A 57,671-nucleotide genomic window follows, 5' to 3' on the forward strand; every position below is an offset into this window, starting at 1 on the left:
TGGCGGGATACTTCGCCAGCAAGGATTGGCCCGTGCAAGCCGTCAAAAGCGGCGACACCATCAGCCTGGGCAAGCGCAGCATCGTTTTTCAAGAAACGCGCATGCTGCACTGGCCCGACAGCATGGTCTCGTACATTCCCGAAGAAAAACTGCTCGTCAGCAATGATATTTTCGGCCAGAACATAGCGAGCTCCGCACGCTTTGTGGACGACTTCGGCGACGATGGCGAATACCTGCGCCGCGTCAAGGAGTACTACTACAATATCGTGCTGCCCTACTCGCCCATGGTGCTCAAGGCTCTGCCCATTGTGGAGCAGCTTGACATTGACATGATCGCGCCCGACCACGGTCTCATCCATCGTGGAGAAAAGGCCGTGCGCAACATCATCGACATGTACCGCGCCCTGGCCGAGCAAAAGCCGCAGCAGCGCGCGCTCATCTTTTACGACACCATGTGGCAGTCCACGGAAACCATGGCCTACGCCATTTGCAGCGGCCTGGAAGAAAATGGCGTGCCCACGCGCATCATGTCTGTCAAAAGCAACCACCACAGCGCCGTCATGACGGAACTGGCGGACTGTGGCGCGGTGCTGGCGGGTTCACCCACGCACAACAACACCATTCTGCCCCTGGTGGCCGCCCAGCTGACCTACATGAAGGGACTGCGCCCCCAGAACCGTATAGGCGGCGCGTTCGGCTCCTTCGGCTGGTCGGGTGAAGCGCCCAAGCAGTTGCAGGAACATTTGACCGACATGCACATGGATATGCCCGTGGAGCCTGTGAAGTGCAGCTGGCGGCCCGACCGCGACGTTCTCAAGGCCTGCCACGACATGGGCAAGACCCTTGCCGAGGCCCTTAAAAAGAAGTGCCAGGAAGGCTAAACCCCAACCCGATCATTATTGCGATACCCCGGCAAAAGCTCTGCTTTTGCCGGGGTTTTTTGTAATCAGCCCTCATGAGAGCCACACACTTTGGGATGATGCGCAGTCGCAAGACGATGCTCTGGCTCCCCCACTTCTGCTAGAGCGTTCTGCTTTTTGAAATACTCCTTGTTTCAACGTATCATTCTGGCGAAAAACGTGGTTTTCGCCAGAATCCACGCCACGTTGCGGCGCGCTGCACGTTCGTGCAGCGTTAGAGCATTTACCTTTTTCAAAGTTAACATGCTCTAAAACAAGAGTTTTAGGGGGTGGGGGCGTGGGGGAGGAGACCCTTTTGCAAAAGGGTCCCTCCCCCACAAAGCATTCCCCTCCCCCTCCACAAAACATTCCCTCTCCCACGACGAACAAAAGGCGGCGCAAGCAGAGCTTGCGCCGCCTTTATCTGAGGCCCGGCCAAAAGAGATACAAAGCGTATAAAAGACTCTACAAGGCCGGAACAAATACCAGGCTTACGGATGGCACTTGGACTTGGCGCAAGCGGTCAGGTCTTTCTTGAGATCGGGCTTTTCGGCCACGGTCTTGGTGTGACATTCCATGCAGTTGGTGTGCTTGAGTCCGGTCTTGGTATGGATCACGTAGTACAGGCTCTTCTCGCCCTTTTTGCCGGTCAGGTCATCGTGGCAGCCAGCGTTGCTGCACTTGGCGAAGCTTTCCTTCCCGTCAACAGGGTGGTGACAGGTCACGCATTCCACCTTGGAATGAGGAGCGTGGGGAAACATGACGGTCTTCTGAGAGCCTTTGATCTCCAGCGGTTTATCAGGCACAGCGGGAGCGGCCCAAGCGCTTACAGCGAAGAGCAGGGCCAACATACAGGTAAGAGCAAGGGATTTTTTCACGACAGTCCTCCATGGTAAAAAAAACGACACTTGAGAATTGTTGCGAGCTTACGGCCAGCATGGCGGCGTGTCAATGGGCACCGTGGAATACATTTTCAAGTTATTTGTCCGCTCCTGGCTGCCTTTTGCGTGCATATCCCCGTGGTGTGAGCATATATGACTCAATCGATCTGCTTTCACTGTTGCCGATAATCAGCAGTGAAAGCATATCCACCTGTGCTGCATCAAAGCTGTCCAGCCTGTGCACGCTTACGCTCTGTTCCGGACGGTAAGCCTGACGCACCAGGCCCACAGGGCACTGCGGCTCACGAAAACGGCGGGCCAGGGCCAGGGCGGCGTCCAGATGGCCGGGGCGGCCCTTGGACCGGGGATTATAGATGACGCAGACAAAATCAGCCTCAAGGGCAGCGGAAAGTCTTTTGACAATGGTTTCCCACGGCGTGAGCAGATCACTCAGGCTGATGCAGGCGAAATCGTGCGTCAGGGGAGCGCCCAGCAGGGCCGCTGCAGCGCATACGGCAGGCACCCCCGGCACGACGCCGAAGGGAACGACGCCCACGAGGTTTCGGGATTCCAGCACTTCAAGGGCAAGTCCGGCCAGGGCATAAATGCCGGGATCGCCCGAACAGACGAGAGCCGTGGCCTGCCCGGCAAGAGCGGCGTCCACCGCTGCCTCGCAGCGTTCAATTTCATGCCGCATGCCCGTGCTGATGCGCTGTTTGCCTTCAAGCAGCTCCGGCGGAACCAGATCCATATACAGATGATAGCCCGCAACGCACTGGGCCTGCTCCAGAACGGCGCGGGCCTGGGGCGTAAGACAGTCGGCATGGCCGGGGCCAAGGCCCACCACGTGAAGGCTGGCAGCTTGAGTCATGACCTACTCTTTTTCAGTATCTTTTTCAGGGTCGGCGGCGGTGTTTTTTGCTTCAGGGGCCAGCGCCACGGCGATGGTCAGCTGTGACTGATAAATAGCCTTGCACACCAGAAGCCGCGCTTCGCCTGCGCCGCTTTCCTTACTGGCGGCCAGCAGGGCCGCAGCCTCGCACACGCTGAAGGGTGGCTGTCCAAAGCGCCGCCCCGCCGCTTCGGAAGGGTTGGGCACCGGGCATTGGGCCAGGCGGGCGGAATCAAAGCCCAGAAGGGGCACATTGAGCCGAAAGGCCAGCTCGCGCAGGGCAGGCTCCTTCAACTTTTCGGTCACCGTGCCCAGGGCGGCTATGGCCTGCACCTCCAGGCCGTGGACTTCAAAAAATTCATGCAAAGCCGCCTGCGCCATTCCCGAGGGCAAATCCTTGCGGCAGCCCAGGCCCACATACAGGCGCGGCACAGCCACTCGCAGCAGTCCTTCCGAGAGCGGCAAACGACGCCAGTGCGCAGCCAGACGGGGCGGCGCATGCGCTTCGCGCTTGGCTGCCAGAAAAGACGGCGGCGGCGCGGCGGCTTCGGCCTCGCAGGGCACGGGTCTGAGCGCGGGATGCGCGGGCACCGCGTGGCAGGGATCCCACACTTCCAGACTGTCGCCTTCCAGCAGCGCGGCCTGCGCGCGCGGCAGGCGCTGCCAGTCTACAATGCGCAGTCCTGTATCGCGCAACAAAAGATCGAGGGCCAGGGGGTGGTCACCGTCCACATGGGGCTGATAGCCGGAAGGCGCGGCGGGCTTTACGCTTTCAGCCGGTTCCGGAGCCGCGTCCTCTTCCGCCGCGACGTCGGAGGCCGTCGTAATGACCGGAATCGCCCGGAGCAGCGTGGCCACATGGCGGGCCAGTTCGTTGCCGCCGCCCCAGTGACCGGAAAGAAGACTGATGACAAAGGCGCCCGCCCCATCAAGCACCAGAACCGGCGGGTCTTCACTTTTATGCACAAGCAGGGGGGCCAGGGCGCGAACGGCAATGCCCGTGGCTCCGATAAAGACGTGCGCAGCATGCTGCCTGTAGGTTGACGCAAGCAGTTCGCCCAGCCGGGCAAAAGCCTGCGCGCCTGTGGGACAAAAGCGCTCCGGCGCGAAGATCTGGCATTCCGCCAGACGGCCCCCCTTGGGAACAGTCCAGGGCTTTCCGGCCAGCAGGGATTTGAGTCGCCGCGCCAAAGGCAAGGCAGAGGCGCTCAGGGCATAGCAGGCAAGAGAATTTTTTTCTAAAGCGGGGTGCACAAATGCCTCCGGCGGTCTGCCGCCACACATGGCTTGATGGGTGCGGCCTGTGGCATGAAAGAATGCACCGTGTGACGCAGTGACCGCGGCCGGGAGTCCTTGCCGGAACCCCGGCCGCCGGATGCAGAGCAGCCCGCGCAAGCAGGCCGGAACTTGACATGCTTGCGCTCATGGCTGGCAGGAACGGCACTCTGGGCAGTGCCGTCATTGTCGGCCATGAACACTGAAAGGCTCCGCTTAAAAAATGACCTTGCGGGCCGCATCCAGAGTTCTGTTGAAGTCATCGTCCGTGTGGGCGAAGGACACCATGCCGGTTTCATAGCCTGAAGGCGCGAGGTAAATGCCCTGTGCCCGCATCTGCTTGTAAAACGAGGTGAAGAGCTTTTGATCGCACTTTTGCGCGCTGGCGAAATCCGTCACTTCATGTTCGCTGAAATAGGGGCAGAACATGGAGGCCAGGGTCGGCATCTGCAAGGGAACGCCCTTGGCGGCAATGATGTCGCGCAGGCTGAAGGCGAACTTGCGGGTGCGCTCTTCAAGGGCGGCGTAGTCCGACTTCTGGAGAATGGCCAGCGTGGCCAGGCCAGCGGCCATGGCCAGGGGATTGCCCGAAAGGGTGCCCGCCTGATACACGCCGCCGCGCGGAGCCACAAGCTCCATATAACGGCGCTTGCCGCCAAAAGCCCCAACGGGCAGGCCGCCGCCGATAATCTTGCCAAAGGTGGTGAGGTCGGGATCTATCTTGAAGCGCGCCTGCGCCCCGCCAAATGCCGCGCGAAAGCCCGTGATGACCTCGTCAAAGATGAGCAGGCTCTGGTACTGGTCGCAGATGGCGCGCAGCCCTTCGAGAAAGCCGGGCCTGGGCAGCACAAGGCCCATATTGGCTGCCACGGGTTCCACAATGATGGCGGCGATGCTTCCGCCGTGTTGGGCGAAGCATTCCTTGACCGCGTCCAGATCATTATACGGCGCAAGGAGGGTGTCGGCCACCACAGCCGCAGGCACGCCGGGCGTGCCGGGAATGGAGAAGGTGGCCAGCCCGGAACCGGCGGCCGCCAGGAAGGGATCGGCATGCCCGTGATAGCAGCCCACAAATTTGAGCACTTTGTCGCGCTTGGTGGCGGCGCGGGCCAGACGCAGGGCGCTCATGGTGGCCTCTGTGCCGGAATTGACCATGCGCACCATTTCAAGGCCGGGCATGGCGGCCACCACGGCTTCGGCCAGGGCCACCTCGTCGGGGCAGGGAGCGCCATAGCTGGTGCCGCGATGGGCGGCGTCGCACACGGCGCGGGTGACGGAGGGTTCGTCATGCCCAAGTATCATGGGCCCCCAGGAAAGCACGAAGTCGATGTACTGACGGCCGTCAACGTCGGTCAGGTGGCAACCGTGCGCTTCGGCGATAAAGAGCGGGTGGCTGTCCACATTATGGCAGGCCCGCACGGGGCTGTTGACGCCACCGGGAATGACCACCTGGGCCTTTTCAAAAAGCTGGCGCGAAATCGTATCCATTCTGGTCTCCTTCAGGCGAAGTACGTCATAGAAATTTTTTTCAGTTCCTTGAGACTGCGCAGGATGGCGTGCTCCTTGAGATCAGTCATCTTCATGATGTCTTCCACCACGCCCAGGCACTCGGCCTCGCTGCGCCCGTGGATCATCGTATACAGCTCATAGGGCCAGTCGGCGGCGGCGCTCGGACGGTAGTAGGCGTGCGAAATATGGGTGTGCTCGGCCACTTTGCGGCCGCAGCCCTCAACCTGTTCGGGCTGTACCTTCCAGGCGACCATGGCGTTGTGCGTCCAGCCGGTCTTCTGGTGCTTGATGCTCGCGCCAAAACGGCGGATGGCCCCGGATTCCTTGAGACGGCCAAGCAGCTCAAGCACCTGGGCTTCGGTCATTCCCGCCTGTTCCGCCAAATCGGCGTAAGGTGTGAGACTGTCGGGCAGATTATCCTGCACAATGCGCAGGACCGCCTGTTCTTCTGGACTGAATTGATGGCTCATGAATTCTCCGGGAGGAATGAAGAAGCCGCGCGACTAATGGCGCGGCAGCCGGTCTGTGTCCACTGGCGTGGCGCTGACCCGGCCCGGAATACCGGGCCGGGCGAAAAAACAGGTTCTAAAGCAGATTACCTTTGAAATGCATCACATTTCAAAGTTTTCATGCTCTAGCGCGTAAACGAGCGGGCAAAAAGATTCTGAATGGCTACGCGGCCATTATCCTCAAGAAAACGTGTGCCTGTGGCGGCAAAATGCGCAAACTCGATGGTGGGATTTTCCACCTGCACCCATTTGTCTTTCTGCCAGTCAAGCCAGGCATTACGGGGCTGGTCAAAAACCAGCAGGGGTTTGTTGCAGATCTTGGCAAACTCCGCGCCCCATCCGGTTCCACCCTTGACCGTGCCGTCCGGCTGCACCGCACCCACCACAATGACCTGCTCGCCGCTGCTGACCTGCCAGCATATGGACTGCAACACCTTGCGGAACAGGGGCGCGCGCGTGTACTCGCGGTTCATGAGGCGCGAAACATAGGTAAGGCTCACATCCTTGAGGGCCAGTTCCTCAGAAGTCAGCACACGTACACCCCGCGTGCGTTCGGTCTGATGTCCCTCAAAGCCGTAGTTCACTTCTTCCATGCCCCAGCTTTCAGCAAGAGCGCCGAAAAACTGTTCGGTTCCGGCGGCGCCGCCGCTGTAAAGCACACATTGTTTGGGGTTGAGCATGCTGCCTCCTCAAGGATTGTTGCGCCGGGCAAGATTGCAGTTGGTGGTCTGTTGATCCGGCGGAAGCGTCATGCCCCATAATGGCAAAAATTACAGCGCTCGGCAAGGCGGGGCGGACAAAGAAATGGCAACCGTATCAGGCGAACGGCCAGGCCATCAGGCAGAAAGCCAGACGGCCAGACAGACGGCCAGACAGACGGCCAGGCAGAAAGACCGGCAGGCGGACAGATTCGCTGACAGGCGGGCGAAAAGACGGACGCAAGTGCCGGAGGGGCGTCTTCAACCGTTGCGGGCACAAGCCCAAAGGGTGTTTTGTTATAGCGGCGCGCGTGATGAAAAAGCGCACAAATCAAGAGATGCCCTGTGCGACCAGATCAGGCCGACAGGTTTGCGGACAGGCTGACGTGCGGGAGCCTCAAGCGCCCCGCAACACTGTGAGCGGGCTCGTCAAACCCATGAAGGGGCAAACCATTCAGGGAGTTGCCGGGCCCGCACTTAAAGTGAACCCCTAAACTGTGCCGCGCGGGCAAGCCTGTGCCAATGGCGCAGGGCCTTAACGGCGAGACTGTGCGCAGGACAAAAAACGCCCCGGTTACAGGGGCGTTAAGGTCCGTTGCCTAGTCCTAGTAGCGGGGCTGGCGAGGAGCCCTGGGTTTGGCTTCGTTGACGCGCAGCGTGCGACCACCAAAGCTGAAGTTGTCAAGAGCTTCAATGGCGGAATCGGCTTCGCCGTCTTCCATTTCCACAAAGCCAAAGCCACGGGCACGGCCGGTATCCCTGTCGCTAACGAGTTTCACGGACAGAACGCTGCCGTATTCGGCAAAAAGATCCTGAACCTGTTCTTCAGTAGCGGACCAGGGAAGGTTCCCGACATAAATGGACTTGGACATGAAACACCCTCACAAAAAAAACAATCTTCCCGCGCTCCCATCCAGTAAAACGTATTACCGGTACGCGGCACATGGCAATCACAGAAACACGCTTTTTCGAGCTTGTCAACGAAAGTACAAAAAAAAGTTGGCATTGCGCGCTTTTTGCGTGATAAATTCTGTGATATGCGGAAATTACAGGAAGTTTTTAAAAAAAGATATTCAATATTGACAGGCTATTAAGCATTTGATGCTTCTGCAACACCCGGCGCACCACCCTACACCTCAAGGTAGTGCCGCTTTAAAATCAGAGTAATTACATTGGATATAGATCCCCAGGTACGGCAGCAGCATGCATTGTGTGGATAAACAGGCCGCACAATACTCTTTTTGCGCACTGATAGCGTGTTGATAAATTCCGGAAATATTGTGTGAAAATATGCGCAATATTGGCAAAGGCTTTTGCTAGCAGGCGTCCACAAACTCCTCCCGTAACTTTTGTCCCTCAACTACTGCGCCAGTCTGTGCTGCCGCAAGCCCATTGAGCGGAAGATACGGGGCTTGCCGCGCGGCACGCGCAGATCCGTGTACGGTGCGCTGTGCGTGGCGGGCAACGGCGCAATGCCCTGCCGCGCGAGGCCTTGGACAGAGCCGGAAGAAGCCCGGCTGGAATGTGAGTGAGAAGCACTGGAGGGGTTGGCCAAATCAGCTTTGCAAGTGATCACTTCTGAAAGTGCCAGCTTTGAAAGTGACTGGATTTGAGAGTCAATAGATTTGCAGGCGACCAGCCGTGAGCCGCACGGACCCCGAAAGGGGCCAGCGCTGAAATCCGGTCCCGATCGGGGCATATCAGCACTCACGGCGCGACAAATAAGGATTTTAGGGGGAGGGGGTGTGGGGGAGGAGACCCTTTTGCAAAAGGGTCCCTCCCCCACAAAAAAGCTCTAATCCTGAGGGATGCTAGACAGTGTGGTCACGAGATGAATTTTCAGTCATATCAAGGAGAACAAGCCTTTTATGCAGGGAGTGTACTCTGATGGTACTCGACCGGAATAAAAAGCGAAATTCGACGAAGCGATGCCTGAAAAGGCGCTCGTGACGACATTGCCTAGCCGCCTTCAGACGGGGGCGGCGACCAGTCGGGGGCCATATCCTCAAAGGAGGTGTAGGGCGACAGGTACATGAGTTCGGCAACGCCCACAGGGCCGTTACGCTGCTTGCCGATGATGATTTCAGCCACGCCCTGTGGCGGGCGTTCGGCGGGTTTGACGAACTTGTACACGTCGTCGCGGTAGACAAACATGATGACGTCGGCGTCCTGCTCGATGGCGCCGGATTCACGCAAGTCCGAAAGCATGGGCCTTTTGTCGCTGCGCTCTTCGACCTTGCGGTTGAGCTGCGAAAGAGCGACCACAGGCACCTGCATTTCCTTGGCAAGCCCCTTGAGGGAACGGGAGATGTCCGAAATTTCCAGTTCGCGTGAATCGGTGCGGCGGCTGGTGCGCATGAGTTGCAGATAGTCCACCACCACCATGCCCAGCCCCTTGTCCGCCTTGAGGCGGCGGGCGCGGGCGCGCAGTTCGAGCGTGGTCAGGGCGGGCGTATCGTCAATAAATATGGGTGCGCGGGCCACCACGTCCGCGGCGGTGTACAGGCGCTGCCAGTCTTCGTCCGTGAGCAGGGACGGCCGGCGCAGCTTGGAAAGATCCACCTTGCCCCACACGGCCAGCATGCGCTGCATGAGCTGTTCCTTGCTCATTTCCAGCGAGAACACGGCCACGGGCACGTTCTGGCGCACGGCGGCGTGCAGGGCCATGCACATGGCAAAGGCCGTCTTGCCCATACTGGGGCGGGCAGCCACGATGACGAGGTCCGAAGCCTGAAGCCCGGCGGTGAGCTTGTCCAGCCGGGTGTAGCCTGTGGTGACGCCGGTGATGACGTCCTTGGCATCGGCCAGTCGGGACAGGTTGTCAAAAACCTTGTCCAGCAGTTCGCGCGTGGGGGTGAAGTCGCGCCCGGAGGTGCGCTGCGAAATGGCGAAAACCGCCTGCTCCGACTCGTCGAGCAGGGCTCCCACTTCAAGGGAGGCGTCGTAGCAGTTGGTGATAATGCCCGAGCAGGCTTCAATGAGGCCGCGCTGCAAGGCTTTGTCGCGCACGATGGTGGCGTAGTATTCGGCATTGGCTCCCGACACGACAGCCTGGGCCAGATCGCCAAGATAGACGGCGCCGCCCGCTTCTTCAAGGGCGCTGCGGCTCTTGAGCATTTCTGCCGTGGACAGCAGGTCTATGGGCGCGGATTTGCGGTAAAGCTCGAGAAAAGCGTTGTAGATGGTGACGTGGGCTGGCAGATAAAAATCTTCGGCCGCCAGCTGGTCCACAATGGAGTGCATGAGCTGGGGGCGCATGAGCACGCCGCCAAGAACGGCCTGCTCCGACTCCACACTGTGGGGCGGCACACGGCGCAGCAGATCGGCCTCGGCCCTGTCGGCTGCGCTGCCCTGGCGGCCCTTGAAGCCGCCCTGCCCCTGCTGTCCGCCCCTTGAGCCACGGCCAGCGCCGTTCTGCCCAAAAGGCGCGCCCCCGGCCTCGGGGCCGGGGGCGGAGCCATGATCACCGTGGGAAACCACTACATCCCCTATTCGGAGGCCTCGGCTTCTTCAGCGGGAGCTGCAGGAGCGGGCTCTTCTTCAAAGGACTGATGGTCGGACACGACCTTCACCGGCACCACGGCGACAACGCTGGGGTGCAGACGGATGCGCACCGGGTGTTCGCCCAGAGTGCGGATAGGAGCGTCCATAAGAATGCGACGGCGGTCAACATCCACACCAAGGGCGGCGATGGCGTCGCCGATGATGGTGGTGGTGACGGAACCGTACAGCTTGTCATTGTCGCCCACATGCATGGTGATAACCACTTCAAGGGCTTCAAGACGAGCCTGCATTTCCTGAGCTTCGCCACGCAGGGAATCCATGCGGGCCTGGAGCTTTTTGCGCTCCTGCTCAAAAACTTTCAGATTGGCCGGAGAGGCCACCATGGCCAGGCCCTGGGGCAACAGAAAGTTGCGGCCATAACCGGGCTTGACTTCAACCACATCACCAAGACTGCCGAGGTTTTCTACGTCGGCGCGAAGTATCAGTTTCATATGCGCCTCCTAGATGTTGCTCTTTTTCTTGACGCCGGAATCGTGCGTAGCGGTGTAGATGAGCAGGGCCATCTGACGGGCACGCTTGATTTCACGGGTCAACAGGCGCTGGTGGTGCGCGCAGGTGCCAGTGATGCGACGGGCGATGATCTTGCCGCGCTCGGTGATGAAATCGCGCAGGATATCAGGACGCTTGTAGTTCAGGGGCAGGTCTTTGTCTGCGCAGAAGCGGCAGAACTTGCGACGAGGGGCAAATTTTTTCTTGAACGCCATTTATGCAACCTCCCCGGCCACTTCATCGGCCAGCTTGACGGTCACAAACTTAAAGATGCCGTCAGTCATGCGAATGTTGCGTTCCAGTTCGGCCACCAGGGTAGCCGGGCTCTGGTACACGAGACGCACATAGTAACCGCGCATCAGCTTGCGCACCGGGTAGGCGAGATCGCGCATGCCCCAGTTGTCCACTTCTTCCATGGCGCCCTTTTCACGCTCGATAACCGCTGTGAGGGTGTTTACGATGCCCTCGCGGTTTTCGGCGGAAAGCTCCGGTGAAAGGAGCAGCAGGGTTTCAAATTTCCGCATTGTGGTTCTCCTTTTGGATTGACAGCCCGCACACACGGGTACGAGCAAGGAACGAGTTGTATACTGCCCGGCATGAGCGCTGTCAAGCCCCGGCGGCGCAAATGACTACCGGGCGCTGCGGGCATGGCTCAAAGCCGGGTGATGCGGGCAGACGCAGATCAAGCTGAGTTATTCCATTGGGCGGTGTTGCTTCACTTTTTTTGAAACAGTCAAGGACGGAAGAGTCCACTCCTGCTTCAAAGAAAGATCGCGCCTTGCCAAACGAAACAACTGCGCGTTTCCAAATTGCTCTAATCAGTGCTTTCCTGAAAAATCAGGGACATCGGGAGGGTTTTTCGGTGAGCAGGCAAAAATCGTTGTTGATCCAGTCGCACAGGGCCGCCACGCCGTCCTCGGCCACCCTGTCCCACGCGCCGTGACCACAGCCATCTGTTTGCCATACCTGAATAAAGCGCAGGCGGAGAGAAAGCCGCCGCAAGGTGCCGCTGTACAGGCTTTCCACACAGTGACAGACCACAGGCGCAACGCAACGCTTGCGCCCCGGCCCGCTGAGCACCACGCAGAGCAGCATTTGCGTTCCTGTAAGTCTGCGGTAGCGTTCGCTCTCTTCCACTTCTTCAACTTCAATGCGTGCCCCGCTGGCAGAAATATTGACGAGTTTCAGCCGTGAAGGCTCGCCCGCTCTGAAAATAAAGTCCGCAGCCCCCAGTTCGCGCCAATGTTTGGGCAGTTTGCCCCGCAGCCACAAATCCACGGTCTTCACCATTCCCTGCGAGGGAAAGACCCGCTCGTGCTTGCGCAGGCTGCGCTGCACATATGCCTGCGGTATGGCGACCTCAATTTCGCAAAAGCGCTTTTCGGGTTCCAGATGATTATGGATAATGCGGGTCTTGCACAAAAAACCGGCACGCGCCTGCCCGGGCGACATCTTTAATATATTGACGAGGAACGCGCGAGGAAGATTGAAATACAGCAGGCACTGTTCGCCGTTGAGCGCGTCCGGCAAAAACTTGGTGGCGGACATGAGCCGAAGGCTTTTGTCATACAGCGCCATGATGCGGCAGTACACATTGTCCATCTGACGGTTGCGGTCAGTGAACAGCACCTCCACGCAGACATGGTGCGCCAGGGCCGCGCGCAACAAGGCCACGACCGAGGCCCTGTGCGTCGGGGCGGTCTTCTGGCCGGGAAGGCGCATAAAGCGGCTAAAAAAAAGCATTCTCCTTCCTCGCGCTGGGGACTTCCCATAACTGGTGCAAAGTGGCCTCCGTATGCCTACGGATACTTGTTTTTTTATGCAGTTATTCGATTTCTGTCAAACCATCTCCGCCAGCGCCAGCCTGCCGGTTCCGCCCGCACAACCGCGCCGGCCGGTCGCCGCAACCCGCCGCCCCCTTGCATCCGACGCCGCTTGCATATAGTGTGCGCGGCATGTCTGATTCCATCTTTACCATAGAACACAGGGACGGGGCCGCACGGGCAGGACTCCTGCGCACGGCTCACGGCGTCATCCCTACGCCCATCTTCATGCCCGTGGGCACAGTGGGTTCGGTCAAAGCCATTGCGCCCGACGATCTGGCGGCCATTGGCGCGCCTGTCATCCTGGGGAACACCTACCACCTGTACCTGCGGCCCGGCGACGATCTTGTGGCCCGGCGGGGCGGCCTGCACGAATTCGCCTCCTGGCCCGGCGCCATTCTTACAGACAGCGGCGGCTTTCAGGTTTTCAGCCTCAGCTCCCTGCGCAAAATCCGTGAAGAAGGGGTGGAGTTCCGCTCCCACCTTGACGGCTCACGCCACCTTTTCACGCCCGAAAAAGTGCTGCAAATCCAGCGCAATCTCAATTCGGACATCATGATGGTGCTGGATGAGTGCGTGCCCTTTGGCGCGGACTACGACTATACCGAAAAATCCCTGGCCCTTACCACGCGCTGGGCCAAGCGCGCCAGAGCGGCCTACCCTGCGGGCACGGCACACAATCTGCTGTTCGGCATCACACAGGGCGGCTTTCACAAAGACCTGCGCAAACGCTCGGTTGAAGAACTCTGCGGCATCGATTTTGACGGATTCGCCATCGGCGGCCTTTCCGTGGGCGAACCCAAGGCGCAGATGTACGACCTGCTCTACCACACCGCTCCCCTGCTGCCCGAATCCAAGCCCCGCTACCTCATGGGCGTCGGCACGCCCCTGGACATCGCCAACGGCATCAACGCCGGAGTGGACATGTTCGACTGCGTGCTGCCCACCCGCAATGCCCGCAACGGCACGCTCTACACCTCGCAGGGCAAGATCAACATCAGGCGCAAGCAGTTCGCCGAAGACGACGGCCCCCTGGACCCCAACTGCAACTGCTACACCTGCCGCACCTTTTCGCGCGCCTATCTGCGGCATTTGTACGCCAGCCAGGAATTGCTGTCCTTCCGGCTCAACTCCCTGCACAACCTGACCTATTTTCTCGACCTTGCCCGCAACGCGCGACAGGCCATTGTGCAAGGACGCTACACCGACTTTCTGGCGGGCATCGAGGCACTGTACCCCGACGAGGCGGCCAGAGCCGCCGAGGGCGCGTAAGCTGGGTGAAAGGTCTGGATGAAATGCTTTGTGGGGGAGGGACCCTTTTGCAAAAGGGTCTCCTCCCCCACGCCCCCACCCCCTAAAACTCTTATTGCAGTGGGGTGCAACTCACCGAGTTTTCTTCTCTGACACGGGTGTCCTGAGACGGCATCCTTTGCCATCAATCTTTCCCCATCACGCCATTTAAAAACATCTCTGCCCTCGCCTGCGCCCAGGCCGCAGACCGTCCTTTGCTCCTTGCGCCCTCCTGTGGCATACTGCCCGCGAAACATCTTCGGCGCGCCCGTGCGCACCGAAACCCCTGCGATAGCCAGCACGAGGTCACAATGCCATCCAGCCACAGGTATTCCTTCACGTCTTCCACGGCCAGCAACCCCCTGAGCCTGCGGGGCATGGTCACAAGCCCCCACTATCTGGCCTCGCAGGCGGGGCGCGACATCCTGCGCAAGGGCGGCACCGCCGTGGATGCGGCCATTGCCGCTGCTGCCGTGCTTTCCGTGGTCTACCCCCACATGTGCGGCCTTGGCGGCGACAACTTCTGGCTCATCTATGATGCGGCCACGCAGAACCTGCGCGCGCTCAACGGCAGCGGCCGGGCGGCACAGGCCGCCACCCCTGCCCTCTACGCGGAGCGCGGCCACACGGCAGTGCCCACGCGCGGCCCGCTGGCCGCGCTGACCGTTCCGGGCGCGGTGTCCGGCTGGGGCGCGGCTTTTGATCACAGCAAAAAAATCATGGCCTCGCCCCTGAACTGGGCCGAACTGCTGGCCCCGGCGCAGGAACACGCATCCCACGGCTTTGCCGTGTCCCATTCCCTGGGCAACGGTCTGGCTCTGGTGAGCAGCGGCAAGCCGAATTACAGCCTGCATCAGTCCGAGGACTTCCGCAGCCTGTACTTTACGCCCGAAGGGCACCCGCCGGGATTTGGCGCTGTCATGCGCCAGCCGCAACTGGCCGAAACCCTGGCCCGGCTGGCCGCCAACGGCCCCCAGGAATTCTATGAAGGCCACACGGCGCGGGCCATCATCAGCGCCCTGCATCGACAGGGCGGCCTGCTCACGCACAAGGACCTCGTCAGCCACACCGCTGACTGGACCGAACCCCTGCGGGTGGACTACAGGGGCTACACGGCCTGCACGCCGCCGCCCAACTGTCAGGGTTTGGCCACACTGGAGATTCTCAATATCCTCAACCAGATGGATGTGGATATTCTGGGCGAGGGCACTGCCGACTACTATCACGTCATGGCTGAAGCCACCCGCGAGGCCTTCATCGACCGCCAGCACTATCTGACGGACCCCGACTTTGCCCACATCCCCACGCAGCGGCTGCTTTCCCCTGAACACGGGCAACAGCAGGCGGCGCGCATCCATATGGACAAACGCGCCGACGCCCTGCCCCCCCTGCCCCCCGGCGGCGACACCATCTGGCTGGGCGCTGTGGACGCGGCAGGCAACGCGGTGTCGCTCATACAAAGCATCTATCATGAGTTCGGTTCGGGCGTGGTGGCGGACAACGCGGGCTTTGTGCTGCAAAACAGGGGCTGCGCCTTTGCCCTTGACCCCAAGCACGTCAACTGCCTGCTGCCGGGCAAACGCACCCTGCATACCCTGACGCCCGCCATGCTGCTCAGGGACGGGCAGCCCCACCTTGTGTACGGCAGCATGGGCGGCGACGGCCAGCCCCAGACCATCGCGGCCATGACCACGCGCATTGTGGATTTTGGCATGAGCCCGCAGGACGCAATCAACGCGCCGCGCTGGCTCCTGGGCCGAAGCTGGGGCGAAGAATCCAACGACCTCAAGCTTGAAGGCCGCATCCCTGAAAGCGTCGCGCAGGAACTGACCCGGCGCGGGCACGTGGTGCGGCGCATGGACGACTTCGCGGAACTGATGGGACACGCCGGGGCCATACTGCGGCGGCCCAACGGCGTCTGGCAGGGGGCCGCAGACCCGCGCGGCGACGGCCAGGCGGCGGCGCTTTAGAGCAGTTTACGAATGAAATGAGTTAAATGCTCTGCAAGGATTTTTCTGAAAATCCTTGCCACGAAATGCGAGTAGGCGGGCTTTTGCCTGCCGTACGCGAGCATTTCAAGTGTTAAATGCTCTAGATGCAGGAGGTTGGAAAAACTTTGTGGGGGAGGGACCCTTTTGCAAAAGGGTCCCCTCCCCCACGCCCCCTCCCCCTAAAACTCTTATTAGAGTAGGATTTAGTACACGGTTGGTTTCTGATTCTGAAGCGGGGATGTTGGAAACAGCGCCTTTCAGACAGCGCGCAATCTGCATTCACAAAAATTTTGGGCATGGCCGTTTTGGGGCGTAACAGCTAATCCCGCTCCAGCAAAAACGGCGAGCCGCAGGTAAGAACCTGCGATTCGCCGTTTTTGCGGTGTTTGCCGCAGAAATAACTGGAAAAGCGCTTGTGACGACAGCGTCTAGTTTATCCAGCTGCTCAGCGCGTCCACAATCTTGCGGGCCTGCTCCGCGCTGGAAATGGTGAATTTGGACTGCTGGCGGTACTCGCCGCCGGACTTTTTGTACCGCCGGATGACATACACATCAGGGCCAAAATCGTCCTTTTCAGGCTGCCACTGCTGGTAGCGGAAAAGTATGGTGGTCCACAGCCCCTTGCTCAGTACAACCTTGTCCAGTTCATTCACAATGATCTGGCCGTTTTCTTCAAACTGTACTGTAAGATCGTCAATGGTTTCGTTCAAAATGCATTCTCCCTGCAGGGGCTTGTGACCGCTCGCCTGACCGAGCAAAATTATCCGGCATAGTTTGTCAGCAGACCCCGTACATCTTCAGGAAGCTGCGGCGGGGTCAGCACCATTTCCGCCGGGCCGGGGCCGTATTTGCTGGCGACAATCGCTCCTGCCGCAGACAGAGCCATCAACCGTTCGGTCATGGTGAGCTCCTGCCCGGCAGCCAGCTTGTTGCCAAGTATGGTCAGAACATTTTCACTCAAACTCAGCGGACTCACTGTACTGAATTGCATAGGCCGCCTCCTCTACTTTTATTGTGGAATGCTACATTTTTCGCCCCGGCATCGCAAGAGGCCAGGCGCTTACTGCCGTAGCAGCATAAGCGCATAGCGCTCCACAGGGGCAAAGTCGTCCGTAAGAGGCGGCGTGTCAAAAACCAGCGGGCCCGTGAGACGGGTCGCCAGCATGGCGGCCATGCCCGTGTCGGCGTTTGCGCCTGCCTCTTCTGCCCGTGCCGTTTCCCTGGCCGTGCCCTCCCTTTTTTCAGGAAAAGCCACAACCATAAGGTTTTGCACCTCATCCGGCCTGTCGGGACGGGACACGCAATACACCTGCACCTCTTCAAAAGCTGCGGACAAAGCCCCGTAGATGCCCTGAAACAATCGTCCGTCCTCGCCGTTCACAGCGGAGATGACGTTCATGAGCAGCGCGCCCCCTGGCGCAACGGCCCGCCGCAAGGCCCGCGCGGCTTCCACCGTGCCCATCTGGAAGGGAACCGCGTAGTGCGAGTTGAACACGTCCACAAAAACCAGATCATACTGCCCCTGCTGCCGGTTCAGAAAGGCCCTGGCGTCCTCGTGTTCCACCGTAAGACGCGCGTCGTCCTTGAGGCCGAACCAGCGGCGGGCGGTTTCCGTCATGGCCGGGTCAATCTCCACCACGGTCATGCGCACCTCGTCGGGCGCGGCCAAGGCCGACTTGCCCGCCAGAATCCACTTGGGCACGGAATAACCGCCCCCGCCGAGCATAAGCACGGAACGGGCCTGGGGCACAAAGCGCGGGCCAAGGGCATAAAAACGCGTGTACTGAAAATAGAGTTCCGCCGGGTCGTCCAGATACATGCCCGACTGGCTGTAGCCGGGGTCTGTGGCCATGAGCCGGACGGCGCGGCCGCCCTCGCCCCAGTCCATGCCTTCATAGACGCGGATGCTGTTGTAGGGGCTTTCCACAAGCCGCACCCCTCCCCTGCCTTCCTGCCAGCTTCCGTACATGCCGTTCATGACGGCCCCAATCAGGCACAGGGCCAGCAGGGCAGCGCGAATCTTGCCGCCGCGTGCCGCGTTGCACAGCGAAAGCGCCATCATGCACACGGATACGCCCCAGAGGATGCTGGCGCTGCCGAAAAAGGAAATCAGCACAAAGCCGCCCAGAAATGTCCCAAGAATGCTCCCCGCCGTAGACAGGGCATACAGCCGCCCCACCGTGGCCCCGGCAGTGTCCACGCTGCCGATGCGCAGGCGGATGGCATAGGGGCTTATGGCCCCGAAAAAGAATGCGGGCAGGGCAAAAATGCCCACAGCGGCGGCCACGGCGGCCACGTACAGATTGCCGATGCCCTCCGTGACCCACTGGCCCACCAGCGAATGACACAGAGCCGTAAGCGCGCAGCCAAGGCCGGCTCCGGCCAGGGCCAGGGCCAGCCCACGGCGCGACAGATGCCTGTCGGCCATACGCCCGCCCGCCCACGCTCCCAGAGCGAGACAAGCCAGCACCACGCCTATAAGGCTTGTCCAGACAATGGCCGAGGTGCCCACATAGGGGGCCAGCACGCGCGCGCCCACCATTTCCAGCACCATGACCAGTGCGCCGCTAAAAAAAACCGTCAGTTCCAGCATGGCGTTCCTTTTGGGGTCCAGCCCATGGCGGTTGGGGCGAAGCTCCGGCAGCGCGGGCCAAACCGCACTACAAACGCTTCCCCACAGTCATAATCCAAAGCAGATCAACGCTGAAAACGCGCTGTTCTCCAATATATGATGCCCGGCATGCCCACCCGCTGAATGAGCAGCAGTGCTTGCGGATTGGCAGCATCCGTCTGCGCGCACAACCGCCGGATATGTTTCGGCGCCAATTCTCCTGAACAGCGGAGCCAGCTTTTCCAAATCCTGCGGCTTTGGCATTGGGCTCCCCTATTCTTCGCGCCTGGCGGCAAAAAAATCGCGCAGCAGTTCCGCGCATTCAGCCGCGCGCACGCCGCCCATATGCCAGAGGCTGTGATTGGCGCTCTGCGCGTCAAAATACTCGGCACGCGAGATGACGGCCCCGGCCTGCGAATCCGCCGCCCCATAAACCACTCCGGCAAGGCGGGCATGGATGCAGGCAGCGGCGCACATGGCGCAGGGCTCAAGGGTGACCACCAGCACACAGCCGCCAAGCCGGTAATTGCCCAAACCGCGTCCGGCCTGCCGCAGGGCCAGGATTTCGGCATGCGCCGTGGGATCGTGCAGACCCACAGGGGCGTTGCCCGCTTCCGCCAGCACCGTGCCGTCGGGGGCCGCGATAACCGCGCCCACGGGTATCTCCCCTGCGGCGGCGGCCAGTCGGGCGCGCTCAAGTGCCCGCCCCATGAGGCTCTCCCAGCTATGCCCCGGCGGCGCGGGGGGCACAGGCCCGGCTGGCGTAAAAACGCGAACTCCCCCATTCCCGGAGGCAGGACCGCCGGAATGGGGGAAGAAAGGTTCTGATGCCTGCCGCCTCATGCAGCGTCCTAAAGAATAACGATTTTGCGTAGATGACTGGCCACTTCTTCAGGCGTGTCGCACACGGTGATGAGCCGGTCAATTTCCGTTTCCTTGATAAACCCGCGCGCGGCCATGTTCTTGCGCAGCCATTCCACCATGCCGCTCCAGAAGCTGGAATCATACAGCACGATGGGGAAGGCGCGCGTACGCCCGGTCTGTGCCAGCACAAAGGCTTCGGAAAGTTCGTCAATGGTGCCCATGCCGCCGGGCATGACCACGTAGGCCATGGCGTATTTGACGAACATGAATTTGCGTATGAAAAAATAGCGGAAGTTACAGCGGGTTTTCACATACGGATTGCAGCCCTGCTCATGCGGCAGGTGAATGTGCAGCCCGATGGACTCGCCGCCCGCGTCAAAAGCGCCCTTGTTGGCCGCTTCCATCACGCCGGGGCCGCCGCCGGTGATGATGCCGAAACCGGCTTCGACCAGCAGACGCGAAATTTTTTCGGCATCCTGATATTCCTGCGTGTCCGGCGTGCTGCGGGCCGAACCGAAGATGGATATGCAATTGACCTTGAGGGCGTTGAGGATATCCAGAGCTTCCACCATTTCGGCCATGATGCGGAAGGTACGCCAGGATTCGGTGGTGACGGAGGCAAGATCGTCCACAATATTTTGTTGCAGTTCAGGCATGGATTCTCCTTAGGGTATCTTCCGTTGCTCCCGGAAAAAGCAGACGCAAAAAACGTCAACAGCGTCAGGCTGCCGCAGCTTTGTCGGCTTTCCGGGCGGAAGCGCGTAAATGGGCCGGGGGCTTGCTGCCGCCCGGCGAACCAGAGTGGCAGTATATGTGGGCGGCGCGGTAAAGGCAATGCACCGCCCAATGCACGTGGAAAACCGGAGCAAAGCCGTCCCAGGCGGCGCAGGCTTGACGCTGCGCGCCTCAAGCGGCTATGGAAAAAAGTCCCCAACGCGACCTGCGGCCAACGCACGGCCGCGCGCACTGCGTTTTACGCGCCGCACCCTGTACAGCACCGGGCTTTGCGGAGGCGAGGCACGTCAGACGAAAAACAGCCGTCTGCCTGTCCTACGCCGCGACGGACTTTGCGGCTGCTTCTGGCCGTTACTTATTATCGGAGGCCACGATGAAGGTTCAACTTCTGGGCGCGGCACAAACCGTGACCGGTTCCTGCTACATGATTGAGGCGTGCGGCAAGCGATTCTGCGTCGATTGCGGCATGCACCAGGGCAACAAGGCCATTGAGGCGCGCAACCGGGAAACTGAAGTCTACCATCCCACAGACATTGACTTCATCCTCATCACCCACGCCCATATCGACCATTCCGGTCTGCTGCCCCGGCTGGTGCGCGAAGGCTATGCAAACCCCGTATACTGCACCAAGGCCACAAGCGAACTGCTTGACCTCATGCTGCAGGACAGCGCCCATATCCAGGAAATGGAAGCCCTGTGGGAAGCCAAAAAATACATGCGTCGCGGGCTGAAAAATCCCCCCGCTGCTCTGTACACCGTGGCGGACGCACAAAAAGCCGTCACCTTCTTTTCTGCGGTGGATTACCACAAGACCTTTGAACCCGCCCCAGGCATCACGGTCACCTATTACGACGCCGGGCACATCCTCGGTTCCGGCTCCCTGCGCATCGAAGCCGCCGAAAACGGCAAGACCACCAGCCTCATCTTTTCGGGCGACATCGGCCGCCCGCAGTCTCTTATCGTGCGCAACCCCGAAAACCCGCCCCAGGCCGACTATGTGTTTATGGAGTCCACCTACGGCGACCGTGACCACAAGGATGAAGACCTCAGCGATCAGGAACTGGCCGACGCCATCGCCTACAGCTACGCCAAGGGCGAAAAAGTCATCATTCCCGCCTTTGCCGTGGAACGCACCCAGGAGGTGCTGTACTGCCTGCATGTGCTCAACAAAAAGGGCCTGTTGCCCGCGGACATGCCCGTGTATGTGGACAGCCCCCTGGCCATACGCGCCACCGAGGTCTTTGAGCGCAACCGCGAGCTTTTTGACGACGCCGCGCAAAAGATGCTCAATAACGGCGACAATCCCTTCTCCCTGCCCAACCTGCGCTACACCCTGTCTGTGGCGGAATCGCAGGCCATCAACGACTACAAGGGCCCGGCCATCATCATTTCGGCCAGCGGCATGTGCAACGCGGGCCGTATACGCCACCACCTGCGCCACAATATCTGGAAGCCCGGTGCAAGCATCGTCTTTGTGGGCTATCAGGCCGTAGGCACACCGGGCCGCAAAATTGTTGAAAAAGCCAAAAAAATTACCCTGTTCGGTGAAGATATGGACGTAGCCGCCCGTATTTTCACCATCAACGGTTTTTCGGGCCATGCCGGGCAAAGCCAGCTTCTTGGATGGCTGGCCCCCCTGGTGCACAACTGCGCGCAGGTGATTCTCACCCACGGTGAGTCCAAGGCCCAGGAAGTCCTGGCCGGACTCATACGCGAGCGCTTTGCCGTCACGCCCCACATAGCCTCCTACCTTGAGGAAATGACCCTGGACGGCTGTCAGGTTGCCGAAACCATCACGCACGAGACCATGGCCCACCCCAAGGTGGACTGGAATTTCCTCACCGACGAGGTGGAACGCAAGTGGGGCATGTTCAAGGGCAAGCTGGCCGATGTGGAAGCCCGCCCCTGGGTGGAACAGACCGATTTGCAGGAAGCTCTGGAAAAAATGGACTACGCCCTCACGCGCCTTATCTCGCGCATGTAGGCATACGGGAGTACCATGCGCATCATATCAGGCCGCCTGGGCGGCCGGACGCTTAAAACTGTGGAAGGCGAGGGCTACCGCCCCGCCATGAGCAAAACCCGCGAGGCCCTCTTTTCCATGCTCGCCGCCCGTGGACTTGTCTGGTCCACGGCGCGGGTGCTGGATCTTTTCGCGGGCAGCGGCAGCCTTGCCTTTGAGGCCATCAGCCGTGGCGCGCCCCATGCCCTGCTGGTTGAAAACTCCGTGCAGGCCATGCGCTGCCTTCAGGCCAATGTGGAAGCGCTGGGCGTGCAGGCCGAAACGGGCCTCGTGAAAGACGACGTGCTCAAGGTGCTCAAGCGCCCGCCGCAACAACCCTATAACCTGGTTTTTATGGATCCGCCCTACCGCAAAAAGCTGGCCGAACCGGCCCTGCGGCTGCTGGCGGCCCACAGATGGCTTACCCCCGGAGCCTTTGTCACTGCGGAAATTGAAAAAGAGGCAAGCTTTGCCGTGCCCTCCGGTTTCACCCTGGAAACTGACAGACTGCTGGGCCAGACCCGCGTCTGCATCTGGATAGCGTCATGAAAATAGCCATGTATCCCGGTACGTTCGACCCGGTGACCAACGGGCATCTCAGCCTCATTCGCCGCGGCTGCGAGGTTTTTGACCAGCTCATCGTGGCTGTAGCCGACAATACGCCCAAGCGCCCCCTGTTCAGCCACGAGGAGCGTGTGGCCATGCTCCGCGAGGCCCTCAAGGACGAGCCCAAGGTCATTGTGGAACCCTTTTCCGGCCTGACAGTGGAATATGCCGCCCAGCGCGGGGCCTGCGTTCTGCTGCGCGGGCTGCGCGCCGTCTCGGACTTTGAATACGAATTCCAGCTGGCCCTCATGAACCGCCGCCTGCAGCGCCATATCCAGACGGTCTTTCTCATGACCGACTACCAGTGGCTGTTCATCAGCTCCACCATCGTCAAGGCGGCGGCCAGCCACGGAGCGGACATCAAGGGTCTTGTGCCCGAAAACGTGCGGCTGGCGCTTATGGAAAAATACGAAAAAGGCGAGGTCGCCCAGGCCACCCCCTGTCTTGCCCCGCCCCACAGCGGCTTTCGCACCTCGTAACCGCCGGATGAAATCCATGCGGAACACGCATACCAACAGCGGGGCGGCACAGGCTGCCCCGCTGCCTGTCATCTGCCTTGCGGGGCCCACAGGCTCCGGCAAGACGGCCGCCGCCCTGGCCATGGCCGACGCCCTTGACGGCGAGGTCATCAATGCGGACTCCCGGCAGGTCTATGCGGATTTTCCCTGCATAACCGCGCAGCCCACCACCGAAGAACGCGCCCACTGCCCGCACCACCTCTACGGTTTTTTGCCCACAGCGCAAAAAATCAGCGCAGGCCGCTGGGCCGACCAGGCCACGGCCCTTGTCCGCGACATCCTCGGCAGGGGCAAGACGCCCCTCCTGGTGGGCGGCACAGGGTTGTACTTCCACACCCTGCTGCACGGCACGGCGCAGATCCCTCCTGTGGACCCGGCCCTGACCCAGACCCTCACCGACCGCATGGAAGCCCAGGGCGCGGCGCGTATGCACGCCGAACTGGCCCAGGTGGACCCGGAATACGCCGCCCGCATCCACCCCAATGACCGCCAGCGCATCGTGCGCGCCCTTGAAGTGCGGCAGGCCACGGGCAAACCCTTCACCTGGTGGCACAAAAACGCCATGAGCCCCCCGCCCTGCTCCGGGCCGCTGCTGGTGCTGGATGCCCCCCTCGCTTGGCTGGAACCTCGCCTGGCCCGCCGCCTGGACATGATGCTTGACGCTGGGGCCTTGGACGAGGCCCGCGCTGCCCTTGAACACTGCGACGACGACGGCGCGCCCGGCTGGTCCGGCATCGGCTGCGCCGAGGCCCTGGCCTTTCTGCGCGGCCGCCTGAACTTTGAAGAATGCCGCTCGCTCTGGCTGCGTAACACGCGCGCCTACGCCAAGCGGCAGCTCACCTGGTTTCGCGCCCGCAAGCAGGCCCTCTGGCTGCCCCCGGAAGATGTGGACGGCGTGGTCGCAGCCGCGCGCAGGCAATGGGGTGGGGTAGGAAGATAGTATGGTGAAATGTGCTGTTATGCTTTGTGGGGGAGGGACCCTTTTGAAAAAGGGTCTCCTCCCCCACACCCCCACCCCCTAAAACTTTTATGGTGTTTTAGTGGCAGGCAATGGGGCCTCTGATCTGAGGCGGGCATTGCAGAACCAGAGTTTTCCTGGCGATGCGGCAAACCCTCAAGCGGCCGCAACCCTGTTGCTGGAATGCTTCCGATTGCTTTTACGTATCAGACGGCCAAACGCAGGCAGGCGGCCCGCTCTGACAGCGGGCCGCCTGCAAATACTTTGAAGCGTCAACCGCACAAAAAACTGTGCGACAACGCCCGCGTCTATGACGCGGCTTCCGACCTGCTCAGTGTCAGAAACTCGTGCTGGTCGGGATCATAGTATTCCATTTCGCCGGATTCGATATGGTAGAGCCAGCCATGGATATGCAGGGCGCCATTCTCCACCTTTTCCCTGACGTAAGGATAGGTGAGCAGGTTTTCAATCTGAAAGACAATGGAGAGCTTTTCCGTCAGACGCAGCAGCCTGTCCTTGTCGGCATTCTTGCCAAGCGCGAGCAGGGCGAGCTCCTTGGCCTTCTTGCCAAGTGAAAGCCACTTCTTGGTGTGGATGAGCTGTTCGCCGCTGATTTCCTTGTACAGGGCCTCGATGGCCCCGCAGTACGTATGCCCGCAGATGATGATTTCTGAAATATCCAGGGTGGTGACGGCGTATTCTATGCCGGAGGCCATAGCGTGATAGTCTTCGTCCGGCTTGTGGGGAGCCACAAAGTTGCCCACGTTGCGCAACACGAAAAGCTGGCCGGGAGGAGCGTTGGTTATAAGCGAGGGGATAACTCTGGAGTCGGCGCAGCCGATAAAGAGCGCTTTGGGATGCTGGCCGCTTCTGACAAGTTCCAGAAGCTCGGCTTCATTCTTTTTGAAATAGTTTTTTTGAAACAGTTCATTGCCCTGCAACAGGCTTTCAACACTCTTCATCAACGATCCTCCGTTATCGGTCAGGAGCAGCCGGCTCCATAGCCATATTCACCACAGGCGAACCTAAAACCGCACGAGCCCTTTCGAAAGAACATGTCTGGAACGGACGGCGGCTCCGGGCCTGCGGGCAATTTCGTGTAACACCCTATCCCTTTGAGCGTAGAGCATCTCGGAGTGCAGGTCAAGAGCCTCCAGGTTGCCCCCGCGCCCTTGCGGCGAGCGGCCACGCCAAGCGGGACGACGCCATAAAAATAATTATAATTTACAGAGCATTATCACAAATCTCCAGATCTGGTGAAATTTTTGCTTTGCCCTCATATGCGCCCGCAGGTCTTTTTTTTATTTCCCGCTGCCCCGGTGGCAGGGATTTTTTTTGCCCTCCAAAAAAAATTTCAAAAAACTCGCTGCCATGTGCCCTTGTGCGCAAGCTGGCCTCATATTCGCCTTAAGGCTTTGATTTGGTTTTTATTGGCGGAGAGAATTTAATGAAAATTTTCCCAATCTCCTTGTTTTTCCAAGCATGAGAAGCCATTCCAAGATTGACCCCTCCTTGACGTGTCTTCCCGCCTGCGATACCGTTGCAATATCTGCGTGTTTGCCCCCCGTAGGGATCGGCGGGGCCGGAGGATCCCGTCGCCAGGCGGCGGGTTTGGGGTAATGTCTGAATGCAAAAGGACAAGCACATGAGGAACGGCACATCACTGCTTCTGCTGGCGGCTATCGCCCTGGCTGGCGCGGCGTGTCTTACGGCGCTGGGAGCTGGTTCGGCAAATGCCGCAGCTCTGGAGCCAACAGACAGCGGCGCGCCATCGGCCATAGTCATGTTTCCGGTCGGCGACAAGCCCAATCCCAAGGGCGCGGCCATGAAACCTGTGGTTTTCAATCACCTTAATCACGAAAAAAAGATTGAAAACTGCGAGACCTGTCACCACACGGGCGACCCGGTGGCCTGTAGCACCTGTCACACCGTGGAAGGCAAGGCCGAGGGCAATTTCATCACCCTTGAGCGGGCCATGCACGCCACCAAGATCGCCAAGCGCGCCAAGGGCAACACTCCCGTCAGCTGCGTGAGCTGTCACGAACAGCAAACCAAGGAAAGGCGCGAATGCGCGGGCTGTCATGCCATTGTCACGCCCAAGCGCGATTCGGCGTGGTGCGCCACATGCCACAATGTTACGCCGTCCATGACGCCGGAACAAATGCAGAAGGGCATTAACGGAACCCTTTTGCCCGGCGACAATGAAGCTCTGGCAGCCGAAACCGTGCTGGCCCAGAAGCCCGTTACGCCTGTTTCTCCCATGCTGGCCCCCCTCAAGGTGGTCATCGACTCTCTGGCCGACAAGTACGAGGGAAGCAACTTCACCCATCGCCGTCACCTGACCTCCCTCATTGAGGGAATCAAGGACGACAAGCTGGCCCAGGCTTTCCACAATCAGCCTGAGCTTCTGTGCGCGACCTGCCACCACAGAAGCCCGCTCTCTCTCACGCCGCCCAAGTGCGGCAGTTGCCATGCCAAGGAAATCGACAAAGTCAATCCTGGCCGTCCCAACCTCATGGCCGCCTACCATCTGCAGTGCATGGGTTGCCATAAGGGTATGAACGTCGCGCGTCCCAGAGATACCGACTGCACCACCTGCCATAAGGCCGCGCCCAAGAGCGCCGACTAGCATGGAGTAAGAATATGAAACGCAGAACATTTCTGACCATTCTGGGAAGCGCGGGCGTGGTCTCGGCCCTTGGCACCGCCAAGGTAGCCCAGGCTGGCCCCCACACTTTCCCATATTATGCTGACAGTTACGGAGTGCTGCACGACACTACCCGCTGCATCGGCTGCCGCAAGTGCGAAGAGGCCTGCAACAAGGTCAACCACCTGCCCAAGCCCAAAAAGCCCTTCAGCGACCTCACAGTGTGCGACACCACTCGCCGTACCAGTGAATACCAATGGACCGTGGTGAACAAGTACAAGGTCAACGGCAAGGACGTGTTCCGCAAGTTGCAGTGCTTCCACTGCAACGACCCGGCCTGCGCCTCGGCCTGCTTTGCCAAGTGCTTCACCAAGCACCCCAACGGCGCGGTGCATTACGACGGCTCGCAGTGCGTGGGCTGCCGCTATTGCATGATCGCCTGCCCCTTCTACGTGCCCGGCTTCCAGTACGACGAAGCCTTTGACCCCCTGGTGCAAAAATGCACCTTCTGTGAGCCTTTGCTCCAGGAAGGCAAGCTCCCCGGCTGTGTGCAGGCCTGTCCCAAGGACGCCCTCACCTTCGGCCGCCGCAGTGACCTCCTCCGCGTGGCCCGTGCCCGCATGGCCGACAGCCCCGGCAAGTACGTCAACTACATCTACGGTGAAACCGACGCCGGCGGCACCGCATGGATGGTTCTGAGCCCCGCAGTGGGCCAGGCCGCTGCCGCCATTCCGACGGACGACGCGCCGCTGGCTGGCGAAGAACTGAAACAGCTTGGCCTCAACACCCACCTCGGCAACCGCCCCATGGGTGAACTGACCTACGGCGCGCTGGGCGCGGTGCCAATGATCGTGGCCTTCTGGCCTGTGCTCTTCGGCGGTGCGTATGCCATCAGCAAGCGCCGCGAAGCCATGTACAAGGCTGAAAAGGACGATAAGATCAAGGAAGCCCACGAAGACGTGGCTGCCGCCGTTGACGCCGCTGTGCGCAAGATTGAGGAAACCCAGGGGCCGGGTGCTGCCGACACGGCTCGCCGCGCCATGACCGAGGCCCTCAAGGCCCGGGAAACGGAGTGCAAGTGTCACGGGGAGGATAAGTAAATGTCGCACCACAGCATAGTCATTCCTACCAAGGACAAGCTGTTCAACCTTGGCGAGTTCTTCAGACCTACGCCGGGCAACATCATTACCGCCATCATCCTGTCGGTGGGTCTGGTAATCACCATTATCCGTTTTACCATGGGCATTGGCTCGGTCACCAACCTGAGCAACACGCAGCCCTGGGGCCTGTGGATCGGCTTTGACCTTTTGTGCGGCGTGTCGCTCGCTGCTGGCGGCTACTTTACCACCGTGGCCTGCTACGTCATGGGCATGAAGCAGTTCCACTCGGCAGTACGTCCCGCCATCACCACGGCCTTTCTCGGCTATGCCTTCGTGGTTGTGGCCCTTCTGTACGACCTGGGCCATCCGCTGCGTCTGCCCTTCATGTTCTTCTTCCCCGGCACCACTTCGGTTCTCTTTGAAGTGGGCCTGTGCGTGGCCACCTACGTTACGGTGCTGCTCATCGAATTCTCCGTGGCGCCTATGGAATGGCTGTCGTCCAAGTTCACCTTCCTGCTCAAGTGGCGCAAGGTCGTGGTGCAGGCCACCATCGTGCTCACCATCTTTGGCGTGACGCTGTCCACCCTGCACCAGTCCTCGCTGGGCGCGCTGTACCTCATTGCGCCCGAAAAGCTGCATCCCTTGTGGTACTCGCCCTTCATGCCCATGTTCTTCTTCGTCAGCTCCATGGCTGCCGGATCTTCCATGGTCATTTTTGAAGGCATGTTCGCCCACAAGGGTCTGCACCACTACATGGACGAAACCCATTTGCGTGAAGCTGACGGCGTCATTTTCAGCTTTGCGCGCGCGGCTTCCTTCATTCTGTTCGCCTACTTCATGCTCAAGGTCATCGACATGCTTGTGCAGGCGAACCTGCCCTATGTCTTCTCCGGCTATGGCGCATGGTGGCTCGTGGAAATACTGGGCTTCGTGCTGCTGCCCGCCCTGCTCTACGCCAAGGGCGCGCGTGATCGCAACGTGACCCTGTGCCGCATTGCCTCGGTCAACGCGGTGCTCGGCATTGTCATGAACCGTTTCAACGTGTCCATGATCGCCTTCAACTACAATCTGCCCTCAGCGGAACGCTACTTCCCCAGCATCTGGGAATTCTGCATTTCCATCTTTGTGGTGACGATGATTGTTACCGTGTACCGCTTTATCGTCTACCACATGCCGGTGCTGTACGAACACCCCGACTTCAGGGATGAGCACTAGTAGTCAATCCGAAAGAGGAGAATACTATGGAATTCCATACTTTTTACGATTACTTCCTCTATACGAAGAACTGGGCCTACGTCATGATGTTCGTGGTGCTGCCCCTCTATGTAGTATACTGGAACTTTGTGCTGTTTCCCCGCAAAAAGGGACGTAACGGCGATTCCAAAGGGCACTAGGCCTTAACAGGGTCTGAATCTGCCTGAAATTCGCAGGGGGCGGCGTTGCAAACGCCGTCCCCTGTCATTTGGCAAGGCTTTTGCCCCCTGCGGCGCAGGCGCGGTTTTTTTTGACGCCCGGCATTTCGCTGCGTTTGCCTTTTGCTGGTCCTGGCTCGTGCCAGAACATCCAGCCCTTGAAAAAGGGACGTGCTCCGGCGCCGCAGCGGCCATGCCGAAAACCTTTGAATATGCCCGGCTTCGCGGGGAGCCCGCCCTCACGGGCAGCGGCACATTGAGAACAATTGCGGAGCGCATTGCGCCTTGCGAAGGCTTGCGCTATAGTTGACTGCGTAGAGTGGCTTCGGCGCGTTTGCCATAACGCATTTATGCAGCCATGAGCGGGGGGTTGACGTGCGAAGATTTTATCAAGAAAGCTGGCAAGGAATTCCATTCACATCCTTTTCGCATATCTCCTTTTTCCATTTGGCGGAGCCCAAGTTTTACGCCGTATTTTATGAAGAGCTCTTTCGCCGGTTCAAGGATTGGGACGATTTGCCTGCCGTCTGGCGCACCAACAAGCGCAAGGACGCCCGCTGGCTTATCGGTCAGTTGCGCGACCAGCTCGCCAGGGAAACCCAGCCGCGCACCGAGCCTGTGCGCGTGCTTTCCATCGGCAGTGGCGTCGGCTATATGGAAAAAATCCTTCTTGAAGAGCTGCCCGACCTGGAGCTGCACGTCAACGAGCCCAGCACCGTGGGCATGAAGTGGCTGCGACAGCACATTCCCAACGAGCGCATCTATATCGGCCTGCCTCCGGCTTGTCTGCCGCCGGACGTTCACTATGACATGATATATTTGTCCACAGTGGACTACGGCATCCCCACGAACGAGTTCACCCACCTGCTTCAGGAACTGCGCGCGCAGCTTACGCCCGGCGGTGAAATCATTCTGCTCTCCGCCTCACTGCTGGAAGAGGATTCCTTTATCGGGAGCTTTGTCAACGCCATCAAGATTTTCATACGCGGCATTCTGCATTACCTTGGCATACGGCGTCAGCAGTTCTGGGGCTGGCGGCGCACGCGCGATGAATACCGCCAGATATTCAAGCAGGCCGGGATGACGGAAGTGAAGGACGGCTGGCTGCAGGACGGCTTTGAAACGTACTGGATTCGCGGGCGTTAGAGCATTTTAACTTTGAAAAAGTGTAAATGCTCTAACGCTGCACTTTCGTGCAGCGCGCCACAACGTGGCGTGGATTCAGCCGAGCTTTAGCCGTTGCGACGAAGGAAGCTACGGATGCTTAAAGCGTTGTGACGCAGGAAACTACGCTTGAAGACAGCATGAGTAACTATACGTCTTGTTCTGTGTAATCGCTGTCGCCATTCGTAAGGCTCGTAGACTCGCCAACGACTGCCGCAAAGACAGCAATTGGTTAATAGAGCGACCAGCCTGCTGATGGTTGTCGCAAATCGCATTTTTCGGCTGAATGAAAACTTTGAAATGAGAAGCATTTCAAAGTTGATCTGTTCTAGAGCAATTTCACTTTGAAATGTTTTGAGGATTGAAAACGCACAAGTCCGCGCGGTTATCGCGCGGACTTGTGCGTTTTCATGTACCTTTGCGGCATGCGCAGAGGTGTTCTTTCATTTTGATGCGAAGCGGCTCAGCCCCACACGGCTCAAACCAACTATCAGCAAGGCCGTGGCGAGCGTGCCAGAGGATCGACCGGACTATTCAGGATTGGCTTCGCGCACAAAAGCATTGTACGACTGACGGCTGCCCACGGCGGCATTATTGAGATCCTCCCGCACGGGATTGTAAAAGCCCTCGTCCAGTCCTTTGACAAGTGCGTCTTTGAACCCGGCGGCCTGCTTGAGAAACTCGCGGTAGGAGCGCTCCACATCCGGCGAGGCGGGAAAGGGCGGACGCCCGGCATCGGCAAGGCTGGCGTCAAGCTTGGTCACCACCTGCTTGAGAGCCTCGCGGTCGGGTTTTTGCGCCATGAGCAGACCGGCCGTCCGTGAAAACAGCCCGAACACCTTTCGGGCTTCCAGTATCTGCCTTTTGAGCGGATGCCCATAGAGCAACACTTCTTCCACAGATGCGGCCCTGGCCTCCACCGTGCCCATGTAGCCGCTGCGGGCAGCGGAAAAGCGCTCGTAGTTCTTCTCGATGCTGGCTGCCAGAGCTTTGCCCTTGACGCCGTCGTCACGAATGCTCTGGTCCTTCACATAGCGTTCAAGTGAACGGTAGTCGGCACGCATGCTGTCGAGGCTCTGGCGCATGTCTTCCACCCACTGCGCCATGGCGCGGGACTCGTCTTCGCTGAACATCCCCTGCGGGGCCGCAAGACGCGCGGCCAAAGGCTTGCCGTCGCCGCCATCCGGGCGCGGGGCCAGCATCCATTCATGCAGGTAGTAGCGCACGTTGCCCATCATCACATCGGCCTGGCTATAGTACGGGTTGGCAAGGGTGCTGGCCGCCGCATTATAAAAAGCCACCAGGGCGTCGGCCGCATCAACCTGCTCCTTTGTGGGCGGCGGCCCCAGCTCCTTGGGCGCGTTGCCAGCATCCTCCACGACGCTGGCCTCTGCGGCGGGAGCGGGCTGCGCCTGCTCCGTTTTTGCGGAAGACGCGGGGGCCTCTTCCTTGCTGCCGGAATCGCAGGCAGCCAGACACAGCACTCCAAGGCATGCAAGCCAGATGTATAGTTTTTTCATCATAGTGTGTTTCGTCCCGGACGCCCCCACCCATGTGGCGATGAGGCCCGGTCATTGTTGTGTGCTGTTGGAATTAAAGAGCTTCCTGGAAACGCGCAGTTATTTCATTTGGCAAGGCGCCATCTTTTTTTCAAGCAGGAGTGGACTCTTCCGTGTCCTCGACTGTTTCAAAAAAAGTGAAGCAACGCCGCCAAACGGAATACATCAGCGTTTCCTTAACGCGCCGCGTGGGCCTTTATCCAGTCATTGAGCCCGGTAAGATCCGGCCCCCAGGGATAGAGAGATTCCGAGGCCGGTTTGATGTCCGGGCCCACGCCGTAAAAGAGCGTGCCCACTTCTTGCGCCGCGTCGTGATCCGTGGGGGCGTCCCCCACCATAAGAACGTCCTCCGGGGACATGGGCAGCGAGGCCACAATCTGGCCCAGCAGCTTGGCCTTGGCCGGAGGCGAGCCGTGAATGGACACGAAATACTGGTCCAGATTACGCTCGCGCAGCACCGCCTGCACCTCCTCATGGGGCGCGCCGGAGCACACATAGAGGGGCAATTTCCCCTTCCAGGCGTCCAGAACTTCCTGAATGCCGGGGATGAGCGGACAACGGCGGACCTCGTCAAGAGCGTATTCCGCAAACAGGCGGCCCAGCCGTTCGGACTCTTCTTCCGAAATTTCGCGGCCCAGCACCTCGTTGTAAAACCACTGGAACTTCTTGTAACGGCTCACACCGCCATGCCGCGTGTGGTACATCACAAAACGGTCCTGGGCTTCCTGCCCGTGGGGCGCGGCAATACGCGCGAAGGCCCGTGTTTTCACGGGCACGCTGTCCAGTATGACGCCGTCGCAGTCAAAAACAATGCATTGCAATGCCATAACTATCCTTTTGCGGCCTGGGTTGCCGATCCGCCAACGCTTGCGTCGTTACTGCCACGCATGCCGATGACCTTGGCGGGCACGCCGCCGACAATGGCAAAGGGAGCCACGTTACGAGTGACAACCGCCCCCGCGCCCACCACCGCGCCGCGCCCAATGCGCACGTCTGGCGTAATGACGCAGTTGGCCCCGATCCACACGTCTTCTTCAATAACAATCACGCCGGGCACATGCCCCTGGTGCATGATGGGCACGTCCTGCCGGGCTATGCAGTGGTTGGCCGCCCGTATGACCGTGCCCGGCCCCACGGCCGTATGGCTGCCTATTTCAATGCGTCCGGCGTCGGCCCCCACATGCACATAGGGGGAAAGGGCCACGCTGTCGTGCAGCACAAGCGTGCCGTCCGTGGCGGTGATAAAGCAGCCGCGCCCCAGACGCACATTGTCGCCAAGCGTCATGCCCCTGCACCCCGCAAGACTCAGCCCAGTGCCGAAGCGCACCGAGCCGCAGCGGGCAAACATCCAGCGCCAGCCAGCCAGACGCAGGGCCAGGCCCACCGGAGTGGGGATCCAGCCCAGCAGCGCCACCCACAATTCTTCCAGGGCGGCCCCAAGCCGACGACGCCAGCCCGGCGCGCCATGGGCAGGCGCCGGCGTGCTCCCGCCAGGCCCTGCCTGCGCGGCTGGTTTTGCCGAAGAAAGAGGGCCGGAAGAAAGAGGAGCGGAAGGCGCAGCCGACCCTGTGGCCGACGACGCCTCCTCCGCACCCTGTCCCATGCCTGATTTTTCAGACACGGCCATTTACTTGCTGTATGCCTTCATAAGATCGTCACCTTCCATCAGACGCGCCACGCGGGCCAGATCTTCGGGCGTGTCCACGCTCCAGCTGCGGCATTCGGTGGGGACCATACGCACTTTTTCCCCGTATTCGAGGATGCGCATCATGTCCACGGATTCATAGATTTCCAGGGGGCTTTCTTTCATCTCATTGAAGCGCAGCAGATAGTCGCGGCGGAAGGGAATGATGCAGACCTGCTTGCGCATGGGCACTTTGTCCGACCCCTTTTTGCGCGAGGGGATGGGTTCGCGCGAAAAATACAGGGCGTCGTTAAAGCGGTCCACCACCACCTTGACTTCATTGGGATCTTCAAATTCCTCAAGGGTGTCCATATCGGCCATGAGGTTGGTGACGTTGATGCTGGGATCTGCGAGCATGGGGGCAATGGCGGCGTCGATCATTTCCGGGCGCACCATGGGTTCGTCGCCCTGCACCATCACCACGATATCGGCCTTTTTGCCCGTGGCGGCCTCAATCTTGAGCAGGGCTTCGGCCGTGCGTGTCGAGCAGCGCACGTGATGATCGCCGGTCATGACGCAGTCCAGGCCCGCACCCTTGCAGTAATTTTCAATGATATCATCGCAGGTGGCCACATAGGTGGCGGAAAGGGTTTTGCTCATGGCCGTACGAAAGGCCACATGCCCGACCATGGGCACGTTGTGGATGAGGGCCAGGGGCTTGCCGGGATAACGGCTGGACCCCATACGCGCGGGAATGATGGCAATGATGTTCATGCAACGGCTCCTTGTGTCCGTATAAAATTTTCAGATCCGGGCTCCGGTTCCGAAATCCGGCGGGCAGGCGTTGAGCGCCCGACAACAGCGGATTCCCGCGAACCTCAATTCTTTGCCAGAAGCGTTTCTTGCGGCGTCGGCAGCGCAGACACGCTGCTGACAAGACCGCCGCACGCGGGCTGTTCTGGATGACAACTTGAAATGCAACGCCTCTCAGCGGCACTCCGGCCTAGTCGTCGGTTGCCACGAGATAGCCGCCCTCGGCGGACAATTCGGGATGGATTTCCTTATGTTCTTCTTCCATCACGCGCAGCACGCCCTGGCCCAGATCCACGGTCAGCGGCGGCACAAGCTTGCGCCCCACCTTGGGCATGAAGGCGTAGGGGGTCACCTGGTAGTGGCCGCTGTTGGGGTCGTTCTGGTAATTGATGACCAGTTCCTTGCCCAGCATTTCGCCTATCATCTTGAAGAGGTCGCTGACCCGCATGGGCTGGTTGCCGGAGATGATGATGTTCTGGTTTTCAAACTCCGGGGCGAGCACGGCCAAGGTGGCGGTACTGGCGTCATCCACATGCACGTATTCACGCAGGGCCGTGGGCGCGCCGTAGTAGGTGATGCCGCCCGTGGTAAGCGCTTCGTAAACAAAGCGGTTGATGGCGTTGCGCCTGTCAGACCGGGGACCGTACAGCGAACCGTACCGCAAAATGGTGTACGGCAGGTTGTGCATGGCCTGGTAGTTTTCAATATACAGTTCGCAGGACTGCTTGCTGCAACGGTAAAAACCGCCGGACTTGCCGTACACGTAAAGTGAACTGGCGAAGACGTAGCGCTTGACGGCCGCCTTGCGGCAGGCTTCAAGAACCATGACGTTGCCGACCACGTTGATGCGCGCCGTGTCCACCGGGCGGTTATTGGCCTCGCCAATATCCGCGATGCCCGCGTAGTTGAACACCATGTCAGCGCCGTCCACGGCTTTGCGCACGGTTTCCTCTTCAAGGATGTTGCCCGTGAGCATGGTCTGGTCGGGTCGCAGCCAGGGCGAGGGGTGCAGGTCCACAATGGTGACGTTATGTCCGGCCTCGGAAAGCTTGTCGCAAATATGCGAACCCAGGAATCCGGAACCGCCAAAAACAGTTATTTTCACAATGATTCTCCCTGGAGAATTTTCTTGTCAAACGCGCGTCCGCAGTGCCGCGACGCATGGGGGACAAACCGGCCCTGTGACGGGCCTGCTGACGCCTTTAACCGGCGGCAGAGCTATTTAGGGCGTTCAGCCGCGCCCCAAAGAAAGACGGAATCTATGCCATAGGCGATAAAACGGCTGCCCGCCGCCACCTGACGCGCCAGCTCCGCCGGGTCAGGCTGCACGATATGCAGGCCCATGCGGGCCTTGTGCCGCGCGCAGGCGTCCACGATGCGCGCCATGGCCGCCTTGAAGACCGGATGGTCGAACTGCCCCGTAAGGCCCATGGAGCCTGAAAGGTCGTACGGCCCGACCATGATGGCGTCCAGACGCGGGTGCGTCAGTATGGCGTCCAGATTTTCCACGGCGTGGATATGCTCTATCTGCGCCACAAGAAAGAGCTCCGGAGCGCGACGGGCGCGGTAGTCGTCAAAGTTTTTGCCAAACACGTTGGCCCGGCAAAAGCCTACGCCCCTGTATTCCTGCGCGGTCTCGCCCTTGGCCCGCCACGTGTCCTGACCGGGATACACGGCCCAGTCAATGGCGCGGTCAAGCTGCTCGCGGCTTTCTATCATGGGAAAGATCAGTCCCTGGGCTCCAGCCTCAAGGGCGGACTTTATCTGGGTTTTGCTGGCTTCGGGCAGGCGGGCGAAGGGGGCTGCGCCGCCGCATTCGATGGCCCGGAAAATGTCCGGCAGCCCGGTGCGCCCAAAGGAGCCATGCTCCATATCCACGGCGACCCAGTCATATCCGGCGCGGGCCATAAGCTCGGCCACGTCCGTGGAGGGCAGTTGCAGCCATGTGCCTACCGTGGCTTTGTCCGCTGCCAGAAGCTTGCGTATGTCATGTACGGTCATATCAAGCGGCATACCGCCGCAGGGTTGAGGTTACATATAAAGAATCACTATACGCCCAGGCGCGACAGCACGCAATACGGCCCAGAGCGGCATGCCCGCAACAGGTGTTTGCATGCGTGCCGTGAAGATGTATGTTTGTCGGGTAGATTCTCTCCTTCCGTCCGCTCACGTCCCTTGCCCTTCCAAGGAGGATACGATGCCCCTCGACGCAAATATATATACGGAAATTACGTCTCTTGACGCTGCCCTCGACACGCTGTTCAAAACTCTGGATGCGGCGCGGGAGTCCAGCGGGCAGGATCGGCTGCCACAGGCCATGACCCGCCCCACGGCTCAGGCCGAAGGCAGCGTGCTGTGCGCGCCCGTGGTCGCCGCCCTCCCCTTTCCGCCCTTTGCTCTCGCCGCGGCCAGCGGCTACGCCCTCAAGGCCGCCGACACGTATGCGGCAACCGGCGAGGCTCCGGCCACGCTCCAGCAAGGCAAAACCTGCTTTGCCATAAGCTCCGGCGACGCCCTGCCCCCATCCTGCGACGCCATTGCCCTGTCAGCCCATGCCGCTGTGGACGGCAAGGACGGGGTCAGCATCACGGCTCCCATGCTGCCGTGGCTGCACGTTCGGCGCATTGGTTCGGACATTGCCGCAGGAGAAGCCCTTTTTTGCCGCAACCATATTCTCCGGCCCAGCGACATTGGCGCGCTTCTGGCGGCGGGTGTGGACGAGGTGCAGGTGTGGGACAGGCTTGAGGTCTTTCTGGCCACTGTGGGCGGCAACTTTCGCCCGGCAGCGGGGGCTGCTGACGGGGCTGCTCCTGCCACGGGCGCAGCAGCGGGGCCAGCCACGGGCACAGGCACGGACGCCGCAGATGGCACGCCTGGCGCAGCAAGCGGCACCGCAAGTGCCCCAACGCCCGGCACAGCAAGTAGCACAGCGACGGACGCGGCGGGCTCAGCAACGGACACCCGCCTGGTGGACGGCATCACCCCATCCCTGGTGGCCCGGATACAAGCTCTGGATTGCCGCGCCCGCCTTGCCGCCCGCCTTGCCGCGCCCCTTGCCGCGATGGCAGAGGCCCTACGGGATTTTTTTCAAAAATCCCTGGCGGCTGGCGGACATGCGCTCTTGCTGTGCGTGGCCGATGAAGCCGCGCTGGCCGTTGTGCGTACCTTTCTGGAAGCCGATGGGCAGATTGTGTCGCCCAACGTGGGCCTGCTGCCCGGCGCACCGGCCATGACCGCCGTTTATGAAGGCAGGCCAGTGTTCTGCCTGCCCTCGAGCCCCGCCGGATCGCTGAGCGCCTTCTCGGCCCTGGTGTCTCCGACCCTTTTGCTGATGTCCCGTCGCCCCGCCGGGCACTGCCCAGGGACCCTGTCCGGCGGCATGACAGAAACCGGCGGCCTTATGGCGGAACTGGCCTCCAGCCTGCCCGCCTACCCCGGTCTTGACGTCTTTTCCCCCCTGGCCCTGGCCAGGGTGGGCGAAAAAACCGTGGCCCTGCCCCTGCGCCTGGGCGAAGGCTACAAAACCACTGTCCGTACCCAGGGTTTTGCCCACATTACCGCCAACGGCAAGGGCGCGCCCCTGGGCAGCTCGATCCGCGCGCACCCTCTCCGCCCGGTCGAAACGCTGTACTCCACGCTTTTTTGCGCTGGCGGCAGCGACCTGATTCTGGATCTTATGGCGGACGCCCTGCTGCGTCAGCCGCATCCCGTGCATATGATTTCTGTGGGAGCCGACGCGGCCGACGCGCTTGAGGCCCTGAAGAACAACCATTGCCATGCGGCTGTGCTCCATATGGCTGATGACGACAAGGGCGAATTCAATTTTGGCTTTGTGCAGCGGCACTGGCCCCAGGGCAAGGTAATTTTTGTAAACCTGGCAATCCGGCAGGTGGGGCTCGTGGTTCCCGCTGGCAACCCGCGCGGGCTCAAAAGCATTGCCGACATCAGGGATAAAAAGCTGCGCTGCGTCAACCGGCTGGCCGGCTCCAGCACGCGCCTGCAGTTCGATGCGCTTTTGCGTCACGCCGGGCTGACCCCACAGGATGTTTCAGGCTATGAGACAGAGGTGGAAAGCCAGCTTGCCGTCGCCGCCGCCGTGCTCACGGGCAAGGCGGACTGCGGCCCCGGCGTTGCCGCCGCAGCCAACGCCGTGGGACTGGACTTTGTTCCTCTGGGCGGCGAGCGCTGGGACCTTGTGATCCCCAGGGCATTTCTGGATGACCCGCGAGTTATCAGCGTGCAAACCCTTTTGCAACAAGCTGCATTCAAAAAACGTATTGCCGCTCTGGGCGGTTATGAGACTACGTTGACAGGACAAAAACTTGAGCTTGGCGTTCGCCTTGGAGCGTGATACTAAAAAAGCCCCACCGTCGGCAAACGGAGGGGCTGGGTATGGAGCGGACTGCGGCAGATCAGTCCGATCCTGGAGGAAGATGGGCAATTTCACGGCATAGGGCGTAACGAGTTCGTGTAGATTCTCGCCAAACGCTGGCGGGAACTCATGACTGGCGCCACCGAGAGCAGAAGACCCAGCGAAGGCGTCTGCTCGATGAAGTTGCAGAAGTCTTCCACATCTGACTCCTGGACTCCCAAGTCCAGGAGTTTTTGTTTTACTCCCAGACTGAAAAGCCAGTTTTCTACGGCCTTGGCCGCCGCTGTGGCTTCTTCCGGCTCACCCTTCAATCCGGGAGCCAGGGGTTCAAGCACATGGGCCAGCACATCGGGCCTGGCGGCATAACATTCACCAATGACGGCGGGCAGCAACATGGCCAGCGCCAGACCGTGCGGAATTTTCTTGAAGCGGCTCAGCGGGTGTTCAAGCGCGTGCGCCATGTGCAAAAGGCTGTTGTCAAAAACCACACCGGCCTGAAGCGCCGCCAGACACAGGCCATAACGGGCCTTAAGATTTTGCGGTTCAGCCAGCACCGTGGGCAGCCATCTGTGCACCAGCCCGACAGTCTCGCGGGCCAGGGTTACGGCCAGTGGGCCTGCCACTGTGGTGGTTGCGGCCTCCACTACCCTGCACAGCGCGTCTATGGACACATAGCGGCTTTGCTCCGCCGAAAGCCCCGTCATAAGGGCGGGATCGTCAATGGCATAGCGCGGGTAGCTGCAATCGTGACCAACAATGGATCTGTGGTTGCGCCCGGCCACGGTAACCACCGCAAATCGGTTTACTTCACTGCCCGTGCCGTGGGTGAGGTTGACGGCAACTAACGGAAGGGCCTTTTGGGGCGTGAAGCGAAAGCAAAAAAGGTCTTCGGCGCTTTTACCGGGGTTGGCCAGAAGCACAGCCGCCCCCTTGCCACAGTCCAGAGGGCTTCCGCCGCCTATGGCAAGCACCGCTCCGGCATTGACGGCCCGGCCGAGGGCTGCGGCGTCATTGATGGTATCCGTGGTCGGGTTGGGCATGACCCTGTTATACAGAGCCAGTACAATGCCTTGCCGTAGCGCTGCGGCCTCGGCTTTGTCCCACGCGCCCGAAGCGCGGTAGGCATGCCCGCCGCAAACGCAGAGCACTGATGTAACGCCCTCGTTTTTCAAATTTCCCAGGATACCGTCAATCTTGTCTATTGCGCCTACGCCAATATATGCCGTTGTTTTAACACGTATTTCGCGAATCGTGTCATAGTCGCAGCAGTTATCCCACACGGTTGCCTCCTGCGATCACGCTGGACGTTTTATTGCGCTGCAATAACCTAAAATGAATAAAACATTAGGTCAAGGACCTGCGCAATTTTTCACATAAATTTTACAAAATTTTTCTTCTTGATAAAAATATCGAGGCGCAGTAAAAAAATTATTTGTGAAATTTTCAACTATCACTTTTCCCTTAAATGTCGGCTAGTTCGACAAATACGCTTCCTGCTGCTTTCCCGGGCATGCGCTTACACCACGTTTTTAACGCGACAAGGCCCGGTTCGCGTCAGCGTTCCGGGCCTTGTCTTTCAGCAGGGTGTTCATGGCCTGGTTGCAGGCCATGAACGCCAGAATACTTCATCGTGCATTCCGCTCGTCAGCATGGGCAACGAGCGTTGGGCGTGTTCACGTGTCACGCATGCTTGCGCACGGCTGGTGAACCCGTATCCGCCGCAGTTTAAACCACGCCTGATGCAGGTGAACCTTGCCCCCTGAGAATCTGCCTTCTCGCGGAGCATGCCCCCTTGAGAGCCACTGTGCGCAAGGCACTCTGCCCGAGGTTATTTCGGCACCGCCAGAATAACCTGTGAAGCCTTTACGATGGCCGTGACTTTTTTGCCGGGAGCCAGGCCAAGGCTGGCAAGGCTGCCCATGGTGACAATGGATGCAATGGACTTGCCGCTGGGCAGGTCAACCAGCACTTCGGCATTGACCGCGCCGGGCGTCACCTTGCTCACCGTTCCCGCAAACTGGTTGCGGGTGGACAAAAGGTACTTTTCGGCGTCGTTCATGAGCAGCACAAAACTGGCCTTGATCAGGGCAACGGCCTCCACACCGGGCTTGAGACCCAGCTTTTTGGTGCTGACCTGGGTGATGGAAGCAACAATGCTCAACCCACCCTCAACGGACAATTCCACTTCATCATTGACGGCTCCGGAATGTACAGCCGCGACCTTACCCTTGAAAACGTTTCTTGCGCTGGTTTGCATATGAATATCCTTATGCCGGGCATTGCCCCGACTGGTACGCGCGAAAACTTTTTTCCGCATACAAGAAGTATACAGCAAGACAGTAAACCGTGCCACACAGACACGCTGTATGCATAAAACAGCAACAACTTCTGAAATAACATAAAGTTATCCATACACGTACAAGAACGGCATGCAGGCCTGCACGCTTTACAATGACAAGGGGCCGGTCTTGAAGACCGGCCCCTTGTCGAAAAAGCCCTTCAAAAACACTCTGTAGCAGACCGTTTTGAGGATCTCGTGATGTCTTAAAGCAGAGGACCTTTGAACTTCACATTTCGAAGTTTTCATGCAGCCCAAAAGTGCGGTTTGCGGCAGCATCCACGGCACGTCCGACCAGGCATGCGTTTGCCTGCCATAGGCGAGTATTTCAAGTGTTAAATGCCCTAAAAAGAGTTTTAGGGGGTGGAGGCGTGGGGGGGACCCTTTTGCAAAAGTGTCCCTCCCCCACAGAGCATCCTCCAAAGATTCCGATCGAGACCGCCCCGTCACGAGATGAATTTCCTGTTATATCAAGGAGAACGAGCCTTTTATGCAGGGAGTGTACTTCCAATGGTACTCGACCGGAATAAAAGGCGAGGTTCGACGCAGAAATAACAGGAAAGGCGCTCGTGACAGCGTCTAGATATCTTCCGTCACCCAATCCACAACCTCTGCCATACGCTTGAGGGTATAGCGGTTCTGCGGACTTCTGTAGGCAAGGTCGTCCAGGTTGCCGTCAAGGCGGTAGATGCGCCAATCCCCTTCGGGAAGAGCGCCACTGGCCACGGCGTAATTGACTGCCGCGCGGGCGGTTCCGGGCGAGCAGAAGAGCTCGAATTCGCTGACGGCGGGGTCAAGTACCACTTCGGAGCCGCTGGCAATGTCCACAATATAGTTGCCCGGGGCGGCAACATAGACATAGGGGCAAGGCTCCGCAGGCGGCAACGGGTCGTTTTCAGCCACGGACGCGGGCTTTTTGCAGGCCAGGAGGGGCAGAGCCAGTAACGCTACCAGCAAAAGACGTACGTACATTGTCTTCCTCAATATGTGGGTTCGTGGAACCCGGCAGAGCCTGTTCGGCCCGTTATCTGAGCGGTTCTGCGCCCGTTTTGCCCGTTTTTGGCAGTTTCGGCAATCAGCGCCGGGATGCCGCCATGGCCTGAAGCCTGCGAATGCGCTCTTCCAGCGGCGGATGCGTGCTGAAAAGATTGGCCATGCTGCTGTGGGCAAACATGGGCGACACGATGAACATCTGCTCTGTGCTGGGGTTGCCCTCGCGCATGGGTATGCGCCCGCTGGCCGCGCCGAGTTTGGCCAGAGCGCCAGCCAGGGCCAGGGGCTGCCCGCAAAGTTCCGCCCCTGTGTCGTCAGCCAGGTATTCCCGCGAGCGCGAAATGGCCATCTGCACAAGACCGGCCGCCATAGGAGCCAGCAAAGCCATGGCCAGCGCCGCGATGGGATTGAGCCCGCCGCCCTCGCCGTCACGGTTGCCGCCGCCGAATATGGCCGTGAACTGAAAAATATTGGCCATGGTCACAATGGCAGAGGCCATGACCCCGGCGATGGTCTGAATGAGAATGTCGCGGTTGACGATGTGCCCCATCTCATGGGCCACCACGCCGCGCAGTTCTTCGGGCGACAGAAGGCGCAAAATGCCTTCGGTCACGGCCACCACCGCGTGTTCGGGATCGCGCCCGGTGGCAAAGGCATTGGGGGCCTCTTCGGGCACGACACAGACGCGGGGCTTGGGGATACCGGCGTTGCTGGCTAATTCTTCAACAATTTTATGTAAATATGGAGCTTCTTCCGGGGCGAGTTCACGCGCACTGTACATGGAAAGCACAATTTTGTCCGAGTACCAATAGCTGCCCACGTTCATGATAAGGGCCATGCCAAAGGCTATGACAATGCCCGTACGCCCGCCGAGCAGGCCGCCAAGCACTATAATGATGCCCGAAAGCAAACCCAGAAGAAGAACTGTCTTAATCTGGCTGGTCATGCGTACTCCTCGATATGCGAATATTGCGTGTCGTTAAAACCTCGCAAGATGATATAAGCATTGGCCTGCGGCTGGCAAGAAGGCTTCGCCCTGTTTGGCCCTCACGCGGTCACAAGGACGCCGTCACGCTGCAACCGCTCCATTACGCAGCGGTGCGCTGGCGCGCCTGCCACCACAACTGAAAGACCAGCAGGGTCCACAGGGGTTTGCGCAAATCGGCCCTGCCGGAGATGTGTTCGTCCATGAGGGCGCGCACGGCGGCAGGATTAAAGATGCCCTGAGCCTTGAGGCTGTCCGGGCTGAGCAGATCTTCCATAAGGGGGCGCATGCGCCCGCGCAGCCACTCCGCCACGGGAATCTGAAATCCCCGCTTGTTGCGGTGCAGAATTTCCTTGGGCAGCAGCCCCGCAAAAGCCCGCTTGAGCAGCCACTTGCGCTTGAATCCGTGCAGCTTGCGGTCCACGGGCAGGCGCGCGGCGAATTCGGCCACGTCCTTGTCCAGAAAGGGCGCGCGCACCTCAAGGCTGTGCAGCATGGAGCAGCGGTCCACCTTGACCAGGATGTCGTCCAGCATGAACTGGTGCGCGTAGACATAGAACGCGCGCGCCAGCGGTGTGGCCGCGTTGTAGGGCTGCCAGTGTTCAAAGTGCTCGCGCGTGGGCGCAAAAAGGCGTTCCGGCGAAAGAAAGCCCGGCGCTTGCGCCTTGAAGGCCCCTGTCAGGATCTCGGCCTGCATATCGGGGGTAAAGGCGGTGAGCATGGTCTGCACCCGCTGCCAGGCCGGAGCCTGGGCCGCCCGCAGAAACGTGGCCACAGCCAGACGCGGATTGATGTACCCGGCGGAGGAAGGCAGGCGGCGGGCCAGTGGTTCCACCACCTTGCGCCGCACCAGGGCGGGCAGGGCGTTGTACCATTCCGCCACCTTGAAACCGATGTAGTGCTCGTATCCGGCCCACAGTTCGTCCGCGCCGTCGCCGCCAAGGGCCACAGTGACCTTTTCGCGTGTCACGCCAGAAAGCAGCCAGGTGGGGGCCACCGAGGCGTCAGCCATGGGCACGTCCATCCTGCTCACGATGCCGGGCAGGTTGTCGGCGCACTCTTCGGCGGAAAGCACACGCTCATGGTGGTCGGTGCCAAAGGCCTCGGCCACTATGCGGGCGTAGCGCGACTCGTCATAGCTGGCTTCGCTGAATCCGATGGAAAAGGTCTTTATGGGCGTGGGGGACTGCCGCGCCATAAGCCCGGCCACAATGGACGAGTCAATGCCGCCCGAAAGAAAAACGCCCAGGGGCACGTCGCTGACCATGCGCCGACGCACGGCGCGCGCCATCAGAAACTGCAATTCCTCGCCAAGCTGGTCCGGGTTGCGCCTGTCGCTCTCGTCGGGCATGGGCATGTCCCAGTAGCGGCCCGTGCGCACGGCGCCGCCCTCGATCATCAGCCAGTGCGCGGGCGGCAGGCTTTCCACCTCGCCATAGACGGTCTGCGGCGTGGGCACATACTCATAGGCCAGGTAACGCATGACAGCTTCGGGCTGCATGGTCAGGCTCAGGCCGGGGATTTTTTCCAGCGCCGTCAGTTCGGAGGCAAAATGCAATTTGCCCTGCTGCACGGTGTAGAAAAAGGGCTTTTTGCCAAAAGGGTCGCGCGCGCAGAAAAGGCGCTGATCGTGGGCATCCCACAGGGCAAAGGCGAACATGCCGTTAAAGCGGGACAAACAGTCCACGCCCCACTGGCGGTAGCCTTCAAGTATGACCTCGGTGTCGGAGCTGGTGCAAAAACGCGCGCCGTTGGCGGCAAGCTCCTGCTTGAGTTCCGCGAAATTATAGATCTCGCCGTTGAATACGACCGTATAGCGCCCGTCGGCGCTGTGCATGGGCTGGCCGCCCGTGCCCAGGTCAATGATGGAAAGACGCCGGTGCCCCAGGCAGACAGGGCCGCTCAACCACTGCCCTTCGCCGTCCGGCCCCCGGTGGGCGATGCAGTCGGTCATGGCCTTGACCCAGTACTGGGCCTGGGGATCAAGAGGCGAAGCGTCCAGTTGGCAAATACCGGCTATTCCACACATGTTTCTTTCCAACACCTGTAATTATTGGTGAAAATACGCGCCAAACGGTCATTGTTGGCTTCAGGATCAAACATCCGGGCCGCCAGCAGCCTGCCGTTGCGGGCAAGGCCGGCTGCCATGGCCGCATCGTTGGCCAGCGTTTCCACAGCGTCAGCCAGGGCTGCGGCATCGTGCTGGGGCACAGCCAGCCCTGTCTTGCCGTGCCGGACCACCTCGGGCAGAGCGTTGACCGTGGTGCTGACCACGGGCAGGCCATAGGCCAGAGCCTCGATAACGGTGTTGGGGATGCCGTCGCGTCGGCCTGAAGCGTGCACTACGCAGGGCGCCACAAAGATATCGTGATCCTTGAGCAGCCGGGGCAGTTCGTTGTGGGAAATGAGGCCGGGCATGCTCACGCGGGCTTCAAGCCCCAGTTCCTTGCGCAGGTGCGTCAATCCGGCCTGCATGTTGCCAAGGCCCATCACGGTGCCGCCGCCGCCCGCCAGAGTCAGGGTGAAGTCCAGCCCCCTGTCTTGCAGCAAACCGCAAGCCCGGAGCAGCACGTCAAAGCCCTTGGTGACGTCAAACCTGCCCAGAGCCAGCAGGCGCACGGGCCGCGCCATGGGAACAGGCGACGGCGAGGCAGGAACCACTTCCAGCTGGGGGAAGGAATGGGCGACGTCGCTGCAATCGCAGCAGGCAAAAGAAGCCTGGGCCGCCAGCGATGCCCTGGACTCTGCCTGTCCCGCCTGGGCCAGATCAGAGTGGGCCAGGTCAGTGTGGGCCAAGTCAGTGTGGGCCAGATCAGTATGGGCCTGCTCTGCCTGTTCAGCCGACTCTGCCAAGTCAGGCCGTGCCAGCTCGGCCACGGAGACGTCTTCCAGAGGCGGCAGGGTCAGGCCGTTGTACACAAGTTCCACCTTGCCCTTGGCCTGCCCCCGGTCAAAATTTTCAATGCGCGCCTTGTCCGCGCCGTTGTTGGCGCGCACCAGAAAGGCCGCATCGAGCTTTGCGCCCAGGTCCGGGTCCGCTGGCTCAAGATTGTCGCCCCGTGCGCAGGTGGCGAACGGCAACCCGGCAATACTGCCCGCGACCCAGGCGGCGGTGGCCGTACCGCGCGGCCAGGGCGCGTAGATCATGTCAATGCCCGCTTCCGTGAAGCGCCGTGCCAGATACACCCCCGCGCAAAAAGCCCAGAGGTTCTCGCCCATGGTTTCAATGCAGCGCCAACGGCGAAACATGGTACGCCTGAAAAGACGGCCCATGCGCAGAGGATGGACGCACACCTGGCGCATCACCTCAGCCAAAATGGTGAAGAGGGCCTTTGTGCCCAGAGTGTGCGTCTGCCGCGCGGCCAGCTGCATTTCTGTGGAACAGTGCCGCAGGTTGGCTCCGTACAAGCTGTAGACAGAAACGGGAAGACGTTTTCTGAGTCCCTGTACTTCACGGAAAATAAAGGGTTGTGTAAACAGGGGATACCACAGGAGCACGCAGGCCACATGGGGCAGACCGGGCTCAAATGGTTTCTGAACGACCGGCTCACTTGTCTTGCATTCTGTCATTGCTTACTCCTGAGCGTCTGCGAAGAGGCAAACCCACAGGTTATGTCTTGATATTCCACTGGTTGACCTGGCCGGATTGCAAACAATGTCAGCTATGGGGCTTCCGGGGGCGGGTATGTCCAATCGCCGCATCCCGCAGCGCCGCCGCGCGGCAGTTCTGTACTGTCGGGAGCCTGGGCTCCCAGCGTTTCCCGCAACTGGTCCATGGTCAGGCAGCGCACCTCCCAACGGGATGTGAGCCAGTCCGTCCAGGCCAGTATCTTGCTCATGAGCCTGTCCACAGCCGCAGCGTCGGGCAGATGGGGCGCGCCGCCCGGCATCATTTCCGACGAATGCCAGGTAAGCGACAATACCTGCCCGCCCCTGGCGGCAAAAAGCCTGGTAACCGCCTGCATGGCCCACAGGGGATGGTACACGGGCAGCAGACTCAGCGCGCCCCAGTTCTTGAATCCCGGGCGCAAGCCGGGAGCCGCCCGGCGCACAAGGCCCGGCAATGGGCGCACAAGGGGCGTCACGCTGAGCGGAACCTCAAAAATACGCTCCTGTCCGACAGACACCCAGTAGGGGTTGCCGGGAGCGTCGAAATGATCCGGCCCGGCCAGGGGCGTAGCCCCGCAGTGCAGAGGGCGCACCGAGGCGTCCACCCGTATTCCGGCCTGGGCCAGCAAGGGCCAGTGATTTTTGTGCAGATCCCAGCGGCCCATGCGAAACGACGTCAGCGGCGCGGACTGAAACTCCCTGCCCACAGCCATAAGACTCTCAAGCTTGGCGGCCATGAGCGGCGCGGGCACGTCAGCGGCAGGCACGCTTGAAGCGTTGTCGGCCAGCGCGGCATCGGCCGCTGGACCGTCAAAAGTCAGGGGGGGGGTATTCCAGTGATGCAAGTGCGCGCCTATTTCCGCCCCATACCTGTCGCGCAGATGCGCCAGCGCAGGACGGGAAGCCGTATCGGCCAGAACGGAGTGCGCGCAGAACAATGTGGGCCGTATCCCCCGCTCGCACAGGGGAGCAAGCCGCGCCAGGCTGGCCGTATTGGCCGTCGAGAAGCCCCGGCGCGCATACCGGCCGCCAAAAAGCCCCTCTTCCTCCACGTCCAGACTGACGGCAAGATAGAGCACAGGGCGGCTCATAGTTCCTCTTTTTCCGCGTCTGCGCAGGCCGGGCCGGAGATTTTTTCCTGTGGGCCCCCGGAGGCGGGCACGGCAGCTTCGTCAACGTCTACAGAACCGGCAGCCTTGGCGCATTGGTCCACATACAGGTCATAGACCGCCGTGATATTGCGCGTGGGATCAAAAAGCTTTTCAACGTGCGCCCGACCCGCCTCGGCCATGGCCAGGGCAGCATCCCTGTCGGCCGCCATGCGGCGCACCGCGTCGGCCAGGGCGCGCGGATCGCGTTGCGGAACCAGCAGGCCGGTTTCCCCGTCCATGACCACCTCGGCTATGCCGCACACGTCGGTGGAAATAACAGGCATACGGTGCGAAAGCGCTTCCATTATGACGTTGGGGATGCCGTCGCGATCGCCGTTGGTATGCACTACGCTGGGCATGATGAGCATATCATGGTCCAGCATGAAACAGCGGATTTTATCATGGGGGATAAAGCCTGGCATGTCCACAGCTTGGGTAAGCCCCAGATCATCGCGCAGCTTGACGAGCTTGCGGTGCCAGTTGCCGTCGCCCACCAGGGTCAGGGTCACGGGCACATTTTCGCGCCGCAGGCGGGCCATTGCCGTGAGCAGATCAGGGAAGCCCTTGGTGCGGGCAAAACGGCCCACGGCCAGAAGGCGGTAGGGGGGCTGCATGTGCATGGCGCACTGGCCGCGCGGACTGAAGGTAAGGCTATTGTAGATGGCATGCACCTTGTCTGTGGCATCGGGGGGACAAAACCCGCGCAGCCACTGCACGTTGGTGCGATTGTTGGTTCGGATGAACAGCGCGTCGCGCGATTTTTCCTTGAGCAGGCCGTCTTCGGGATAGATGTCTCCGGCGCGGCCGGTAAAGGCAAAAGGAATGCCCGTCACCCGCGAGGCCACCCAGGCGGCTGTGGCCGGGCCGTTTGCCCAGCCCGCGTGGATAAGCTGCACACCATCCTCACGGCATTTTTCGGCCAGAAGAAAGCCCGCCAGAAAGCACCAGATATTTTCGCCCAGCGCTTCAAGGTTACGCATACGGCGAAAAAATCCTTCGCGCATGAGCTTCCACGTGGCGCCGGGCCGCTGGCGCAGGGCGCGCATAAAAGCGCCCAGTATCCGGCCTGCGGCCCTGACGCCCATACGGCCGACCGGGCCGTCGTAGGCGCACATTTCCTCACTGCAGCCCTTGAGGTTCTCGCCATACATGCTGTAGGCGAATACGGGCATCCCCCGTTTTCGAAGCTGCACGACCTCACGAAAAATAAATGTCTCTGAAGACAGGGGAAACCAGAGAAGCACATAGGCAACAACTGGCGGCACGGTCTGCCGGCCGCTTGTTGCGCCTTCTTCTGTGGCAGCGCCGCTGGTTAAAGGCATATCGATCTCCGCTATAAACGAGAGCCGGGCCTGATGGCCCGGCCCGGAATGCTTTTTTTATTCGCCCAGGGTTTCTTCGGCGTGTTCGCTTTTGTATTTTTCTACAATGGCCTGCGCTTTGGGAATTTCTTCCTTCACCGCGTCCAGGGCCTGACGGATATGGTCTTCCGTGTGAGCGGCGGAAAGGAAGAAGCGCAGCCTGTCGGTGCCTTCCTTGACCGCCGGAAAGGTGATGGGCATAACATAGATGCCGCGCTTGAAAAGCGCATTGGACAAAAAGCCCGCCACCATGGGATCGCCCACCATGACAGGCACGACGGCATAGCCCTGAGCCGAGCCCGTATCCAGACCGATGCTGGCGGCATATTGCACAAAGAACTGCGAAATTCTTTGCAGTTTGTGCACCCGCTCGGGTTCGCGCAGCATGATCTCCAGGGCCTTGTGACAGGCCACGGCGATAACGGGCGGCATACCGACGCTGAACACAAAGCCCGGCGAACCGTACTTCAAAAATTCCACCAGTTCATGCTTGCCAGCAATAAAGCCGCCGCAGCCGCACATGGACTTGGAGAGCGTGCTCATCCACATATCCACTTCGCTGGCGTCAATGCCGAAATATTCATGCGCGCCGCGCCCGGTCTCGCCAAGCACGCCCAGCGAATGGGCCTCATCCACCAGCAACATGCAGTCATACTGCTTTTTCAGCTGGATGATGCGGGGCAGGTCAGGGATATTGCCGTCCATACTGAACAGGCCCTCGGTGACGATGATGGCCCGCTTGTGCTCCGCGCGCTTGGCCTTGAGCATTTCTTCAAGGGCGTCGCAATCATTATGATTGTAGGAGTAACGCGCGGCGTGCGAAAGGCGTGCGCCCTGCACCAGAGAGTTGTGGGCCAGGCCGTCATGAAAGATGGCGTCGCGGTGACCGAGTAGAAAGCCGAGGGTGGACACGTTGGTGGCATGGCCGCTTACGTAGACAATGCAGTCTTCCACACCGTACAGGTCGGCAAAGGCGCGCTCAAGTTCACGGTGGGGCGGACGCTCGCCGCCCACAAGGCGGCTGGCTCCGGCCGACGTGCCGTAAACGGTGGCAGCGCGGGTGACGGCCTCGGTTATTTCCGGATGGGCGTTAATGTCCAGATAGTCGTAGGTGGAAAAATTCAGGTATTCCTTGCCGCCTATGAGCGTGGTGGCCTTGGCAGCCCGCTCGTGGCAGAGAAAAAGAGGATTTTCCATCCCCATCTTGGCTCCCATCTCCACAAGCCGGTCAAAGGCGAGCTTGGAACGCATGCGGCTGAATCCGCCTGCGGAGCTTTCTGCGGCGGCAGCAGGTGACGCCGCCTCTTGGCCAGCCTGACAGGAATGGTCGTTCTTCATGCCGTATCCTCTTAAAATTTGTCCAAAAAAATGCACCGCCCCGCAGCCGACAGCACGCGGCCGGACAGAGGGCGCAACTTTGTAAGGAATCAGTATAGCTAAACCGTCAACCTATGGCAAGTGCGGAATGCCTGTCGCCAACAAGCTGGTCTTTGTGACGCTGCCGGGGCTGCTTTCGCCATTATAACGCCCCCTTGAATGCGGCTGGCGCTGTTCGCCGCACCGCCGCCAGGGCTTATTTCATGCCCGGCTTCTGGACAAGAGGTCCAATATACTCTAACGTACTTCCCTTAACCAAACCCCATTATGGCTTGGCCCATTTGACCAACCATGCGCCACAGGCCCCAAATATATGCAGCAAGACTCTGCTCCAGCACCCGGCACTTCGCCAGGCAAAACCACCACGCCAGACAGCGCCGTTATTGAGGACGGGCTGCTTGTGGCGTCGCCTCCAGCCATCACGCTTTCCTGTCCCGACGCAGAAAATCCGGCAGAGTCCGACACGCCCTCCGGTCAGGTGTGCGCCCAGACGCTGATGCGGCACTGCCTTGACTGGCTCAAGCTTGTGGAAAATCCCGGGCCTGTCATGCTCAGCCTGCACTGGAACGAATCCACCGTCTCTTCGGCTCTGGCCCAGTCTCTGAGCCTTGCCCTGGAAGGGCTGCAAAATTTGTGGCGGCTCGGGCCTGTACGCCTGCAATTTGAATCTTTTCAGCCCGCGCACCTCAGGGAATGCGAAAGGCTGCTGCGCACGGCCCTCGGCACGGACGCCGCAGCAAAAAACACCTACCCGTGCATGATTGGCAGCGCCCCGCAGACCGACACCATGGGCGTGAGCATGCCGCAGTGCCCTGATTACTTCGTTTCCGACGCGGATTGCGCCCTGGGTGATGAACAGCCCATGCGCCCGCAGGCAGGACGGGTGCCCACCATTCTTTTGCTGGACTTTCTGGCAGGTGGGCCGCTCACCTTGCAGTGCCAGCCGCTGCTTTTGAGCCTGCCTGCCCCCACGCCTCCATGCTGCGACACGCTCATATGCCGCAAAAACCCCCTGCAGCAAAAGTCTGACCAGCCCCATTCCGACGACACGCCAGCGCTCTGGCAGCCCGGCGCCCTCACCTCGGGCGCGGGCCTGAGTTCTGTTGCCAGTCCCGCCGGAACCACAGAAAGCGATGGCCTGCCGGAAGAGCTTATTCTGGACGGCGTGCGCTACGCGAACCTGCCGCAGGACGGCCTGATGTGGCGCATGGGGGGCACCAATCCGCTTTGGCGGCAAGAGCTGCTTGCCCTGCCGCACAATCCCGACGCCGCCGACCTGGCTCGCCTCGAAGGACGCGGCGTCTGGCTTTCGCCGGAAGTCGAGGCCCCGCCCCTTGCCGTCATGTGCTGCGGTCTCGGTTCCGTATGGCCCGGCATGGGCCGCGAACTGTACGACAATTTTCCCGTGGCGCGCGCCGCCATGGACCGCATCGCCGCAGTGGCCGACTGGGATGTGCTCGGCCTTATGGATGAAAAGGATATTGAAAAAGTCAGTCTCACGCGCTGGCAGTCGCCCTACCTCTTCATGCTTGAGTTTGCGCAGTGGAGCATCCTTTCCTCTCTCGGCCTGCGGCCCACGCTGTTCTGCGGACACAGCCTGGGCGAGTTGATTGCCCTGTGCCTCAGCGGCTTCTACGACCCGGAAGTGGCCTGGTACATAATCGACACCCGCGCCGTGCATATGTCCGAACTGGAGTCCGCCGCCACGCGCGAGACCGGCATGATGGCCGTGCACGCCAGCGCCGAAATCATCGACGAAACACGTGCCACATGGCCTGCTCTCTATGTTTCCAACTACAACAGCCCCCAGCAGTTCATCCTGAGCGGGCCGCGCGAAATCCTGATGGAAGCCCGCAAAAGCCTGCGCAAGCGGCGCATACCGGCCATCATGCTCAACGTGAGCCTGGCCTTCCACCACCCAAGCATGCGCATGCTGCGCGACCTTGCGCTGCGCCGCCTCAATGCGCTTGAAATGCACGCGCCGCTCCACCCCACCATGAGCTGCATCACCACGAATTTTTACCCTCACGACCAACCGTCCATCTGCCGCCATATCGCGGATCTGGATGAAAATTCCGTTCGCTGGACCGAATGCGTACACACGGCATGGCGCAGACACGGCATACGCCACTTTCTGGAAATGGGCCCGCAGGACACGCTTTGCGGCCTGGCCAAGGACAACGAACCTCGGGCGTTCTGCCTGACCGCCGGGCGCAAGGGCAAGGAAGTGGAAGGCATGCGCCAGACGTGCGCGCGCCTGTACGCGCTCGGACATTTGAGCAAAAAAGCCATCAGCGCCCGCATCGCCGACATACGCCAGGGCAAGGACGCCGTTGTGGCCGCGCATATGCCGCTGCCCTACTGCGGTCTTGTCCCCGTGAATTCACCGGATGGCGGCCCCGACTGCGGTCCCGACTGCGGCACGGCCTGCCCCACGGCAGCGCCGGAAGCCACGCCAATACCTGCGGTGGTGACTGCGGCGGCTCCCGCCGCTGCCCCCACGCCTGACGGCGCTCCCGTATCAGCCAAGCCCGCCAGTTCCACCGACTCCGTATCGTCAGCGGCAGCCCTGCGTGTGGTGCTGGACGTGCTGGCCCGCGCCAGCGGCCGCCCGGTGGAAGACATGCGGCCCGACCTCGATCTGCGCTACGATCTGGCCCTGCGCTCCAGCCGTTTTCCGCGCATCATTCAGGAAGTGGAAAAGGCGCTGGACATCACCGTCAATTTTGAAGACTTGCTGCAAGTGTCCACCGTGGGCGATCTTGCACGGATTCTTGGCGCGTCCGGTCTTGGCGAAGCGAAGAAATCCGATACCTCCGAGGCCGTCCGTCAGGCCGAAGCCCGTCAGAAAGCGCTTGTGCGGGCCTGCGCCCCACTGTGCCGCTTCACCCCGCTGCAACGGACGACGCAGTCCGAAAGCGGAGAAAAAACACAAAATTCCGGCCAGTTCCCGAAAGCACTGCCGCTGGACCCCTGCGGCCAGGGCCTGCCCATCCGCCGGGGAGACATTCTGGCCCTGCTGTTCTTCGAGCCAGCCCTGCTGCCCTCTCTCATGAACGGCCTCGCGCCGCTGGGCTGCGTGCTGGCCGTGCCGCGCGGCCAGGTTGAGGCCTGCGCGCCGCTGGCCAAGGCTGGCGCGCGCATTGTGCCGCTCAACCTTGAAACGCGCGTTCCACGGGATGCCTCCGATGCCCAGACCCTGGCGGAGGAAGTCGCCACAGCCCTGACAAGCCTGGCAAAAAGCGAAGGCAGGGTAGACGGTCTGATCTTTGCGCCTGCTGGCCATTACGGCAGTGAAGAACACGACGCCGCCCCGCTTCTTTCACCCGCCTCTTTTGCCGCCGTCGGCATGCCCAAGCTGCTGGCCGCAGCCATGCGGGTTGCCCAGATACACGGCCTGCGTTACGCATGCCTGTGCAGTCTGCTGCAACCCACGCTGGAAAATTTGAACTGCGACAGCCCACTGGAAAAGCGCTTTGACGAGCTAGGGGAAGAGACCGGCGTGGGCACCCGGACCATACGCCTGCTGGAAAAAAGCCTGCGCGCCGGACTGAACGATTGGGGCGACATGATGGCCCGCGAACTCCTGCGGGGCACCTCACGCCACGTATTGTGGGTGCGCCCCGCAACACTGCCCGGTTTTGCCGCATCCGGCGCGGGCCTGCGGCCCGCCCCTGCCGCTGCCCGCGGGCATGCGGGCAGGAACGACGCCCTGACGCAGGGGCTTGTTATTCAGGAAAGGCCGCGCCTGTATCCCCTGGTTTTCCCCGATCCGCAGCCGCCCTACCGGGCCACCTCCACTCTTTTTCAGGGCTGCTGCCACTATTCGCGTTTTGCCGACACGGACCTCGCTCTGCACGGCGGCCAGCCCGGCAACGTCATGGGCGACACGCCCTGGTTGCCGACGAGCCGGACGCTGGAGGCCCTGCTGGAAGCCTCCAGCCTGTGGTTGCCCTGGCTGACGGTCATCGGCTTTTTGGACCTGCGTTTTTATGATCCCCTGCTGCTGCCGCCGGGCATTACCCGTGAATGTCGCGCCACTGTGGAGGCGGAACCCTGGCTCATGCAGGACGGCGTCATGGCGCGCATGTGCCGGAATACGCTGGACGTAAGAGAACTCACGCCCAATGGCAGACACCTTGAGCGTTACGCGCCCGTGGCAGCGGGCATGACCCTGCTGGCCGCCGCCAACGGGCAGGTGCCGCCCATGTGGGCGCATGGTGAAGACGCGCCAGCGGGCTCAACACAACATAAAGTAAATACTGATATTTTTTACGACGCCTTGGGTTTTGGCCAACCCTGGCGCATGCTGCGCGACTTTACTGTTCTGCCCAATCACAAATACGTCGCGGGGTTGGAGCATTGTCATCCAGCCATTGCCCCCGATGCCAATAAAGGCTATGCTGATATCCTCCATGTGGTGGAAGGAATGGTGCAGTCCGCCTGGTTGGCCATTGCCCGAGGTAACGGCAATGCCGAAATGGACGCAGGGGCGGTTTCCGCCGCCATGGGGCGCTGGCGCTTGCATGGGGCGGGATTCATCCGCTTTGGCGGCGAAAGGGGCAAGGGGCCATGGCGCATAATGCTGCGCCGCTCCTGGTCCGACCCCGCCCTGTTGCGCTTTGACGGCCAGGCCGCCGACGAAAAGGGCCGCATCTTTCTCACGATCCATCATCTTGAATTTAACCGGCGGGACACCGGGGCCGTTGCGCTTTAGCGCGTCTCCGCCACAGCAATAGTGACTATACCAACGCGCCGAGCGCGAGACTGCAAAGGGTGCCTGATGCCGCATATTATACGTACTCTCTCAGCGCGTGCATATCTGCCGCTGCTGCTCGTCATGACCTTGTTTTTTTCCGCATGCTCCTCCAACAAGGCCGGGCTCAAGTCCCCGGAACTGCCCGCCAGACACTGGCTGGAAGAAGCGCCCGGCGTGCCGGTGGAAAACAAGGGAAAGCTTGAGGCCGCAGTGCCCAACCTCTACGATCCCAGCAAGATTTTCACCTTTGAAGACTGCGTCTTCCTGACCATCCAGCAGTCTCCCCTGCTGGTCAACAGCGCTGTGAACCTGGAAATCAAGCGGGTGGCTCTTACCGACGCCGTCTGGAAGTACCTGCCCGAACCCCGCATGACCATGCAGGTCAGCAACAACCTCACCCGCAACAACCTGGACAACAAGGAGACCCCTGGAGACTACGGGCGCACCAAGCTTTCCGTGGGTTTCTATGCCGCCTTCCCCAACCCTGTGGCCACCTATTTTGAGCATCAGGTGCAAAAGGCCATGGTCAACCTGGCCATTTCCACGCACCGCAAGGCCGTGGGCGAAGCCATCTACAAGATTGCCCAGGCCTACCTGCAACTGCAGGCGCAGAAAAAAATCGTAAAGGTGCAAAAAGACCTGCTGCCCATCGGCAAGGAACTGATTGCCTACTGGCAGCAGGTGGAAGCCGTGGACGGCCGTCAGGGCGTTTCCCTCAATCTGGCCATGCAGCACCAGCGCGAGCTGGAGCTGATGGTGGAACAGACCAAGATGAAGGAAACCATGCAGCTTACCCAGCTGAAAATCCTCGCGGGCGTTGAACCGCAGCAGAGGCTGGATGTGGACACCGCCAGCGCGGATGACATCCTCAAGAGCTTCAACGGGCGCAGCCTCAAGTGGGAAGACCGCTGGAACACCACCGAAGACGACCTGCTGCTGCGCGGCCAGATCAAACTGGGCGATTACAATATCATGGTCGCCTGGGCACAGTATGTTCCCAGCATGAGCATCAGCGTCAACAGCTACCCGCCTCCGGGACAATACCAGCCCCCCAGCGGCAGTGAAGACACCTTCCTGCACCTGAACTTCGACTTTCCTCTGCTGGACTGGGGCCGCCGCTACCGTGGCGTGCAGACCGCCCGCATGATGAAGGCCCAGTCCTTCCACGAAATGGCCCGCAAGCGCACGGACTATTCCAACAAATGGCTGCAGTCCGAACAGAACATGGCCCTGGCCGAAACCGAGCTCAAACTCGCGCGCACCCGCTTTGATACGGCGGCCATGCAATACAAGGAAGCCCACATTTCCTTCAACGAAGGCATCGCGGATCTTCCCGCCGTGGCCGACAGGCAGGAAGCCATGGTGCAGGCCCAGATATCTCTTATCCGGGCGGAACTTGCCTGTGAACTGGCCCAGCTTGAATGGATGTACCTTGCTACCTCGCTTCAGGAACGTTTCCTCGGTCTGCCCGCCAAGGAGGTGCTGTAATGGCGCGCTTTTCCCGCACCAGCCCCGCAAGGGCAACCCGAACAACCCGCACGGGCGCGCCGGGCCTCGCACTGTCCCGCGCACTGACCCTTGCACTGACCCTTATGCTCGGCCTGACGCTCGCCGCGTCGGCCTTTGCAGCGGACGCCCCCAAGCCTGTCGGCACCATTCTTACAGGCAAGGTGGTGACCACGGTCATCCGCGCCATCCCCATGCCGTTTAACGCCGTGGTGGATACAGTGCTGGTCAAGCCCGGCGACGCCGTTGAAGAAGGCGCGCCCCTCATGCGCTACCATCTGCATGAAGATGCGGAACGCGCCGTGCAGCGCGAAGTCATGCAAGGCGCCAGCACGGAGGGTCTCAAAAGCCAGGTGCTGGATCTTGAGCGCCGGCTGGCGGAAACCATTGCCCAGCGCAACAAGGCGCGCCAGCTTGCGGCCTCGGGCCTCGGCTCGCGGCAGGCGTCGGGCCGTCTTGAAGAGGACGTGACCTCCCTGCAAAAACGCATCGAACTCACACGCATCACCATTAACAAGGCCGAGAACAGCTTTACCATACGCCTCAAGGAATTGAGCAGCTACTACGGACAGGAAATCCAGGAAGGGGAAATTCTGCCCGAAACCCTGACTCTTACCTCGCCCCTCAAGGGCTATGTATTGTCCCTGGACGCCACGCTCAACCCCGGCACCCTGCTTTCCGCCGGCAGCGCTCCCATCAAGGTGGGGCAGCTTAATCCCGTGCTTATCCAGGTGCCAGTGTATGAAGCCGAGGTCAGCGGCATTGCGGAAGGCGACAGCGTCGCCGT

General features: G+C 60.5%; 49 protein-coding genes (2 of these 49 cut by a window edge). 16 read left to right on the forward strand and 33 right to left on the reverse strand.

Annotated elements, in window-relative coordinates; all coding sequences use genetic code 11:
• Positions 1–881 carry the 3' portion of an FprA family A-type flavoprotein gene (locus DESU86_RS04730; RefSeq protein WP_179979991.1) on the forward strand. 328 nt of this gene lie to the left of the window's left edge, so only the last 881 of its 1,209 coding nucleotides appear in the window; its start codon lies off the left edge, out of view; the stop codon is at positions 879–881.
• A gap of 509 nt (positions 882–1,390) precedes the next feature.
• On the opposite strand, the gene DESU86_RS04735 is transcribed toward DESU86_RS04730, so the two are convergent.
• From DESU86_RS04735 to DESU86_RS04790, 12 genes are all read right to left on the reverse strand, one after another.
• Positions 1,391–1,777, reverse strand: coding sequence for a cytochrome c3 family protein (locus DESU86_RS04735; protein WP_179979992.1), 387 nt, complete (start codon positions 1,775–1,777; stop codon positions 1,391–1,393).
• Between the two features lie 100 nt (positions 1,778–1,877).
• Positions 1,878–2,651 (reverse strand): precorrin-3B C(17)-methyltransferase, encoded by a 774-nt coding sequence (gene cobJ, locus DESU86_RS04740; RefSeq protein ID WP_179979993.1) that lies wholly within the window; start codon positions 2,649–2,651, stop codon positions 1,878–1,880.
• A gap of 3 nt (positions 2,652–2,654) precedes the next feature.
• The gene (locus DESU86_RS04745; protein ID WP_232088264.1) at positions 2,655–3,926 is read right to left on the reverse strand and encodes a cobalt-precorrin 5A hydrolase; all 1,272 of its coding nucleotides are present in this window, start codon (positions 3,924–3,926) and stop codon (positions 2,655–2,657) included.
• A 237-nt stretch (positions 3,927–4,163) separates the two neighbouring features.
• Positions 4,164–5,435, reverse strand: a complete 1,272-nt coding sequence (hemL, locus tag DESU86_RS04750; RefSeq protein WP_179979995.1) for a glutamate-1-semialdehyde 2,1-aminomutase — start codon at positions 5,433–5,435, stop codon at positions 4,164–4,166.
• A gap of 11 nt (positions 5,436–5,446) precedes the next feature.
• Entirely contained in the window at positions 5,447–5,926 is a 480-nt protein-coding gene (gene ahbB, locus DESU86_RS04755; protein WP_179979996.1) for a siroheme decarboxylase subunit beta, read from the reverse strand.
• A gap of 164 nt (positions 5,927–6,090) precedes the next feature.
• Complete coding sequence (locus DESU86_RS04760) at positions 6,091–6,645, reverse strand: hypothetical protein (RefSeq protein WP_179979997.1); 555 nt, start codon at positions 6,643–6,645, stop codon at positions 6,091–6,093.
• Between the two features lie 623 nt (positions 6,646–7,268).
• A complete protein-coding gene (locus DESU86_RS04765) occupies positions 7,269–7,535 on the reverse strand; it encodes an RNA recognition motif domain-containing protein (protein ID WP_022659825.1) in 267 nt (88 codons plus the stop codon).
• Positions 7,536–8,622: 1,087 nt separating this feature from the next.
• The gene (dnaB, locus tag DESU86_RS04770; protein WP_232088265.1) at positions 8,623–10,143 is read right to left on the reverse strand and encodes a replicative DNA helicase; all 1,521 of its coding nucleotides are present in this window, start codon (positions 10,141–10,143) and stop codon (positions 8,623–8,625) included.
• An 8-nt stretch (positions 10,144–10,151) separates the two neighbouring features.
• Positions 10,152–10,658 (reverse strand): 50S ribosomal protein L9, encoded by a 507-nt coding sequence (gene rplI, locus DESU86_RS04775; RefSeq protein ID WP_179979998.1) that lies wholly within the window; start codon positions 10,656–10,658, stop codon positions 10,152–10,154.
• Positions 10,659–10,667: 9 nt separating this feature from the next.
• Positions 10,668–10,931, reverse strand: coding sequence for a 30S ribosomal protein S18 (gene rpsR / locus DESU86_RS04780; RefSeq protein WP_179979999.1), 264 nt, complete (start codon positions 10,929–10,931; stop codon positions 10,668–10,670).
• Complete coding sequence (gene rpsF / locus DESU86_RS04785; protein ID WP_179980000.1) at positions 10,932–11,240, reverse strand: 30S ribosomal protein S6; 309 nt, start codon at positions 11,238–11,240, stop codon at positions 10,932–10,934. It lies immediately after the preceding gene.
• Between the two features lie 313 nt (positions 11,241–11,553).
• Complete coding sequence (locus DESU86_RS04790) at positions 11,554–12,459, reverse strand: hypothetical protein (protein WP_179980001.1); 906 nt, start codon at positions 12,457–12,459, stop codon at positions 11,554–11,556.
• Positions 12,460–12,671: 212 nt separating this feature from the next.
• On the opposite strand from DESU86_RS04790, the gene tgt reads away from it, so the two are divergent.
• Both tgt and ggt read left to right on the forward strand, forming a co-directional pair.
• Complete coding sequence (gene tgt, locus DESU86_RS04795) at positions 12,672–13,811, forward strand: tRNA guanosine(34) transglycosylase Tgt (protein WP_179980002.1); 1,140 nt, start codon at positions 12,672–12,674, stop codon at positions 13,809–13,811.
• Positions 13,812–14,140: 329 nt separating this feature from the next.
• Positions 14,141–15,799, forward strand: a complete 1,659-nt coding sequence (gene ggt / locus DESU86_RS04800) for a gamma-glutamyltransferase (protein WP_179980003.1) — start codon at positions 14,141–14,143, stop codon at positions 15,797–15,799.
• A gap of 449 nt (positions 15,800–16,248) precedes the next feature.
• Here ggt and DESU86_RS04805 read toward each other — a convergent pair whose 3' ends face one another.
• From DESU86_RS04805 to DESU86_RS04825, 5 genes are all read right to left on the reverse strand, one after another.
• Positions 16,249–16,530: a hypothetical protein gene (locus DESU86_RS04805; protein ID WP_179980004.1), complete on the reverse strand. Its 282-nt coding sequence runs from the start codon at positions 16,528–16,530 to the stop codon at positions 16,249–16,251.
• A gap of 50 nt (positions 16,531–16,580) precedes the next feature.
• Entirely contained in the window at positions 16,581–16,811 is a 231-nt protein-coding gene (locus DESU86_RS04810; RefSeq protein ID WP_179980005.1) for a hypothetical protein, read from the reverse strand.
• Positions 16,812–16,880: 69 nt separating this feature from the next.
• Complete coding sequence (locus DESU86_RS04815) at positions 16,881–18,413, reverse strand: fused MFS/spermidine synthase (protein ID WP_179980006.1); 1,533 nt, start codon at positions 18,411–18,413, stop codon at positions 16,881–16,883.
• Positions 18,414–18,704: 291 nt separating this feature from the next.
• Entirely contained in the window at positions 18,705–19,181 is a 477-nt protein-coding gene (tadA, locus tag DESU86_RS04820) for a tRNA adenosine(34) deaminase TadA (protein WP_269474324.1), read from the reverse strand.
• 101 nt (positions 19,182–19,282) lie between these two features.
• Complete coding sequence (locus DESU86_RS04825) at positions 19,283–19,951, reverse strand: TIGR00730 family Rossman fold protein (protein ID WP_179980008.1); 669 nt, start codon at positions 19,949–19,951, stop codon at positions 19,283–19,285.
• Between the two features lie 452 nt (positions 19,952–20,403).
• Here DESU86_RS04825 and DESU86_RS04830 point away from each other — a divergent pair, with 452 nt between their 5' ends.
• Genes DESU86_RS04830 through miaA form a run of 4 tightly spaced genes read left to right on the forward strand, consistent with a single transcriptional unit; the run spans position 20,404 to position 24,096 of the window.
• The gene (locus DESU86_RS04830; RefSeq protein ID WP_179980009.1) at positions 20,404–22,014 is read left to right on the forward strand and encodes an MBL fold metallo-hydrolase; all 1,611 of its coding nucleotides are present in this window, start codon (positions 20,404–20,406) and stop codon (positions 22,012–22,014) included.
• 15 nt (positions 22,015–22,029) lie between these two features.
• The gene (rsmD, locus tag DESU86_RS04835; protein WP_179980010.1) at positions 22,030–22,581 is read left to right on the forward strand and encodes a 16S rRNA (guanine(966)-N(2))-methyltransferase RsmD; all 552 of its coding nucleotides are present in this window, start codon (positions 22,030–22,032) and stop codon (positions 22,579–22,581) included.
• The gene (gene coaD, locus DESU86_RS04840; RefSeq protein WP_179980011.1) at positions 22,578–23,117 is read left to right on the forward strand and encodes a pantetheine-phosphate adenylyltransferase; all 540 of its coding nucleotides are present in this window, start codon (positions 22,578–22,580) and stop codon (positions 23,115–23,117) included. The genes rsmD and coaD overlap by 4 nt, the downstream gene beginning before the upstream one ends.
• Before the next feature lie 16 nt (positions 23,118–23,133).
• A complete protein-coding gene (gene miaA, locus DESU86_RS04845) occupies positions 23,134–24,096 on the forward strand; it encodes a tRNA (adenosine(37)-N6)-dimethylallyltransferase MiaA (RefSeq protein WP_179980012.1) in 963 nt (320 codons plus the stop codon).
• Between the two features lie 326 nt (positions 24,097–24,422).
• Here miaA and DESU86_RS04850 read toward each other — a convergent pair whose 3' ends face one another.
• Positions 24,423–25,076 (reverse strand): carbonic anhydrase, encoded by a 654-nt coding sequence (locus DESU86_RS04850; RefSeq protein WP_179980013.1) that lies wholly within the window; start codon positions 25,074–25,076, stop codon positions 24,423–24,425.
• 683 nt (positions 25,077–25,759) lie between these two features.
• On the opposite strand from DESU86_RS04850, the gene DESU86_RS04855 reads away from it, so the two are divergent.
• The 5 genes from DESU86_RS04855 to DESU86_RS04875 all read left to right on the forward strand — a co-directional run bounded on the left by DESU86_RS04855 (position 25,760) and on the right by DESU86_RS04875 (position 30,419).
• On the forward strand, positions 25,760–26,743 hold the full coding sequence (locus DESU86_RS04855) for a nine-heme cytochrome c (RefSeq protein ID WP_179980014.1): 984 nt from the start codon (positions 25,760–25,762) through the stop codon (positions 26,741–26,743).
• Between the two features lie 14 nt (positions 26,744–26,757).
• Positions 26,758–27,861, forward strand: a complete 1,104-nt coding sequence (hmcB, locus tag DESU86_RS04860) for a sulfate respiration complex iron-sulfur protein HmcB (RefSeq protein ID WP_179980015.1) — start codon at positions 26,758–26,760, stop codon at positions 27,859–27,861.
• Positions 27,862–29,076: a sulfate respiration complex protein HmcC gene (gene hmcC, locus DESU86_RS04865; protein WP_232088266.1), complete on the forward strand. Its 1,215-nt coding sequence runs from the start codon at positions 27,862–27,864 to the stop codon at positions 29,074–29,076. It begins immediately after the preceding gene.
• A gap of 26 nt (positions 29,077–29,102) precedes the next feature.
• Positions 29,103–29,255, forward strand: a complete 153-nt coding sequence (gene hmcD, locus DESU86_RS04870) for a sulfate respiration complex protein HmcD (protein WP_179980016.1) — start codon at positions 29,103–29,105, stop codon at positions 29,253–29,255.
• A gap of 534 nt (positions 29,256–29,789) precedes the next feature.
• The gene (locus tag DESU86_RS04875) at positions 29,790–30,419 is read left to right on the forward strand and encodes a methyltransferase domain-containing protein (protein WP_232088267.1); all 630 of its coding nucleotides are present in this window, start codon (positions 29,790–29,792) and stop codon (positions 30,417–30,419) included.
• 548 nt (positions 30,420–30,967) lie between these two features.
• On the opposite strand, the gene DESU86_RS04880 is transcribed toward DESU86_RS04875, so the two are convergent.
• The 6 genes from DESU86_RS04880 to DESU86_RS04905 all read right to left on the reverse strand — a co-directional run bounded on the left by DESU86_RS04880 (position 30,968) and on the right by DESU86_RS04905 (position 36,434).
• Entirely contained in the window at positions 30,968–31,960 is a 993-nt protein-coding gene (locus tag DESU86_RS04880; RefSeq protein ID WP_179980018.1) for a hypothetical protein, read from the reverse strand.
• Between the two features lie 212 nt (positions 31,961–32,172).
• Positions 32,173–32,823, reverse strand: coding sequence for an HAD family hydrolase (locus tag DESU86_RS04885; RefSeq protein ID WP_179980019.1), 651 nt, complete (start codon positions 32,821–32,823; stop codon positions 32,173–32,175).
• A gap of 2 nt (positions 32,824–32,825) precedes the next feature.
• Complete coding sequence (locus DESU86_RS04890) at positions 32,826–33,623, reverse strand: acyltransferase (protein WP_232088268.1); 798 nt, start codon at positions 33,621–33,623, stop codon at positions 32,826–32,828.
• Positions 33,624–34,394, reverse strand: coding sequence for a 3-deoxy-manno-octulosonate cytidylyltransferase (locus tag DESU86_RS04895; RefSeq protein ID WP_179980020.1), 771 nt, complete (start codon positions 34,392–34,394; stop codon positions 33,624–33,626).
• A gap of 229 nt (positions 34,395–34,623) precedes the next feature.
• Positions 34,624–35,538: an NAD-dependent epimerase/dehydratase family protein gene (locus tag DESU86_RS04900; RefSeq protein WP_179980021.1), complete on the reverse strand. Its 915-nt coding sequence runs from the start codon at positions 35,536–35,538 to the stop codon at positions 34,624–34,626.
• A gap of 113 nt (positions 35,539–35,651) precedes the next feature.
• Positions 35,652–36,434 (reverse strand): HpcH/HpaI aldolase family protein, encoded by a 783-nt coding sequence (locus DESU86_RS04905; RefSeq protein WP_179980022.1) that lies wholly within the window; start codon positions 36,432–36,434, stop codon positions 35,652–35,654.
• A gap of 196 nt (positions 36,435–36,630) precedes the next feature.
• On the opposite strand from DESU86_RS04905, the gene DESU86_RS04910 reads away from it, so the two are divergent.
• Positions 36,631–38,784, forward strand: a complete 2,154-nt coding sequence (locus DESU86_RS04910; protein ID WP_179980023.1) for a substrate-binding domain-containing protein — start codon at positions 36,631–36,633, stop codon at positions 38,782–38,784.
• 92 nt (positions 38,785–38,876) lie between these two features.
• Here DESU86_RS04910 and DESU86_RS04915 read toward each other — a convergent pair whose 3' ends face one another.
• The 9 genes from DESU86_RS04915 to DESU86_RS04960 all read right to left on the reverse strand — a co-directional run bounded on the left by DESU86_RS04915 (position 38,877) and on the right by DESU86_RS04960 (position 50,580).
• A complete protein-coding gene (locus tag DESU86_RS04915) occupies positions 38,877–40,085 on the reverse strand; it encodes an iron-containing alcohol dehydrogenase (protein WP_179980024.1) in 1,209 nt (402 codons plus the stop codon).
• Positions 40,086–40,633: 548 nt separating this feature from the next.
• Positions 40,634–41,062 (reverse strand): TOBE domain-containing protein, encoded by a 429-nt coding sequence (locus DESU86_RS04920; RefSeq protein WP_179980025.1) that lies wholly within the window; start codon positions 41,060–41,062, stop codon positions 40,634–40,636.
• Positions 41,063–41,722: 660 nt separating this feature from the next.
• Positions 41,723–42,115, reverse strand: coding sequence for a DVU_2496 family lipoprotein (locus DESU86_RS04925; RefSeq protein ID WP_179980026.1), 393 nt, complete (start codon positions 42,113–42,115; stop codon positions 41,723–41,725).
• A gap of 103 nt (positions 42,116–42,218) precedes the next feature.
• Positions 42,219–43,082 carry a M48 family metalloprotease gene (locus tag DESU86_RS04930; protein WP_179980027.1) on the reverse strand — a complete coding sequence of 288 codons (864 nt, stop codon included), beginning with the start codon at positions 43,080–43,082 and terminating at the stop codon, positions 42,219–42,221.
• 142 nt (positions 43,083–43,224) lie between these two features.
• Positions 43,225–45,150 (reverse strand): asparagine synthase (glutamine-hydrolyzing), encoded by a 1,926-nt coding sequence (asnB, locus tag DESU86_RS04935; protein WP_179980028.1) that lies wholly within the window; start codon positions 45,148–45,150, stop codon positions 43,225–43,227.
• Complete coding sequence (locus DESU86_RS14490; protein ID WP_232088269.1) at positions 45,138–46,691, reverse strand: glycosyltransferase family 4 protein; 1,554 nt, start codon at positions 46,689–46,691, stop codon at positions 45,138–45,140. Before DESU86_RS14490 ends, asnB begins: the two co-directional genes overlap by 13 nt.
• Positions 46,692–46,783: 92 nt before the next feature.
• On the reverse strand, positions 46,784–47,821 hold the full coding sequence (locus tag DESU86_RS04950; RefSeq protein WP_179980029.1) for a glycosyl transferase family 1: 1,038 nt from the start codon (positions 47,819–47,821) through the stop codon (positions 46,784–46,786).
• Positions 47,818–49,203: a glycosyltransferase family 4 protein gene (locus DESU86_RS04955; RefSeq protein WP_179980030.1), complete on the reverse strand. Its 1,386-nt coding sequence runs from the start codon at positions 49,201–49,203 to the stop codon at positions 47,818–47,820. The genes DESU86_RS04950 and DESU86_RS04955 overlap by 4 nt, the downstream gene beginning before the upstream one ends.
• A gap of 57 nt (positions 49,204–49,260) precedes the next feature.
• A complete protein-coding gene (locus DESU86_RS04960; protein WP_179980031.1) occupies positions 49,261–50,580 on the reverse strand; it encodes an aminotransferase class I/II-fold pyridoxal phosphate-dependent enzyme in 1,320 nt (439 codons plus the stop codon).
• A gap of 352 nt (positions 50,581–50,932) precedes the next feature.
• Between DESU86_RS04960 and DESU86_RS04965 the strand changes: the two genes are divergently transcribed.
• The 3 genes from DESU86_RS04965 to DESU86_RS04975 all read left to right on the forward strand — a co-directional run.
• Positions 50,933–55,336 (forward strand): acyltransferase domain-containing protein, encoded by a 4,404-nt coding sequence (locus DESU86_RS04965; protein WP_179980032.1) that lies wholly within the window; start codon positions 50,933–50,935, stop codon positions 55,334–55,336.
• A 66-nt stretch (positions 55,337–55,402) separates the two neighbouring features.
• Entirely contained in the window at positions 55,403–56,866 is a 1,464-nt protein-coding gene (locus DESU86_RS04970; protein WP_179980033.1) for a TolC family protein, read from the forward strand.
• Positions 56,866–57,671 carry the 5' portion of an HlyD family secretion protein gene (locus DESU86_RS04975; RefSeq protein ID WP_232088270.1) on the forward strand. The gene runs 181 nt beyond the window's last position, so 806 of the gene's 987 nt are visible here — the first part of the coding sequence; the start codon lies at positions 56,866–56,868; the stop codon falls past the right edge of the window. Before DESU86_RS04970 ends, DESU86_RS04975 begins: the two co-directional genes overlap by 1 nt.

It is taken from the genome of Desulfovibrio sp. 86 (assembly GCF_902702915.1).
Taxonomy (GTDB): Bacteria; Desulfobacterota; Desulfovibrionia; order Desulfovibrionales; family Desulfovibrionaceae; genus Desulfovibrio.

Excerpts from the sequence above, each read along its gene's own strand:
- DESU86_RS04830 (WP_179980009.1), top strand. The coding sequence starts at position 20,404 with ATGAAGGTTCAACTTCTGGGCGCGGCACAAACCGTGACCGGTTCCTGC.
- DESU86_RS04810 (WP_179980005.1), bottom strand. The coding sequence starts at position 16,811 with ATGCAATTCAGTACAGTGAGTCCGCTGAGTTTGAGTGAAAATGTTCTG.
- DESU86_RS04965 (WP_179980032.1), top strand. The coding sequence starts at position 50,933 with ATGCAGCAAGACTCTGCTCCAGCACCCGGCACTTCGCCAGGCAAAACC.
- DESU86_RS04905 (WP_179980022.1), bottom strand. The coding sequence starts at position 36,434 with ATGACCGTACATGACATACGCAAGCTTCTGGCAGCGGACAAAGCCACG.
- hemL (WP_179979995.1), bottom strand. The coding sequence starts at position 5,435 with ATGGATACGATTTCGCGCCAGCTTTTTGAAAAGGCCCAGGTGGTCATT.
- DESU86_RS04960 (WP_179980031.1), bottom strand. The coding sequence starts at position 50,580 with ATGAAGAACGACCATTCCTGTCAGGCTGGCCAAGAGGCGGCGTCACCT.
- asnB (WP_179980028.1), bottom strand. The coding sequence starts at position 45,150 with ATGTGTGGAATAGCCGGTATTTGCCAACTGGACGCTTCGCCTCTTGAT.
- rpsF (WP_179980000.1), bottom strand. The coding sequence starts at position 11,240 with ATGCGGAAATTTGAAACCCTGCTGCTCCTTTCACCGGAGCTTTCCGCC.
- coaD (WP_179980011.1), top strand. The coding sequence starts at position 22,578 with ATGAAAATAGCCATGTATCCCGGTACGTTCGACCCGGTGACCAACGGG.
- DESU86_RS04815 (WP_179980006.1), bottom strand. The coding sequence starts at position 18,413 with ATGCTGGAACTGACGGTTTTTTTTAGCGGCGCACTGGTCATGGTGCTG.
- DESU86_RS04765 (WP_022659825.1), bottom strand. The coding sequence starts at position 7,535 with ATGTCCAAGTCCATTTATGTCGGGAACCTTCCCTGGTCCGCTACTGAA.
- DESU86_RS04910 (WP_179980023.1), top strand. The coding sequence starts at position 36,631 with ATGCCCCTCGACGCAAATATATATACGGAAATTACGTCTCTTGACGCT.
- DESU86_RS04950 (WP_179980029.1), bottom strand. The coding sequence starts at position 47,821 with ATGAGCCGCCCTGTGCTCTATCTTGCCGTCAGTCTGGACGTGGAGGAA.
- hmcC (WP_232088266.1), top strand. The coding sequence starts at position 27,862 with ATGTCGCACCACAGCATAGTCATTCCTACCAAGGACAAGCTGTTCAAC.
- rsmD (WP_179980010.1), top strand. The coding sequence starts at position 22,030 with ATGCGCATCATATCAGGCCGCCTGGGCGGCCGGACGCTTAAAACTGTG.
- DESU86_RS14490 (WP_232088269.1), bottom strand. The coding sequence starts at position 46,691 with ATGACAGAATGCAAGACAAGTGAGCCGGTCGTTCAGAAACCATTTGAG.
- hmcB (WP_179980015.1), top strand. The coding sequence starts at position 26,758 with ATGAAACGCAGAACATTTCTGACCATTCTGGGAAGCGCGGGCGTGGTC.
- miaA (WP_179980012.1), top strand. The coding sequence starts at position 23,134 with ATGCGGAACACGCATACCAACAGCGGGGCGGCACAGGCTGCCCCGCTG.
- cobJ (WP_179979993.1), bottom strand. The coding sequence starts at position 2,651 with ATGACTCAAGCTGCCAGCCTTCACGTGGTGGGCCTTGGCCCCGGCCAT.
- DESU86_RS04790 (WP_179980001.1), bottom strand. The coding sequence starts at position 12,459 with ATGCTTTTTTTTAGCCGCTTTATGCGCCTTCCCGGCCAGAAGACCGCC.
- tgt (WP_179980002.1), top strand. The coding sequence starts at position 12,672 with ATGTCTGATTCCATCTTTACCATAGAACACAGGGACGGGGCCGCACGG.
- DESU86_RS04920 (WP_179980025.1), bottom strand. The coding sequence starts at position 41,062 with ATGCAAACCAGCGCAAGAAACGTTTTCAAGGGTAAGGTCGCGGCTGTA.
- DESU86_RS04855 (WP_179980014.1), top strand. The coding sequence starts at position 25,760 with ATGAGGAACGGCACATCACTGCTTCTGCTGGCGGCTATCGCCCTGGCT.
- DESU86_RS04850 (WP_179980013.1), bottom strand. The coding sequence starts at position 25,076 with ATGAAGAGTGTTGAAAGCCTGTTGCAGGGCAATGAACTGTTTCAAAAA.
- ggt (WP_179980003.1), top strand. The coding sequence starts at position 14,141 with ATGCCATCCAGCCACAGGTATTCCTTCACGTCTTCCACGGCCAGCAAC.
- DESU86_RS04925 (WP_179980026.1), bottom strand. The coding sequence starts at position 42,115 with ATGTACGTACGTCTTTTGCTGGTAGCGTTACTGGCTCTGCCCCTCCTG.
- rplI (WP_179979998.1), bottom strand. The coding sequence starts at position 10,658 with ATGAAACTGATACTTCGCGCCGACGTAGAAAACCTCGGCAGTCTTGGT.
- rpsR (WP_179979999.1), bottom strand. The coding sequence starts at position 10,931 with ATGGCGTTCAAGAAAAAATTTGCCCCTCGTCGCAAGTTCTGCCGCTTC.
- DESU86_RS04760 (WP_179979997.1), bottom strand. The coding sequence starts at position 6,645 with ATGCTCAACCCCAAACAATGTGTGCTTTACAGCGGCGGCGCCGCCGGA.
- DESU86_RS04890 (WP_232088268.1), bottom strand. The coding sequence starts at position 33,623 with ATGGCCGTGTCTGAAAAATCAGGCATGGGACAGGGTGCGGAGGAGGCG.
- DESU86_RS04930 (WP_179980027.1), bottom strand. The coding sequence starts at position 43,082 with ATGACCAGCCAGATTAAGACAGTTCTTCTTCTGGGTTTGCTTTCGGGC.
- DESU86_RS04955 (WP_179980030.1), bottom strand. The coding sequence starts at position 49,203 with ATGCCTTTAACCAGCGGCGCTGCCACAGAAGAAGGCGCAACAAGCGGC.
- DESU86_RS04825 (WP_179980008.1), bottom strand. The coding sequence starts at position 19,951 with ATGCCTGAACTGCAACAAAATATTGTGGACGATCTTGCCTCCGTCACC.
- DESU86_RS04970 (WP_179980033.1), top strand. The coding sequence starts at position 55,403 with ATGCCGCATATTATACGTACTCTCTCAGCGCGTGCATATCTGCCGCTG.
- DESU86_RS04885 (WP_179980019.1), bottom strand. The coding sequence starts at position 32,823 with ATGGCATTGCAATGCATTGTTTTTGACTGCGACGGCGTCATACTGGAC.
- DESU86_RS04895 (WP_179980020.1), bottom strand. The coding sequence starts at position 34,394 with ATGAACATCATTGCCATCATTCCCGCGCGTATGGGGTCCAGCCGTTAT.
- hmcD (WP_179980016.1), top strand. The coding sequence starts at position 29,103 with ATGGAATTCCATACTTTTTACGATTACTTCCTCTATACGAAGAACTGG.
- DESU86_RS04880 (WP_179980018.1), bottom strand. The coding sequence starts at position 31,960 with ATGATGAAAAAACTATACATCTGGCTTGCATGCCTTGGAGTGCTGTGT.
- ahbB (WP_179979996.1), bottom strand. The coding sequence starts at position 5,926 with ATGAGCCATCAATTCAGTCCAGAAGAACAGGCGGTCCTGCGCATTGTG.